This is a genomic window from Serratia sp. CY40230, from assembly GCF_052168835.1.
Classification (GTDB): domain Bacteria; phylum Pseudomonadota; class Gammaproteobacteria; order Enterobacterales; family Enterobacteriaceae; genus Serratia; species Serratia nematodiphila.
In genome coordinates, this window is sequence record NZ_JBJNLX010000001.1 from 1079303 (window position 1) to 1134052 (window position 54750).

Annotated in this window: 58 protein-coding genes (2 of these 58 only partly in view); 15 read left to right on the forward strand and 43 right to left on the reverse strand. The window is 61.8% G+C overall.

The window, feature by feature from the left end; all coding sequences use genetic code 11:
- The 3 genes from ACJ8IJ_RS05055 to ACJ8IJ_RS05065 all read right to left on the reverse strand — a co-directional run.
- Window positions 1-135: the start of a PTS ascorbate transporter subunit IIC gene (locus ACJ8IJ_RS05055; protein ID WP_004936074.1), read on the reverse strand. 1245 nt of this gene lie to the left of the window's left edge; the window shows 135 of its 1380 coding nt (coding positions 1-135); it begins with the start codon at window positions 133-135; its stop codon lies beyond the left edge, outside the window.
- A gap of 23 nt (window positions 136-158) precedes the next feature.
- Window positions 159-440: a PTS sugar transporter subunit IIB gene (locus ACJ8IJ_RS05060; protein WP_015378585.1), complete on the reverse strand. Its 282-nt coding sequence runs from the start codon at window positions 438-440 to the stop codon at window positions 159-161.
- A 92-nt stretch (window positions 441-532) separates the two neighbouring features.
- The gene (locus tag ACJ8IJ_RS05065) at window positions 533-976 is read right to left on the reverse strand and encodes a PTS sugar transporter subunit IIA (RefSeq protein WP_286093485.1); all 444 of its coding nucleotides are present in this window, start codon (window positions 974-976) and stop codon (window positions 533-535) included.
- A 310-nt stretch (window positions 977-1286) separates the two neighbouring features.
- Here ACJ8IJ_RS05065 and ACJ8IJ_RS05070 point away from each other — a divergent pair, with 310 nt between their 5' ends.
- Window positions 1287-2306, forward strand: a complete 1020-nt coding sequence (locus tag ACJ8IJ_RS05070; RefSeq protein WP_004936083.1) for a LacI family DNA-binding transcriptional regulator — start codon at window positions 1287-1289, stop codon at window positions 2304-2306.
- 54 nt (window positions 2307-2360) lie between these two features.
- Here the strand turns inward: ACJ8IJ_RS05070 and yfcD are convergent, their stop codons facing one another.
- Complete coding sequence (gene yfcD / locus ACJ8IJ_RS05075; RefSeq protein ID WP_004936086.1) at window positions 2361-2906, reverse strand: NUDIX hydrolase YfcD; 546 nt, start codon at window positions 2904-2906, stop codon at window positions 2361-2363.
- 99 nt (window positions 2907-3005) lie between these two features.
- Window positions 3006-3557, reverse strand: a complete 552-nt coding sequence (yfcE, locus tag ACJ8IJ_RS05080; protein WP_004936089.1) for a phosphodiesterase — start codon at window positions 3555-3557, stop codon at window positions 3006-3008.
- Window positions 3558-3790: 233 nt separating this feature from the next.
- Here yfcE and yfcG point away from each other — a divergent pair, with 233 nt between their 5' ends.
- The 3 genes from yfcG to ACJ8IJ_RS05095 all read left to right on the forward strand — a co-directional run bounded on the left by yfcG (window position 3791) and on the right by ACJ8IJ_RS05095 (window position 5834).
- Complete coding sequence (gene yfcG, locus ACJ8IJ_RS05085; RefSeq protein WP_004936091.1) at window positions 3791-4420, forward strand: GSH-dependent disulfide bond oxidoreductase; 630 nt, start codon at window positions 3791-3793, stop codon at window positions 4418-4420.
- 111 nt (window positions 4421-4531) lie between these two features.
- The gene (gene folX, locus ACJ8IJ_RS05090) at window positions 4532-4903 is read left to right on the forward strand and encodes a dihydroneopterin triphosphate 2'-epimerase (RefSeq protein ID WP_004936094.1); all 372 of its coding nucleotides are present in this window, start codon (window positions 4532-4534) and stop codon (window positions 4901-4903) included.
- Between the two features lie 16 nt (window positions 4904-4919).
- On the forward strand, window positions 4920-5834 hold the full coding sequence (locus ACJ8IJ_RS05095) for a TIGR01777 family oxidoreductase (RefSeq protein WP_286093486.1): 915 nt from the start codon (window positions 4920-4922) through the stop codon (window positions 5832-5834).
- Between the two features lie 7 nt (window positions 5835-5841).
- On the opposite strand, the gene hisP is transcribed toward ACJ8IJ_RS05095, so the two are convergent.
- The 15 genes from hisP to ACJ8IJ_RS05170 all read right to left on the reverse strand — a co-directional run bounded on the left by hisP (window position 5842) and on the right by ACJ8IJ_RS05170 (window position 20138).
- Window positions 5842-6615 (reverse strand): histidine ABC transporter ATP-binding protein HisP, encoded by a 774-nt coding sequence (gene hisP, locus ACJ8IJ_RS05100; RefSeq protein ID WP_004936098.1) that lies wholly within the window; start codon window positions 6613-6615, stop codon window positions 5842-5844.
- A 20-nt stretch (window positions 6616-6635) separates the two neighbouring features.
- The gene (locus tag ACJ8IJ_RS05105; protein ID WP_004936100.1) at window positions 6636-7340 is read right to left on the reverse strand and encodes an ABC transporter permease; all 705 of its coding nucleotides are present in this window, start codon (window positions 7338-7340) and stop codon (window positions 6636-6638) included.
- The gene (locus ACJ8IJ_RS05110; protein ID WP_015378590.1) at window positions 7337-8023 is read right to left on the reverse strand and encodes a histidine ABC transporter permease HisQ; all 687 of its coding nucleotides are present in this window, start codon (window positions 8021-8023) and stop codon (window positions 7337-7339) included. The genes ACJ8IJ_RS05105 and ACJ8IJ_RS05110 overlap by 4 nt, the downstream gene beginning before the upstream one ends.
- 82 nt (window positions 8024-8105) lie before the next feature.
- Entirely contained in the window at window positions 8106-8888 is a 783-nt protein-coding gene (gene hisJ / locus ACJ8IJ_RS05115) for a histidine ABC transporter substrate-binding protein HisJ (protein WP_004936109.1), read from the reverse strand.
- Window positions 8889-9192: 304 nt separating this feature from the next.
- Window positions 9193-9765 (reverse strand): UbiX family flavin prenyltransferase, encoded by a 573-nt coding sequence (locus ACJ8IJ_RS05120; RefSeq protein WP_004936112.1) that lies wholly within the window; start codon window positions 9763-9765, stop codon window positions 9193-9195.
- Window positions 9766-9897: 132 nt separating this feature from the next.
- Window positions 9898-11415 carry an amidophosphoribosyltransferase gene (gene purF, locus ACJ8IJ_RS05125; RefSeq protein ID WP_004936117.1) on the reverse strand — a complete coding sequence of 506 codons (1518 nt, stop codon included), beginning with the start codon at window positions 11413-11415 and terminating at the stop codon, window positions 9898-9900.
- A 21-nt stretch (window positions 11416-11436) separates the two neighbouring features.
- Window positions 11437-11937, reverse strand: coding sequence for a colicin V production protein (gene cvpA / locus ACJ8IJ_RS05130; protein WP_044030790.1), 501 nt, complete (start codon window positions 11935-11937; stop codon window positions 11437-11439).
- 234 nt (window positions 11938-12171) lie between these two features.
- Entirely contained in the window at window positions 12172-12909 is a 738-nt protein-coding gene (dedD, locus tag ACJ8IJ_RS05135) for a cell division protein DedD (protein WP_015378591.1), read from the reverse strand.
- Window positions 12910-14175, reverse strand: coding sequence for a bifunctional tetrahydrofolate synthase/dihydrofolate synthase (folC, locus tag ACJ8IJ_RS05140; RefSeq protein ID WP_033632498.1), 1266 nt, complete (start codon window positions 14173-14175; stop codon window positions 12910-12912). It lies immediately after the preceding gene.
- Between the two features lie 190 nt (window positions 14176-14365).
- A complete protein-coding gene (accD, locus tag ACJ8IJ_RS05145; protein WP_004936126.1) occupies window positions 14366-15274 on the reverse strand; it encodes an acetyl-CoA carboxylase, carboxyltransferase subunit beta in 909 nt (302 codons plus the stop codon).
- A 232-nt stretch (window positions 15275-15506) separates the two neighbouring features.
- Window positions 15507-16169, reverse strand: coding sequence for a DedA family protein (locus tag ACJ8IJ_RS05150; protein ID WP_286093488.1), 663 nt, complete (start codon window positions 16167-16169; stop codon window positions 15507-15509).
- Window positions 16170-16247: 78 nt separating this feature from the next.
- On the reverse strand, window positions 16248-17069 hold the full coding sequence (gene truA / locus ACJ8IJ_RS05155; RefSeq protein ID WP_049241855.1) for a tRNA pseudouridine(38-40) synthase TruA: 822 nt from the start codon (window positions 17067-17069) through the stop codon (window positions 16248-16250).
- On the reverse strand, window positions 17069-18079 hold the full coding sequence (locus ACJ8IJ_RS05160; RefSeq protein ID WP_261419512.1) for an aspartate-semialdehyde dehydrogenase: 1011 nt from the start codon (window positions 18077-18079) through the stop codon (window positions 17069-17071). The genes truA and ACJ8IJ_RS05160 overlap by 1 nt, the downstream gene beginning before the upstream one ends.
- Window positions 18080-18189: 110 nt before the next feature.
- Window positions 18190-19311, reverse strand: a complete 1122-nt coding sequence (pdxB, locus tag ACJ8IJ_RS05165) for a 4-phosphoerythronate dehydrogenase PdxB (RefSeq protein WP_442518325.1) — start codon at window positions 19309-19311, stop codon at window positions 18190-18192.
- Window positions 19312-19364: 53 nt separating this feature from the next.
- The gene (locus ACJ8IJ_RS05170) at window positions 19365-20138 is read right to left on the reverse strand and encodes an AraC family transcriptional regulator (protein WP_033632493.1); all 774 of its coding nucleotides are present in this window, start codon (window positions 20136-20138) and stop codon (window positions 19365-19367) included.
- Between the two features lie 117 nt (window positions 20139-20255).
- Between ACJ8IJ_RS05170 and ACJ8IJ_RS05175 the strand changes: the two genes are divergently transcribed.
- Window positions 20256-21176 (forward strand): DMT family transporter, encoded by a 921-nt coding sequence (locus ACJ8IJ_RS05175; RefSeq protein ID WP_004936141.1) that lies wholly within the window; start codon window positions 20256-20258, stop codon window positions 21174-21176.
- Here the strand turns inward: ACJ8IJ_RS05175 and ACJ8IJ_RS05180 are convergent.
- The 3 genes from ACJ8IJ_RS05180 to ACJ8IJ_RS05190 all read right to left on the reverse strand — a co-directional run bounded on the left by ACJ8IJ_RS05180 (window position 21173) and on the right by ACJ8IJ_RS05190 (window position 23665).
- Window positions 21173-22591, reverse strand: a complete 1419-nt coding sequence (locus ACJ8IJ_RS05180) for a sensor histidine kinase (RefSeq protein WP_004936144.1) — start codon at window positions 22589-22591, stop codon at window positions 21173-21175. The two genes, ACJ8IJ_RS05175 and ACJ8IJ_RS05180, sit on opposite strands and share 4 nt — an antisense overlap.
- Window positions 22578-23252, reverse strand: coding sequence for a transcriptional regulator TctD (gene tctD, locus ACJ8IJ_RS05185; protein WP_004936146.1), 675 nt, complete (start codon window positions 23250-23252; stop codon window positions 22578-22580). The genes ACJ8IJ_RS05180 and tctD overlap by 14 nt, the downstream gene beginning before the upstream one ends.
- Before the next feature lie 167 nt (window positions 23253-23419).
- Entirely contained in the window at window positions 23420-23665 is a 246-nt protein-coding gene (locus ACJ8IJ_RS05190) for a hypothetical protein (protein ID WP_229705507.1), read from the reverse strand.
- A gap of 360 nt (window positions 23666-24025) precedes the next feature.
- Here ACJ8IJ_RS05190 and ACJ8IJ_RS05195 point away from each other — a divergent pair, with 360 nt between their 5' ends.
- From ACJ8IJ_RS05195 to ACJ8IJ_RS05205, 3 genes are read left to right on the forward strand one after another with little or no spacing between them, the layout of a single operon-like run.
- Window positions 24026-25006, forward strand: a complete 981-nt coding sequence (locus ACJ8IJ_RS05195; RefSeq protein ID WP_015378599.1) for a Bug family tripartite tricarboxylate transporter substrate binding protein — start codon at window positions 24026-24028, stop codon at window positions 25004-25006.
- A 15-nt stretch (window positions 25007-25021) separates the two neighbouring features.
- Complete coding sequence (locus tag ACJ8IJ_RS05200) at window positions 25022-25453, forward strand: tripartite tricarboxylate transporter TctB family protein (RefSeq protein WP_004936154.1); 432 nt, start codon at window positions 25022-25024, stop codon at window positions 25451-25453.
- Between the two features lie 11 nt (window positions 25454-25464).
- Complete coding sequence (locus ACJ8IJ_RS05205) at window positions 25465-26982, forward strand: tripartite tricarboxylate transporter permease (protein ID WP_004936157.1); 1518 nt, start codon at window positions 25465-25467, stop codon at window positions 26980-26982.
- Between the two features lie 33 nt (window positions 26983-27015).
- Here the strand turns inward: ACJ8IJ_RS05205 and ACJ8IJ_RS05210 are convergent, their stop codons facing one another.
- Together ACJ8IJ_RS05210 and ACJ8IJ_RS05215 are read right to left on the reverse strand one after the other, a co-directional pair.
- Entirely contained in the window at window positions 27016-27645 is a 630-nt protein-coding gene (locus ACJ8IJ_RS05210) for a CatB-related O-acetyltransferase (protein WP_265260978.1), read from the reverse strand.
- Between the two features lie 156 nt (window positions 27646-27801).
- Window positions 27802-28797, reverse strand: a complete 996-nt coding sequence (locus ACJ8IJ_RS05215; protein ID WP_442518326.1) for a DMT family transporter — start codon at window positions 28795-28797, stop codon at window positions 27802-27804.
- Window positions 28798-28969: 172 nt separating this feature from the next.
- Here ACJ8IJ_RS05215 and pdxR (ACJ8IJ_RS05220) point away from each other — a divergent pair, with 172 nt between their 5' ends.
- Window positions 28970-30436: a MocR-like pyridoxine biosynthesis transcription factor PdxR gene (gene pdxR / locus ACJ8IJ_RS05220; RefSeq protein ID WP_049189235.1), complete on the forward strand. Its 1467-nt coding sequence runs from the start codon at window positions 28970-28972 to the stop codon at window positions 30434-30436.
- On the opposite strand, the gene ACJ8IJ_RS05225 is transcribed toward pdxR (ACJ8IJ_RS05220), so the two are convergent.
- The 4 genes from ACJ8IJ_RS05225 to ACJ8IJ_RS05240 are packed head-to-tail and all read right to left on the reverse strand — an operon-like array spanning window position 30433 to window position 34087.
- Window positions 30433-30933: a protein disulfide oxidoreductase gene (locus ACJ8IJ_RS05225; protein ID WP_442518327.1), complete on the reverse strand. Its 501-nt coding sequence runs from the start codon at window positions 30931-30933 to the stop codon at window positions 30433-30435. The two genes, pdxR (ACJ8IJ_RS05220) and ACJ8IJ_RS05225, sit on opposite strands and share 4 nt — an antisense overlap.
- Window positions 30926-31642, reverse strand: a complete 717-nt coding sequence (locus tag ACJ8IJ_RS05230) for a DsbA family protein (protein ID WP_154871005.1) — start codon at window positions 31640-31642, stop codon at window positions 30926-30928. The genes ACJ8IJ_RS05225 and ACJ8IJ_RS05230 overlap by 8 nt, the downstream gene beginning before the upstream one ends.
- The gene (locus ACJ8IJ_RS05235) at window positions 31639-33675 is read right to left on the reverse strand and encodes a protein-disulfide reductase DsbD family protein (RefSeq protein ID WP_442518328.1); all 2037 of its coding nucleotides are present in this window, start codon (window positions 33673-33675) and stop codon (window positions 31639-31641) included. Before ACJ8IJ_RS05235 ends, ACJ8IJ_RS05230 begins: the two co-directional genes overlap by 4 nt.
- A 49-nt stretch (window positions 33676-33724) precedes the next feature.
- Window positions 33725-34087: a copper resistance protein gene (locus ACJ8IJ_RS05240; protein WP_442518329.1), complete on the reverse strand. Its 363-nt coding sequence runs from the start codon at window positions 34085-34087 to the stop codon at window positions 33725-33727.
- Window positions 34088-34292: 205 nt separating this feature from the next.
- Here ACJ8IJ_RS05240 and flk point away from each other — a divergent pair, with 205 nt between their 5' ends.
- Window positions 34293-35321, forward strand: a complete 1029-nt coding sequence (flk, locus tag ACJ8IJ_RS05245; protein WP_261239178.1) for a flagella biosynthesis regulator Flk — start codon at window positions 34293-34295, stop codon at window positions 35319-35321.
- Window positions 35322-35325: 4 nt separating this feature from the next.
- Here the strand turns inward: flk and ACJ8IJ_RS05250 are convergent, their stop codons facing one another.
- On the reverse strand, window positions 35326-35781 hold the full coding sequence (locus tag ACJ8IJ_RS05250) for a rhodanese-like domain-containing protein (RefSeq protein WP_442518330.1): 456 nt from the start codon (window positions 35779-35781) through the stop codon (window positions 35326-35328).
- A 93-nt stretch (window positions 35782-35874) separates the two neighbouring features.
- Between ACJ8IJ_RS05250 and pdxR (ACJ8IJ_RS05255) the strand changes: the two genes are divergently transcribed.
- The gene (gene pdxR, locus ACJ8IJ_RS05255; RefSeq protein ID WP_206194136.1) at window positions 35875-37308 is read left to right on the forward strand and encodes a MocR-like pyridoxine biosynthesis transcription factor PdxR; all 1434 of its coding nucleotides are present in this window, start codon (window positions 35875-35877) and stop codon (window positions 37306-37308) included.
- A 27-nt stretch (window positions 37309-37335) separates the two neighbouring features.
- Here pdxR (ACJ8IJ_RS05255) and ACJ8IJ_RS05260 read toward each other — a convergent pair whose 3' ends face one another.
- Entirely contained in the window at window positions 37336-38232 is an 897-nt protein-coding gene (locus tag ACJ8IJ_RS05260) for an endonuclease/exonuclease/phosphatase family protein (protein WP_015378611.1), read from the reverse strand.
- Window positions 38233-38449: 217 nt separating this feature from the next.
- Here ACJ8IJ_RS05260 and pepT point away from each other — a divergent pair, with 217 nt between their 5' ends.
- Window positions 38450-39697, forward strand: a complete 1248-nt coding sequence (gene pepT / locus ACJ8IJ_RS05265) for a peptidase T (RefSeq protein ID WP_265260975.1) — start codon at window positions 38450-38452, stop codon at window positions 39695-39697.
- Here the strand turns inward: pepT and ACJ8IJ_RS05270 are convergent.
- Window positions 39694-40806, reverse strand: a complete 1113-nt coding sequence (locus ACJ8IJ_RS05270) for an SLC13 family permease (protein ID WP_131164996.1) — start codon at window positions 40804-40806, stop codon at window positions 39694-39696. The two genes, pepT and ACJ8IJ_RS05270, sit on opposite strands and share 4 nt — an antisense overlap.
- Window positions 40807-40958: 152 nt before the next feature.
- Between ACJ8IJ_RS05270 and apbE the strand changes: the two genes are divergently transcribed.
- Entirely contained in the window at window positions 40959-41990 is a 1032-nt protein-coding gene (gene apbE / locus ACJ8IJ_RS05275) for an FAD:protein FMN transferase ApbE (RefSeq protein ID WP_442518331.1), read from the forward strand.
- Window positions 41991-42042: 52 nt separating this feature from the next.
- On the opposite strand, the gene ACJ8IJ_RS05280 is transcribed toward apbE, so the two are convergent.
- Both ACJ8IJ_RS05280 and fabB read right to left on the reverse strand, forming a co-directional pair.
- A complete protein-coding gene (locus ACJ8IJ_RS05280; protein ID WP_004936201.1) occupies window positions 42043-42264 on the reverse strand; it encodes a hypothetical protein in 222 nt (73 codons plus the stop codon).
- Window positions 42265-42476: 212 nt separating this feature from the next.
- Complete coding sequence (fabB, locus tag ACJ8IJ_RS05285) at window positions 42477-43697, reverse strand: beta-ketoacyl-ACP synthase I (protein WP_004936203.1); 1221 nt, start codon at window positions 43695-43697, stop codon at window positions 42477-42479.
- Between the two features lie 170 nt (window positions 43698-43867).
- On the opposite strand from fabB, the gene mnmC reads away from it, so the two are divergent.
- A complete protein-coding gene (mnmC, locus tag ACJ8IJ_RS05290; RefSeq protein ID WP_033645762.1) occupies window positions 43868-45889 on the forward strand; it encodes a bifunctional tRNA (5-methylaminomethyl-2-thiouridine)(34)-methyltransferase MnmD/FAD-dependent 5-carboxymethylaminomethyl-2-thiouridine(34) oxidoreductase MnmC in 2022 nt (673 codons plus the stop codon).
- Between the two features lie 40 nt (window positions 45890-45929).
- On the opposite strand, the gene ACJ8IJ_RS05295 is transcribed toward mnmC, so the two are convergent.
- From ACJ8IJ_RS05295 to prmB, 6 genes are all read right to left on the reverse strand, one after another.
- The gene (locus tag ACJ8IJ_RS05295) at window positions 45930-46211 is read right to left on the reverse strand and encodes a YfcL family protein (protein WP_004936209.1); all 282 of its coding nucleotides are present in this window, start codon (window positions 46209-46211) and stop codon (window positions 45930-45932) included.
- A 32-nt stretch (window positions 46212-46243) separates the two neighbouring features.
- Complete coding sequence (locus tag ACJ8IJ_RS05300) at window positions 46244-46801, reverse strand: elongation factor P hydroxylase (RefSeq protein WP_004936211.1); 558 nt, start codon at window positions 46799-46801, stop codon at window positions 46244-46246.
- Window positions 46802-46881: 80 nt separating this feature from the next.
- Entirely contained in the window at window positions 46882-47688 is an 807-nt protein-coding gene (locus ACJ8IJ_RS05305) for a sulfite exporter TauE/SafE family protein (RefSeq protein WP_004936214.1), read from the reverse strand.
- 3 nt (window positions 47689-47691) lie between these two features.
- Window positions 47692-48519 (reverse strand): penicillin-insensitive murein endopeptidase, encoded by an 828-nt coding sequence (gene mepA, locus ACJ8IJ_RS05310; protein ID WP_004936216.1) that lies wholly within the window; start codon window positions 48517-48519, stop codon window positions 47692-47694.
- A 5-nt stretch (window positions 48520-48524) separates the two neighbouring features.
- Window positions 48525-49610, reverse strand: a complete 1086-nt coding sequence (gene aroC / locus ACJ8IJ_RS05315) for a chorismate synthase (RefSeq protein WP_004936219.1) — start codon at window positions 49608-49610, stop codon at window positions 48525-48527.
- A gap of 65 nt (window positions 49611-49675) precedes the next feature.
- On the reverse strand, window positions 49676-50608 hold the full coding sequence (gene prmB, locus ACJ8IJ_RS05320; RefSeq protein WP_004936224.1) for a 50S ribosomal protein L3 N(5)-glutamine methyltransferase: 933 nt from the start codon (window positions 50606-50608) through the stop codon (window positions 49676-49678).
- A 170-nt stretch (window positions 50609-50778) separates the two neighbouring features.
- Here prmB and smrB point away from each other — a divergent pair, with 170 nt between their 5' ends.
- Complete coding sequence (gene smrB, locus ACJ8IJ_RS05325) at window positions 50779-51309, forward strand: endonuclease SmrB (RefSeq protein ID WP_004936226.1); 531 nt, start codon at window positions 50779-50781, stop codon at window positions 51307-51309.
- Between the two features lie 69 nt (window positions 51310-51378).
- On the opposite strand, the gene sixA is transcribed toward smrB, so the two are convergent.
- The 3 genes from sixA to fadI form a co-directional block, all read right to left on the reverse strand.
- Window positions 51379-51861 (reverse strand): phosphohistidine phosphatase SixA, encoded by a 483-nt coding sequence (gene sixA, locus ACJ8IJ_RS05330; RefSeq protein ID WP_004936230.1) that lies wholly within the window; start codon window positions 51859-51861, stop codon window positions 51379-51381.
- A 388-nt stretch (window positions 51862-52249) separates the two neighbouring features.
- Window positions 52250-54415 carry a fatty acid oxidation complex subunit alpha FadJ gene (gene fadJ / locus ACJ8IJ_RS05335; RefSeq protein WP_442518332.1) on the reverse strand — a complete coding sequence of 722 codons (2166 nt, stop codon included), beginning with the start codon at window positions 54413-54415 and terminating at the stop codon, window positions 52250-52252.
- On the reverse strand, window positions 54415-54750 hold the 3' end of the coding sequence (fadI, locus tag ACJ8IJ_RS05340; RefSeq protein WP_442518333.1) for an acetyl-CoA C-acyltransferase FadI. The gene runs 975 nt beyond the window's last position; the window shows 336 of its 1311 coding nt (coding positions 976-1311); its start codon lies beyond the right edge, outside the window — the gene reads right to left on this strand; its stop codon occupies window positions 54415-54417. The genes fadJ and fadI overlap by 1 nt, the downstream gene beginning before the upstream one ends.

A 54750-nucleotide genomic window follows, 5' to 3' on the forward strand; every position in this document is an offset into this window, starting at 1 on the left:
TTTTACCGTGCCTTTCACCACGTCGGAAAAGGATTTCTTTTGCGCCAGCAAACCGATCAGCGCAATAAGCCCGACCAGCACCGAAGGCACCTTTAATATATCCACCACAAACTTGAGCGTTTCCTGGATAAACATATCCACCTCGCCAATCGTTTTATTCAGAGGATTGAGTGGGCTTCGAAGTAAGCGCGCAGCTTGGCTTCCAGCTCATTGATGTCGATGATGTTGCTGATCACCACCAGCTGCTCGGCCGGCACGCTGGCGCTGTCGGCAATGTCTTTTGCCATCACGAACACGTCGGCCGCGCCGGGAGTGGCGGACGACAGATCGGAGTGTTCAACCTCGGCCTCCACCCCCATCTTTTTCAGCACCTTTTTAATGTTCATTTCCACCATAAAGCTGCTGCCGAGACCTGAACCGCAAATCGCCATGATTTTCATGATATCCACCTGTTGAATTTAGCGTGTAGGGTAGCGCCGCCGGTCATATTCCCGGCGTTGTTAGCATTAATAATGTTCCTGGTGATTAAACGTTAATAGCGGGCGATAATATCCTCGATTTGCCGTTTATCTTTGGCGTGAAATAACGCCTCCATGGCCTGGTTATCGGAAAATAATTCCGCCAGTTGCGAAATCAATTCGATGTGGCTGTTGCCGTCGGGTGCGGAAAGCATCACCACCACCTGAACCGGATCGTTATCCGCGGAATGAAAGTTCACCCCCTGATGGATCTTCAACAGCGATAACCCCAGCGCGTTGGCGCCCTGCTCCGGCCGGGCATGTGGCATGGCGATGCCCGGCGCCAGGACGAAGTAAGGGCCGAGCTTCTCCTGCTGATGAAAGATGGCCGTCAGGTAATTCGTCGTAATCACACCGTCTTGCAGCAGCGGCTGCGCGCTCAGCGTTACCGCCTGGCGCCAGTCCTCCACCCGTTCGCACAGCTGTATATGATCGGCGGTCAGCCACTCTTTCAGCACGTTATCCTCCCGAAAGTCGATGATTGCGGCCGGTGATTAATTCACCGGCGACGGTAAAACTTTAATCAACCCCTCCTGGCCACACAGTGATGGATATCACAAAGATAGCGCTACCAAAGCGCTATCATGCAGATCTGTGATAGCGCTATCAAAACGCCGTGCTGCGGTATGACGTTAACCACAATTTTTTCTCGCTCTTTCGGGTAACGGGGTAGAATGTGCCGCATACGGGGATCGTCGAAGCCGCGCCGTCGGCTTCCCACCCTCACCATTTTTATGCGCCGCGCGCGCATTTCAGTCGGGATTTGGCATGTCGATCGGTAAAAAACGACGCAGCACGGGCAGGGTGACGTTGGCTGATGTAGCGCAGCTGGCGGGCGTCGGCACCATGACGGTGTCGCGCGCGCTGCGCACGCCGGAGCAGGTTTCAGACAAACTGCGCGAGAAGATTGAAGCCGCGGTGAGCGAGTTGGGGTATCTGCCCAACCTGGCCGCCAGTTCGCTGGCGTCGGCCTCCTCTTACACCATCGCCATGGTGGTGCCCAGCCTGTCCGAATCCGGCTGCGCCGAGATGTTCGCCGGCCTGCAGAAAGTGCTACAGCCCGCCGGCTATCACATCATGCTGGCGGAGTCGCAGCACCACCTGGAACGCGAGGAGAAACTGCTGGAGACCCTGCTCTCTTACAACCTGGCGGCGGCGGTGCTGCTCAGCGTCGAGCATTCGCAAAATGCCCGCAACGCGTTGATCGCCGCCAACATTCCGGTGGTGGAGATCGGCGCCGTGCGCGCCGATCCGATCGACATGAGCATCGGCATCGATTACGTGGCGGCCATGTATCAGCTGACGCAAACGGTGATCGCCAGCGGCTATCAGAACATCGGGCTGCTGTGCGCCAATCAGGAACAGTGGATTTTCCAGCAGCACCTGCAGGGCTGGCACAAGGCGCTGCTGCGCAACCATATGTCGCCGCATCGGGTGATCAACGCCGCGCAGCCCGCCAGCTTCAGCACCGGCGCGCAGCAGCTGCCGGAATTCTTGCTGGCCTGGCCGGAGCTGGACGCGCTGGTGTGCGCCTCGGACGAACTGGCGGGCGGCGCGCTGTATGAATGCCAGCGGCGGCGCATCAAGGTGCCGGACAATCTGGCGGTGGTGGGATTCGGCAACAGCGAGTTCAGCCGGGTGTGCCAGCCGCCGCTGACCACCATGACCATTCCGCATCGCGATATCGGTATTCAGGCCGGCCAGGCGCTGCTGGCGCGGCTGAACGAGCAACCCTGGCAGCCGGCAGGTTCCCTGCCCGCCACGCTGTGCCGCCGCGACAGCTGCTGAATCCGCGCCATAAAAAAAGCCGGTCGATGACCGGCTTTTCCATGCGCAGGCGGCTCAGTGGTTGTCGAGCGGCTTACCGTAATCCTGCTCGTTGTTGCGCGTCAGCCACAGCGACAGCGCCTTCAGCGAATCCGGGGTAAACTCGTCGCAGCGCGCGGTGATCTCTTCCGGCGTCAGCCAGCACACTTCAGCCACTTCTTCTTCCTGCAGCGCGAACGGGCCGTGCGACACGCAGCTGAACAGCGCGCCCCACACCCGGCACTGCTCTTCTTCGAAGTAGAACAGACCGTGTTCGGCGAAAGGCACGCCGGCGATGCCCAGCTCCTCTTCCGCCTCGCGGCGCGCCGAATCCAGCACGTTTTCACCGCTTTGCACTACGCCACCCGCCGTCGCATCCAACCAGCCCGGGTAGAAGTCCTTGATCTCGGTGCGACGCTGCACCAGAATTTTTCCCATCCCATCATGCACCACAATATAGGTAGCACGATGACGCAGCCGCTCCGCCCGCATCTGTTGACGACTGGATTGCGCAATCACCTCGTTTTGCTCGTCGACGATATCAACCCATTCGGTATCTGCAGCCTGACCCTGTTCCGCCATCCTCTAAAACCTTCTATTTTGGCGCGATGCATCCCGCGCGCTGGTTAATCAATGAGTGTTTTTCAAAGATTTTTATTGTGTGTGTATAAATTAGTGCGTTTAGCGTGTTAACGCCACCTCCGCGACGACCTTGCCGTCGTCGAGCGCCAGCACGCGCAAAGTGCCCCGATCCAACATGCCGTAGCTGGCCGGAAAGCCCCCTTTCGGGATGCTGACCGAGCCCGGATTGAAGCAATAGATCTCACCCTGCCGCTCCGCCTGCGGCAGATGCGTATGGCCGTAGGCCAAGACGTCACCGCGGGATAACGGCGGCAGTGCCGAGGGATGATAAAGGTGACCGTGGGTCAAAAACAATCGTCTTTTTTGCAGTACAACCTGTTGCCAGGGCGCCTCGATAGGGAACGTCAGCAGCATCTGATCGACCTCGCTGTCGCAATTGCCGCGAACGGCGATGATCTTGTCGCTATAGCGATTCAATCGTTCGGCAACCTGAGCGGGCTGATACCCGGCCGGCAGCGCGTTGCGCGGGCCGTGATTCAGCAAATCGCCCAGAAGAATCAGCCAGTCGGCGCCCTGTTGTGCGAACAATTCCAGCACGCGTTCGGTAGCCGGCAGCGATCCGTGGATATCCGAGGCGAACATCAGCTTCATAACCTTGTCCTATAGAGGGAAATAAGCGCCATTTTACCGCGCCGGCGCCGTGCGGCAAACCGCCGCCCGCTCCGGTGGAGAATTGTGATCCAACTGTGCAGATAGCATCGGACGAATCCCACATAGCCTGCTATCCTTAGCTGCTATTGTTGGATCTCTGATATACCTTTGTGCGCGGCGAAGACCGCAGCAACGTGTAATGAATTACAGATCACCTTACCGCAGGAGGCAACATGATTGACCTGTATTACGCGCCTACTCCCAATGGTCACAAGATCACCTTGTTTCTGGAAGAGGTCGGCTTGCCCTACCGTATCCATCGCGTAAACATCAGCGCCGGCGAGCAGTTCAAACCGGACTTTCTGAGCATTTCTCCCAACAACAAAATCCCGGCGATTGTCGATCAGCAACCGGTGGACGGCGGCGCGCCAATCAGCCTGTTCGAGTCCGGGGAAATCCTGCTGTATCTGGCGGAGAAGACCGGCAAGCTGCTGAGCAAGGGCCTGCGCGAACGCGCCGCCACCCTGCAGTGGCTGTTCTGGCAGGTGGCCGGGTTCGGGCCGATGCTCGGGCAGAATCACCACTTTAACCACTACGCGCCGCAGCCGGTGCCTTACGCCATCGAGCGTTACCATCTGGAAACCAAACGGCTGTACGGCGTGCTGGACGCTGAACTGCAAAAACACCCGTACCTGGGCGGCGATAACTACAGCATCGCCGATATCGCCACCTACCCGTGGGTGGTGTCGCATCCGCGCCAGCGCATCGATCTGGCAGATTACCCGGCGGTGCGCAACTGGTTCGAGCGCATCAGCAACCGCCCGGCGACCGAGCGCGCCTACAAACTGGCCGAACAAGCCTAATCGCCTCCTCCGACTCCCCGTCGGCCGGGGAGTCACATCGTCCTCACGTTATCATTTCCTTACTTTCCGTGTATTCTGAACGCTAATAATCAGACCTATGGAGAATCTCTGATGTCTTTCAGTCAACCCGACGCCGTTATTCGCATTAAAAATCTGCGGCTGCGCACGTTCATCGGTATCAAGGAAGAGGAAATCAACAACCGGCAGGACGTTCTGATCAACGTGGTGATCCACTACCCGGCGGACAAGGCGCGCAACAGCGAAGACATCGCCGACGCGCTCAACTACCGCACCATCACCAAAGCGATCATCCGCCATGTGGAAGATAACCGTTTCGCGTTGCTGGAAAAATTAACGCAGGATGTGCTCGACATCGTAAAAGAACACGCCTGGGTAACCTATGCTGAAGTGGAGATAGATAAACTTCTGGCTCTGCGCTACGCCGATTCGGTCTCCATGACCATGAGCTACCGCCGGGGCTAACTCAGGGAGGTAGACCATGCGGATCCTGATCACCGGCGCAACGGGATTGATAGGCAGCAGCCTGACGGCAAGACTGCTGGCGCTTTCTCACCACATTACGGTACTGACCCGCGACGAGCGGCGCGCCCGAGCCAAACTGGGCGACCGGCCGAGCTATTGGCAAACGCTGGACGACCGGCAGTCGCTGGATGACTTCGACGCGGTGATCAACCTGGCCGGCGAACCTATCGCCGACAAGCGCTGGAGCGCGCAGCAGAAAGAGCGCCTGTGCCGCAGCCGCTGGGATCTGACCGAACGCCTGGCACAGCTGATCAAAGCCGGCAGCACACCGCCCGGCGTGCTGATTTCCGGTTCCGCCGTCGGCTACTACGGCGATCAGGGGCAGGCGGTGGTCACCGAAGAGGAGCCGCCGCACGACGAATTCACCCACCAGCTGTGCCAGCGCTGGGAAACGCTGGCGCTGCAGGCGCAGAGCGACGCCACCCGCGTCTGCCTGCTGCGCACCGGCGTGGTGCTGGCGCCACAGGGCGGCGCGCTGGCCAAAATGCTGCCGCCGTTCCGCTTCGGGCTCGGCGGCCCGATCGGCGACGGCCGCCAATATCTGCCGTGGATCCATCTCGACGACATGGTCAACGGCATTATTTATCTGCTGGATCACGCCACGCTGACCGGCCCGTTCAACATGGTCGCCCCCTACCCGGTGCATAACGAACAGTTCGCCGCCCAATTGGCCAACGTGCTCGATCGCCCGGCGTTTCTGCGGGTGCCGGCATTCGTCATGCGTTTGTTGATGGGGGAAGCGGCGGTGCTGGTACTCGTCGGCCAGCGGGCGGTGCCGAAGCGCCTGGAAGAAGCCGGCTTCCACTTCCGCTATCTGGAGTTGGAACAGGCGTTGGATGACGTTGTCAATCAGCGGGCCGAAGCCCGCTGATCTGAGGTTACTTCAACGCGCCGGACAGGAACTGCTGCAGGCGCGGGCTTTTGGGGTTGCCGAACAGCTCGGCCGGCGGCCCCTGTTCTTCAATCAACCCTTTGTGCAGGAAGATCACGTGGTTGGAAACGTGGCGCGCAAACTCCATTTCGTGCGTCACCACCACCATGGTTTTTCCCTCCTCCGCCAACTTCTGCATGATGCGCAGCACCTCGCCCACCAGTTCGGGATCCAGCGCCGACGTCGGTTCGTCAAACAGCAGCACCTCCGGCTCCATCGCCAATGCGCGGGCGATAGAGACGCGCTGCTGCTGGCCGCCCGACAGGTGCACCGGGTATTTTCCGCGCGCCCGCTCGTCGATGCCCACTTTGTCCAGGTAGCGCACCGCGCGCTCGTGCGCGTCGGCCTTGCTCAGCCCCAACACCTGCACCGGCGCTTCCATCACGTTCTCCAGCACCGTCATGTGGCTCCACAGGTTAAAGTGCTGGAATACCATGGTCAGGCGGGTACGCAACAGCTGCAGCTGCTTCTTATCGAATACCTTCAGCTGGCCGTCCTTGTCGCGCACCATGCGAATATCTTCGTTGTTCAGACTGATCGAACCTTCGCTCGGCTTCTCAAGGAAGTTGATGCAGCGCAGAAAGGTGCTTTTGCCGGAGCCGGAGGAGCCGATGATGCTGATCACATCCCCGGCGTTGGCCGCCAGCGAGACGCCCTTTAGCACTTCGTGGTCGCCATAGCGTTTGTGCAGTTCCGTGACGGCTAATTTATTCTCAGACATGGTTTTCTTCCCGTCATTTATCAGTGACTAACGTGTGCCATCCAGCGTTTCTCAGCCTTGCGGAACAGGCTGATTAACACGTAGGAGATGATCAGATACAGCACCGCCGCGATGCCGAAGGCGTAGAACGGCTGATAGGTCGCGGCGTTGATGTCGCGCGCGATCTTCAGCAGATCCGGCACGGTGGCGGTAAACGCCAGCGCGGTGGAGTGCAGCATCAGGATCACTTCGTTGCTGTAAGCCGGCAGCGCGGTGCGCAGCGCCGAAGGCAAAATGATGCAGCGATACATCTTGAAGCGCGAGAAACCGTAGGCGTTGGCAGCCTCGATTTCACCGTGCGGCACCGAACGGATCGCCCCGGCGAAGATCTCGGTGGTATAGGCGCAGGTGTTGAGCGTCAGCGCCAGGATGGTGCAGTTGAGCCCGCTGCGGAAAAACGCATTGAGAAACTCGCTGCCGCGCACGATCTCGAGGCTGTACATGCCGGAGTAGAACACCAGCAGCTGCACGTACAGCGGCGTACCGCGAAACACATAGGTGTAGAGCCACACCGGGAAACGCACCCAGCGAAGGGAAGACACGCGCGCCACCGCCATCGGGATCGCCAGCAGCCCGCCCATCACCACCGAGGCGATCAGCAGCCACAGCGTGATCGCCACGCCGGTGAAGCGGTAGCCGTCGCTCCACAGCAGCGACTGCCAATACTGTTGCAGGATCTCAATCATAGCTCGGCCCTCTTGACGCCCAGTGAGTAACGCCGTTCAAGCCACAGCAGCACGCCGTTGGAAACGGTAGTGAAGACCAGATACACCACGCCGGCCACGATGGCGAAGAAGAACGGCTGATAGGTGCCTTTCCCCGCCAGCTGCGTGGCTTTGACCACGTCGTTTAGGCCAAGGATCGACACCAGCGCCGTCGCCTTCAGGATCACCTGCCAGTTGTTGCCGATGCCCGGCAGGGCGAAACGCATCATCGCCGGGAACAGAATGCGCCGGAAGATCTGCGCGCCGCTGAAGCCGTAGGCCGTCGCCGCTTCGATCTGCCCTTTCGGCACCGCCAGATAAGCGCCGCGGAAGGTCTCGGTAAAATAAGCGCCGTAGATAAAGCCGAGGGTTATGATGCCGGCGCCGAGCGGATCGATATCGATCTGCGCGAAGCCCAGCAGCGTAGTGATATTGTTCAGCGCGATTTGCAGACCGTAAAAGATCAGCAGCATCAGCACCAGATCGGGCACGCCGCGGATCAGCGTGGTATAGGCGCCGAACAGGCCGGAGATAAAGGGGTTATGAGACAGTTTGCCACCGGCGCCGATCAGGCCGATCACCACCGCCAGCAGCACGGAACTGAGGGCCAGCTCCAGCGTCACCAGAGCCCCCTCGAAAATCAGTTGGGAATAGCCTTGCAGCATCTACTTCACCCTGTGGTCTAGGATCCGAACCATCGGGGCCGGCACGCCGGCCCCGCAGTCACAGCATGGAACGGTAAGCGGATTACCCGCCGTAGACGTCAAAGTCGAAGTACTTTTTCGCGTATTTGTCGTAGGTGCCGTCTTTGCGCATCTCGGCGAAGGCTTTGTCCAGCGCCGCTTTCAGCTCGGTATCGGTCTTGCGCAGCCCCATGCCGGTGCCGACGCCGAAGAACTTGTCATCCTTCACCGATTCGCCGGCGAACGCATAGTCTTTGCCCGGCGGCTGTTTCAGGAAGCCGTCGCTGCCCGCCACTTCATCCTGGAAGGCGGCGTCGATACGGCCGGAAGCCAAATCGGCGTAAACCAGATCCTGGTTCTGGTAAGGCACGACGGTGATGCCCTTCGGCTGCCACATGGCGTTGGCGTAGGCTTCCTGGGTAGTGCCCTGCAACACGCCCACGCTCTTGCCTTTCAGGGCGTCCACGGTAGGCAACAGCTTGGATCCTTTCGGCGCGATCAGACGCGCGTTGGCGGCATACAGCTTGTCGGTAAAGGCGATTTCCTGCTGGCGTTTTTCGGTGATGGACAGCGAAGAGATGATGGCGTCGATTTTCTTCGCCTTTAGGGATGGGATCAGCGCGTCGAAGTCGCTCTCCACGAAGGTGCATTGGGTATTGATGCGTTTGCACAGCTCTTTGGCCAAATCGATGTCAAAGCCAACCAATTCGCCTTTGGCGTTTTTGGATTCAAACGGTGCGTAAGTCGGATCGGTGCCAATCTTCAGCGTGGAAGGAATGGCGGCAAAGGCGCTGCTGGCGGCGCTCAAAGCCAGAACTAACGGCAAAATCAAAACCCGCTTTTTCATAAATTACCCTCAAATTGATTTTTTTGATGCCACTACGGGCATTACTTTTCCCCACCAAATCAATTTGCAGTAATCGTGCCACATTAGGTGCTACGGGCGGAGGGAACGGCTCCGGCCTTCACAATACTGTTTCCTGGGACGATAACCGCAAAATTAAATCGGCCGCTCGGGGCCGCGCCACTGGCAGCCGCGATAAGGCGGCGCCATGAAACAGTGAACGTGATGAAGTGGGATCATTATGGTGCATGCGCCGCCCTAATTCAGTGCGGTGTTGCACAAATGTACCAATTTGGGGATGAAAATGTTAATCAGCACCCTGCCAGCGGGTGAACAGATCGGCCGGCAGTTCGATATCAAACTGATCGATCACCCGATTGACGGTCTGATCGATGATGTCTTCCACGCTTTTCGGCTGGTGGTAAAACGCCGGCACCGGCGGCATGATCACCGCCCCCATCTCCGCCGCCTGCGTCATCAGCCGCAGGTGCCCAAGGTGCAGCGGCGTTTCCCGCACGCACAGCACCAAACGGCGGCGCTCTTTGAGCACCACGTCGGCGGCGCGGGTCAGCAGCCCGTCGCTGTAGCTGTTGACGATGCCGGACAGGGTTTTGATCGAACATGGCAGGATCGCCATACCCAGGGTTTTGAAAGAGCCGGAGGAGATGGCGGCGGCGATATCGCGCGCATCGTGCACCACGTCGGCCAGCGCCTGCACTTCACGCAGGCTGTACGGCGTTTCCAGCGCCAGCGTCTGCCGTGCAGCGTTGCTCATCACCAGATGGGTTTCCACCTCTGCGACGTCGCGCAAAACCTGTAACAGGCGCACGCCGTAGATAGCGCCGCTGGCGCCGGAAATGCCGATGATGAGTCGTTTCATGGAAAATGGCCTCTGCCGTAAAAAGTAAGATCAGGCAGACTTTGCCGCAATGGCGAGGGATAAGCAAGTTCACAGGAGCAAGGCGCACCGCCGCAGACGCGGCGATGCCCCCTGATGGATCAACGCAGGCGGTTAGCCTTCGTTATGCAGTTCCAGATTTTCCGCTTCGGTTTGTCCCCGCAGCGCCTTGGCGTCGTCGCTGCGCAGCGACTCCAGGTATTCCAGATAGCTTTGATCGACGTCTTTGGTCACGTAGATGCCGTTGAACACCGAGCATTCGAACTGGGTGATGTCCGGGTTCTCTTCGCGCACCGCTTCGATCAGATCGTCCAGGTCCTGGAAGATCAGCCCGTCGGCGCCGATGATCTGGCGGATTTCATCCACTTCACGCCCGTGGGCGATCAGTTCGTTGGCGCTCGGCATGTCGATGCCGTAGACGTTAGGGAAACGCACTTCCGGCGCGGCGGAAGCCAGATAGACGCGCTTGGCGCCCGCTTCGCGCGCCATTTCGACGATCTGCTCCGAGGTGGTGCCGCGCACGATGGAGTCATCCACCAGCAGCACGTTCTTGTCGCGGAATTCGGCGCGGTTGGCGTTCAGCTTGCGGCGCACCGACTGACGACGCGCCTGCTGGCCCGGCATGATAAAGGTGCGGCCGACGTAGCGGTTCTTCACAAAGCCCTGGCGGTAGGGCTTCTCGAGAATACGCGCGATCTCCAGCGCGATGTCGCAGGAGGTTTCAGGGATCGGGATCACCACGTCGATGTCCAGATCTTCCCATTCGCGGGCGATCTTCTCACCCAGCTTCTGGCCCATGCGCACGCGGGCGCTGTAGACCGAGATCTTGTCCATAAAGGAGTCCGGGCGAGCGAAATAGACGTATTCGAACAGGCACGGGTTGGTTTTCGGGTTCTCTGCGCACTGGCGGGTGAACAGCTGGCCCTTGGTGGTGATGTACACCGCTTCGCCCGGCGCCACGTCGCGCAGGAACTCAAAGCCCAGGGTATCCAGCGCCACGCTCTCGGAAGCCACCATGTACTCGCTGCGGCCATCCTCCAGCGTGCGCTTGCCGATCACCAGCGGGCGAATGCCGTTCGGATCGCGGAACGCCAGCAGGCCATGGCCGATGATCATCGCCACGCAGGCGTAAGCGCCGCGCAGTTGCTGATGCATGGCGGCGACCGCGGTAAAGATGTTGTCGGCCTCCAGCGGGTAGTGCGGGAAGCGATCCAGCTCGCTGGCCAGCACGTTCAGCAGGATTTCCGAGTCGGAGGTGGTGTTGACATGGCGGCGGCCGCTTTCGAACAGCTTTTGGCGCAGCTCATGGGCGTTGGTCAGGTTGCCGTTGTGGGCCAGCGTAATGCCGAACGGCGAGTTGACGTAGAAAGGCTGGGCCTCAGAGGCGCTCGAGCTGCCGGCCGTCGGGTAACGCACATGGCCAATGCCCATGTTGCCCTGCAAGCGTTGCATATGGCGCGCCTCAAACACATCTTTCACCAGGCCGTTGGCTTTACGCAAACGGAACCCGTTGTGGGCGTCAATGGTGACGATGCCTGCGGCATCCTGGCCACGGTGCTGAAGCACCGTCAGCGCATCATAAATCGACTGGTTTACCGGCATGAAACCGGCGATACCGACAATACCGCACATGTTGTCTTTTCCTCATCAGCGCTACCGCCCCGGCAATTGGGTCGGCAAGAAACTCGACGTGCTCTGCAGGTAGTCAAAGAACCACCTGATGACGTAACTGAACTGGGGAATGAGCTGCGACTGTTTCCAGTCGGCACTCTGTGAAAAGCCGGTAAAGGTATCCAGGAAGAACAGGATCGCTGAGACGATCAATACTCCGCGCAGCGCGCCGAAGCAGATGCCCAACACCCGGTCGGTGCCCGACAACCCGGTTTTCTCTACCAGTGAGCTAATCACATAGTTAACAATAGCCCCTACGATCAAGGTCGCGATGAACAAAATCGCGATCGCGATGCCGTTTCGCACCAGTTCATCTTCAAAACGAGTGAAATAGACCGCAAGGTAAGAGTAGAAATGGCTGGCAACAAAAAACGCACATCCCCATGTCACAAGTGACAATGCTTCGCGAACAAACCCTCGGATCAGGCTCACCAGAGCCGAAAATCCAATCACCGCTATAATGACGTAATCAATCCAGACCATGAACTATTCCAATGATGAATCGCCCCTGCATCCAATTCGCGGCGAATTCTAACAGAAAAAGAAAACGTTTGCGTAGGGGATTTCCTACCACGTTACAAATAAAAAGCGGCGATCAAAAAATTCCCAATCGCCGCGCCTACATAGGTGATTTCGCCTGTAAAAGGCGCGGTTTTTCTCGCTTTCTCTCCACCACTCCTTAATTCAGGGGCGCATCGTGCTGCGCCCCTGCGGGGTTTAACGGCCGTACGGCTTCACCTGCCCGCTCAGCCCGCTGATCGAGTTCAGCGACGGCAGCGCCGCCTGCAGCTTCTGCTTGGAGGCATCCGGGCCGACGTAGATGCGGGTGATCTGCCCCTGCACCGGCGTTGACGGCACGGTAAAGGCGCGATAGCCCGAGAGGCGCAGCGAGGCGACAATCTCGTTCGCCTTGGCGGCATTTTTCAACGCCCCGAGCTGCACGACGTAGGCTTGCCCGGCCGGCGCTTTTTCTTCCGCCGGTTTCGGCTGCGGCGTCGGTTCAGGTTTCGGCGTCGGCTCCGGCTTCGGTACCGGCTTCACTTCCACCGGTTTCGGTTGCGGCGCCGGTTTCGGTTTCACTTCCACCGGTTTGGTTTCTACCGGTTTCGGCTTGGGCTGCGGCACCGGCTGAGGACGCGTCTCGACCGGTGGCGGCGCCACCTGCGCCGGCTGCTGAGCACCTTGCCGCACCGCCTGCTGCGCCGCCGCTTCGTTGGCCGCCTGCTGTTCGACCAGCGCGCCCGCCCCTTCCGGCGGCTGCGCCGGTAGCGGTTGTGTCACCGGCGGCAGCACGTCGTTCTCTTCGACGTCGCCCGCCTTCGGCACCAACGGAATGGCCGCGAATTCATCCTCGTAATGCTTCTTTTTGCCGTCCAGCAACCCTGGCAGGATGATCACCCCCAGCGCCACCAGAATCACGGTTCCGACCAGTCGGTTCTGAAATTTACTCGCCACTCACACTCCCCGCATCTCGTCTGACGCCGCCATCACCTGCGCCACGGTGTGGAACGATCCACAGACGATCACAATATCCTGTTTATCAGCATCCTGCATAGCCTGCCGCCAGGCAGTTTCGACATCATTAAAGCGGCGCGGTTCCGTCAGATGTTGCGCCAGCTGTTCGACGCTGGCGCCGCGCGGCCCGTCGAGCGGCGCGCAGTACCATTCATCCACCTGCTCGCTGAGGCAGGCCAGCGTGCCGGCGATATCCTTGTCCGACAGCATGCCCACCACCGCGCGCACCTTGCCGCCGTTGCGCGGCAGTTTGGCCAGGCGCCCGGCCAGATAGCCGGCGGCGTGCGGATTGTGCGCCACATCGAGGATCAGCGTCGGCTCACGCCGCACGATCTGGAAGCGCCCCGGCAGCGTCGCCTGCTGCAGCCCGGTGAAAATCGCGCGTTCGTCGATCTCCAGCGGAGAACAGTTGAGCGCCGCCAGCGCGGTAGCGGCGTTGGCCAGCGGTACGTTCGGCGTCGGCAGATCGGTCAGCAGCGTATCGCCGCCCTGCCACTGCCAGCGATCGCCCTGCTCGCTGAAGCGCCAGGCTTCGCCGCGGCGAGACAGCGGCGCGCCCAGCGTTTCGGCAACCTGACGAATGCTGTCCGGCATGTCGGGTTCACCGACCACCGCCGGTTTGCCGCTGCGAAAAATACCGGCCTTTTCACGGCCGATGCTTTCGCGATCGTTACCCAGCCAGTCGGTGTGATCGAGCGCAATGCTGGTGATCACCGCCACGCTCGGATCGACGATGTTGGTGGCGTCGAGGCGCCCGCCCAGGCCCACTTCCAGGATCACCACGTCGAGCCGCGCCTGTTTGAACAGCTGCAGCGCCGACAGGGTGCCGAATTCGAAATAGGTCAGCGACGTTTCGCCGCGGCCGGCTTCAATGGCGGCGAACGAGCGGCTGTGCTCCGCTTCGCTCAGCTCTTCCCCCTGAATGCGCACGCGTTCGGTATAGCGCACCAGATGCGGCGAACTGTAGACGCCGACGCGCAGGCCGGCGGCCAGCAGAATAGCTTCAAGGGTGCGACAGGTGGTGCCTTTGCCGTTGGTGCCGGCAACGGTGAACACCGTGGGTGCGGGGGTCAGTAAATCCAGATGCGCCGCGACGCGCTGTACGCGCTCAAGGCCGAGTTCGATCGCCTGGCTGTGCAGACGTTCCAGATAATAAAGCCACGAGCTCAATGGCGACGTGGCTTGGGGAATTTGGTGGTTTTGCATGAGTCCCATCACTGAACTTGGGTTCATTAATCCATCAGGGCACCACCCTCACCGCGGTAAAGGCGATGCGCTTCGTGACTGCCGCCAGCCTGCCAACCGCAGCGGATAGGCTACGGCCGGCGGAGAGCGGGCATCAGCCGTCACTTAGCCACAAAGTGGCGGCTGAACCCGGGCGGGATCTGTCTTTGCCTCAGGCGTCGGCCTGCTGCTCCGGCTCAATGACCGGCGCGGCCTCATCGAAATGCGGCTGCGGCTGGTTGGTCAGCTTGGACAGAATGCTCGCCAACGTTTGGCGCATTTCCGGACGGCGAACGATCATGTCGATCGCGCCTTTTTCGATCAGGAACTCGCTGCGCTGGAAGCCTGGTGGCAGTTTCTCGCGCACGGTTTGCTCGATAACGCGCGGGCCGGCAAAACCGATCAGCGCTTTCGGCTCGGCGATGTTGATGTCGCCCAGCATCGCCAGGCTGGCGGAGACACCGCCCATGGTCGGGTCGGTCAGCACGGAGATATACGGCAAGCCGCGCTCCTGCATTTTGGCCAACGCCGCGCTGGTTTTCGCCATCTGCATCAGCGACATCAGCGCTTCCTGCATACGCGCGCCGCCGCTGGCGGAGAAGCACACCAGCGGACAGTTGTCCTCCAGCGCCTGCTCAACCGCACGCACGAAACGCGCGCCGACCACGGAAGACATCGAGCCGCCGATGAAGGCGAATTCGAAGGACGCGGCGACGATCGGCATACCGTACAGCGTGCCCTTCATCACCACCAGCGCGTCTTTCTCGCCGGTCGCTTTCTGTGCGGCGACCAGACGATCTTTATAGCGCTTGGAATCCTTGAATTTCAGAACGTCCTTCGGCTCCAGATCGCTGCCCAGCTCCACTTCGCTGCCTTCGTCCAGCAGGGTATGCAGACGCGCGCGCGCGCCCATACGCATGTGATGGTCGCACTTCGGGCACACTTCCAGATTCCGCTCCAGCTCGGCGCGGTAGAGAACCTGGCCGCAGCTGTCGCATTTAGTCCAGACCCCTTCAGGAATGCTCGCCTTACGGGTTTGTGTGATATTGCTCTTGTTAAGAATTCGTTCAATCCAGCTCATCGATGACCTTTCTGTTTGAACCTGGCACACGCCAGTCCGCTGTTCATGCTTTAACAATCCCCCCGAAAACACCCCAATGAAAAAATGCCCGTTCGCGGCGCGGCAAGCGCGGCGACTGAGGCATCGGCTTCAGGGTTGTTCGCAGGAACAGACCATAATGTCGCTCATTAAACCATATCGGCCCGACGCTGTGGACAAAAAACTGGTCGAACCGACAGGTTAAGCGATGTTTTTACTGTTTTTGCTGGCGGGCGGCCGCGCGCTTGTGGCGCCAAATTTCAATCACGCCCGGCAGAATCGAAACGATGATGATCCCGACGATCAACAGTTTCAGGTTCTCCTGCACCACCGGCAGATCGCCGAACATGTAGCCAGCATAAGTGAAGAGCAGCACCCAAACCAGTGCGCCAATCACGTTGTAGGCGGCGAAGTGGCGATAGGACATATGCCCCATACCGGCGACGAACGGCGCAAAAGTACGCACGATCGGCACGAATCGCGCCAGAATAATCGTTTTCCCGCCGTGCTTCTCATAAAACTGATGCGTTTTATCCAGGTAGCTGCGGCGGAAGATTTTCGAATTCGGGTTGCTGAACAGCTTCTCGCCGAACAACCGCCCGATAGTGTAGTTCACCGCATCGCCGATGATCGCCGCTACGGCCATCAACGCCACCATGGTGTGCACGTTCAGATCGTTGGTCGGCAACGCCGCCAGCGCGCCGGCGACGAACAGCAAAGAATCCCCCGGCAGGAACGGCGTCACCACCAGACCGGTTTCACAAAACAGGATCAGGAACAGAATAGCGTAGACCCACATGCCGTATTGTGCGACCAGTTCGGCCAAGTGCACATCAATATGCAGAATGAAATCAATAATAAACTTGATGATGTCCATAAATTCTCTCATTGATGCCGGGCGTTTCAATCACCCGGCAGAAGCACAAGGGAGCGACGCTTTCAGGCGTGCCGGCGTTTAATCGTCGGGCAAAAACAGCGGCCCCATCGGCGGCCGCGGCAGACCAAAGTGGTCAGGGTAATCCACGGCAACCAGATACAGCCCCTCGGCTCGCGCCGTCGCCGCCGCCAGATTGCGATCCTTCAGCGCCAGCAACTCGGCCATCCAGTTCTCACTCTGATTGCCACAGCCGATCTCCATCAGGCTGCCGACGATGTTGCGAACCATATGATGCACAAAGGCATTCGCCTTGATATCTACCACAATATATTCGCCGTAGCGCGTAACCTTAACGTGTTTTACGCAGCGCCACGGGGTGCGCGACTGGCATTGTACCGCGCGGAACGACGTGAAATCGTTCTCGCCCAGCAGCGCCTGCGCCGCCCGATGCATGCGATCGGCGTCCAGCGGGTGATAAAAATGCGTTACCCCCTGCTGCAGCACCGCCGGCCGGTAGCGATGGTTGAAAATGATATAGCGGTAGCGGCGCGCGGTGGCGCTGAAACGCGCGTGAAAATCGTCGGCGACGGGGCTCACCCAACGCACCGCGATATCCGGCGGCAAATGGGTATTCACCCCCATCGTCCAGGCGGCGTCCTTGCGGCGCGCAGTGGTTTCGAAATGCACCACCTGCCCGGTGGCGTGCACCCCGGCGTCGGTACGCCCGGCGCACAGCACGGTAATCGGCGCATCCGCCACCTTGCTCAACGCCTGCTCCAGGCGTTCCTGCACGCTGGCCACTTCTTGCTGCCGCTGCCAGCCGTAGTACCGGCTGCCGTCATATTCGATGCCCAGCGCTACCTTCAGCGTCGGCTGAGCGGGCGAGACCACCTCAGACATCAGTACATCTGCTCCTGCACCAGACGCTCGGCGGTTTCGATAGCCATCAACGCGCCGCCGAAGCGCACGTTGTCCGCTACCGTCCAGAACTGCAGCAGCTCGGGGATGCCGTAATCGTTACGCAGGCAGCCGATGCTGAGCGCATCGCTGCCGGAAGCGTCGGTGACCTGGGTCGGGTAATCGTCCTCTTCGCTCAGCTGAATGTCTTCGACCTCTTCGAACTCGCTGCGCGCCTCTTCGGCGGACAGCGGGCGCAGCGCTTCCAGGTGCACCACCTGCGCGTGGCCATAAAACACCGGCGACTGAACGCAGCTCACCGAAATCGGCAGCCCTTCATCCTGCAGCACCTTGCGCACCTGATCGACGATCAGGCGCTCTTCGCGCACGCTGCCCTGCTCGTCGGCGACAAGCGGCAGCAGGTTGAACGCCAGCTGTTTACCGAAGACGCCTTCCTCGGCCGGAATGCCGTTAAGCAGGCGCGCGCTCTGGCCGGCCAGGTCGTCCACCGCCACCTTGCCGCGCGACGATACCGACATCAGCGTGGTGACGTGCAGACGCGACAGCCCCGCCTGTTCGGTCAGCGGTTTGATCGCCGTCAGCAGTTGGCTGACCATGCTGTCGGCCACCGCCACGATATTGCGGTTACGGTAATCCGCCAGCACCTGCGGGTTCACGCCCGGCACCACCAGCGGCACATCCGGCTCCATGGCGAACAGGCCGCTGGTGTCGATCACCAGGCAGCCCATGTTGCCGGCTTCTTCGGCATAGCGCGCGGAAGCGTCGCTGCCGGCGACGAAGAAGGCCAGCTGCGCCTGCGACCAGTCGAACTCTTCGGCGTTTTGCACCAGAAGAGACTTGCCGTTGAAGCGCACATTGGCGCCCGCGCTGCGTTCGCTTGCCAGAGGATAGAGCTCACCCACCGGGAACTGGCGTTCCTGCAACAATTCCAGCAACGCTTCACCTACCGCGCCAGTGGCGCCGAGCAGCGCGATATTCCAGCCGTCAGACATCGGGTTTTCTCCAGAGTATTTCATTCATAAAAGCACACGGGCAGTGCAGTCACCGCCCGATAATCTTTACCGCTCACTGTAACGGCGTTGGCTTAAGACAACCTTACGCCCTACGCCACGCTGAAGCCCAGCTTGCCGAGCAGCTCGGCGCTGGCGCTGTCATCGCATTGCACGACCAGCGAAGACCACTCGCGGCGCTCCTGGTAGTGCTTGCGCAGGCGATCGAATTCGCCCGGTTGCCCGGCGACTTTGCGCAATGGCGCATCATCGCGGCGCACATCATACACCAAGTGCATCAATCGTTTTAACCGCGCTTCATCCAGCGGCCCGTTGAGGCGGATCTGGCTGAACTCCGGCACCGGCAGCAGCGAGGCCAGCGCCACCTGCTGCGGCTGCCCCAGATGGCGGCTGAACGCTTCGAACACCTGGGTGGTGCCGCGCGCCTTGCCTTCCAGCGTATACCCGGCGATGTGCGCGGTGCCGATATCCACCCGCGCCAGCAGCGGCAAGGCGAGATCCGGCTCCGGTTCCCACACGTCCAGCACCGTGCTCAGCTTTTTGCCCTTTTCCAGCGCCTGCAGCAGCGCGGCGTTATCCACCACCGGCCCGCGGCAGGCGTTGATCAGAATGCGGTTGTCCGGCAGCGCCGCCAACAGATCCGCATCCGCCAGATGCAGCGAATGGTAAGGGCCGGATTTATTCAGCGGCGTATGGAAGGTCAGCACATCGGCCTCGGCCACCAGCTTCTCCAACGGCCAGAACTCCCCGGCGTCGCCGCGATCGGCGCGCGGCGGATCGCACAGCAGTGTGCGCACGCCCAACGCTTTGAGGCGCGCGTCCAGGCGGGAACCGACGTTGCCCACGCCGACGATGCCGACGGTTTTATCCCGCAGGTGGAAGCCGTCGCGTTCGGCCAGCAGCATCAAGGCGGAGAACACATACTCGACCACCGCGATGGCGTTGCAGCCCGGCGCGGCGGAAAACCCGATGCCCTGCCGTTGCAGCCAGGCGTCATCGATGTGATCGGTGCCGGCGGTGGCGGTGCCGACAAAGCCGATGCGGCTGCCGGCCAACAGGGCTTCATTGACCTTGGTGACCGAACGCACCATCAGCGCATCGGCATCCGCCAGCGCCTCACGCGGGATCGGGCGGCCCGGCACCGCTTGCACGTCGCCCAGGCGGCTGAACAGCTCGGCCGCGTACGGCATATTTTCATCAACCAGAATTTTCACTGCGTTCTCCGACGGTTTACGGCTATTGGTCTGCGAAATAGTGTGCCACTGAATCAGGCACGGCGAAAGCGCTCAGGGGTGGTGCCGGCGATCTGCTGGAACATGACGATAAAGGCCGACGCGGAGCTGTAGCCGACATCCAACGCCACGTCCTGCACGGTTTTGCCCTGCTCGAGCAACGACACGGCATGCAGAAAACGCAGGCGCTGGCGCCACTCGCTGAACGACATGCCCAGATCCTGCTGGCAGCGGCGCGACAGCGTGCGCTCGGTGGTGTAGACCCGCGCCGCCCACGTCGCCAGCGAGGTGTTGTCCGCCGGGCAATGCTCCAGCGCTTCCAGCACCGGCGCCAAAAATTTGTCGTCCGACGACGGCAGATAGGTTTGCTGACGCGGCGACAGGCGCAGCTGGTCGATCAGCACCTGACAGAGGCGCAGATCCTCCTCCGTCTGTGGAATGTACTGCTTGCGCGCATAAAAATCCTCGGCGATGGCGCGGAAGATGGGCGTTACGCTCACCAGACAGGGGTCGGCCGGCATGCCGGCGCACAGCGCCGGCGTGATGTCCACCATGCGGCACTGCGCCAGTCGCTGGTTGTAGCAGGAGTGTTCGATGCCCGCCGGCGCCCACAACACGAACTCCGGCGGCGCCAGAAAGCGCTGCCCGCCGATGCGCAGCACCATCACCCCGGCTTTGACCCACATCAACTGGCCCCAGGTGTGGCTGTGCGGCTGGAATTCGGTGCGCGCGTTAAACTCTTCACAGCGGAACTGCACCGGGTTGGGCGCCGGGATCAGCGACTCAGGGAAATGGCGGATTTCTGGCATGGTTTCGTCCCGTGATTTGTCTTGTTTACGCCGATTTTTGTCTGGATATCGCTATATATGATAAACCGGACACGCGTAGACTAGCCAGCATGTTGGACGTTATTGAGAATAATTATCATGAATATGCTCTTCCCGCTGTTGGCCGTGCTGATATGGTCGATTAACGCCGTCGTCAGCAAACTCTCCGCCACCGCCATCGATCCGGCGGCCATTTCACTTTACCGCTGGCTGCTGGCGCTGATCGCCCTGACGCCGTTCGTGCTGCCGGGCGTGCTGCGCAATTGGGCGCAGGTGCGCGCCAACTGGTGGAAACTAATGATCCTCGGCTTGCTGGGCATGGTGCTGTATCAAAGCCTGGCCTATTACGCGGCGCACAGCGTCAGCGCGCTGTTTATGGGCATCATCGTGTCGCTGATCCCGCTGCTGACCATCCTGATCAGCATCGTCCTGCTGCGCATTGCGCCGACCGTCGGCGTGCTGCTCGGCAGTATTCTCTCCTTCGGCGGTTTGATCTGGCTGGTCAGCGGCGGCCAGCCCGGCGTGCTGCTGCAGCACGGTATCGGCAAGGGGGAATTGATGATGCTGCTCGCCACCGCCTCTTACGCGCTGTATGGCGTGTTGACCAAACGCTGGGCCATCGCGCTGCCGAACTGGCAATCGCTGTACGTGCAGATCCTGTTCGGCGTGCTGCTGCTGCTGCCTAATTTCCTGATGGCGCAGGATGTCGGCTTGAACGGCCATAACCTGCCGCTGGTGCTGTTCGCCGGCATTCCGGCTTCGATCATCGCCCCGTTCCTGTGGATCCAGGGCGTGATGCGCCTGGGCGCCAACACCGCCTCGATCTTCATGAACCTGGCGCCGGTGTTTACCGCCGCTATCGCCGTGCTGTTCCTGCATGAGCAGTTGCACGGTTATCACCTGATTGGCGGCGGCATTACCCTGCTGGGCGTTATCCTGTCGCAGCGGCTGCGCACGCCGCTGACGCGTAAAGCCAAAGCCCCGGCGGCCGACGTCGAGTCCTGCAAAGAACAGGCTTAAGGCAACAGCCTGAAACGCACCCGCACCAACAGGCCGCCCAGCGCGGCGGAGCTCAACAGCTCCGGGCGGGTGCCGTGATAGGCGGTGATGTCCTTCACCAGCGCCAGCCCCAGGCCGGCGCCCGGCTGATCGCCCACGTTGTCCAGCCGGTGAAACGGCTGCAGCGCCAGCGCCTTGTCCTGCAAGGCGATGCCGGGGCCGCTGTCTTCAATCTCCAGCACGCCTTCCCCCGTCGCCTTCTCCTGCGTGAGGCGAGCGGTGACCACGCCCTGACGCGGTGTGTATTTCAACGCGTTGTCCAACAGGTTGGCGCACAGCTCGGCCAACAGCAGCGGTTCCCCCGCCACCTGACACGCCGCTTCACCTTCGAAGCCGAGATCGATCTGTTTGCTGCGCGCCTGCGGCAAGCGGGAAAAACAGGCGTCGCGCAGCACCTGCGCCAGGTTGACCGGCTGCAGCTTGCGCTCGGCCTGGTGCTCGCTGGCCTTCAGGCGTGAGAGATACAGCAGGCGGTCGGTCAGTGCCACGGTATTGTCCAGCGTCGCGCTCATCGCCTGCAGGCTTTCGCGCCACTGCTGCGGCCGATCGCTGGCCAGCGCCACCCCGACCTGAGTCTTCAACACCGCCAGCGGCGTGCGCAGCTGGTGGGAAGCGTCGGCGCTGAAACGTTCCTGACGCGCCACCATCAGCCGCAGCCGTTCGATATAGCGATTGAACGCCACCAGCAGCGGCTGCATCTCCGACCACGGCAATACCCGCGGCAAGGGCGTCAGCTCGCCCGGATCGCGCCGCAGCATGATGCCGGAGAGTTTACGCATCGGCTTCAACACCCGCTTGAGCAGCGCGAACGCCAGGATCAGGGTCAACACCACCACCGTGCCCTGGCTCAGCAGCGCCGCGATCATCATCTGCCGCGCCAGGTAACGGCGCGACTCCAGGGTTTCCGCCACCAAAATGGTCGCCATGCCGCTCACCCCCGACTCGTTGACCGGCTGAAACAGCGCCGCCACGCGGATCGGCCGGCCGAGGTATTCCGCATCGTAAAAATGCACCAGCGCCGGGTAGAGCGTGGAGCGCGGGATATGGGGCGGCAGCGACGGCAAATCGTCATAACCCGAGATGCTTTTTCCCTGCGGCGAAATCACCTCGTAATACAGCTGATCGTTCATGTTGCGCTCGAAGCTGTCGAGCACCACATAGGGCACATCGACCGCCAGCTTGCCTTCGCGCACCACCAGTCGCTCCGCCACGGTGCGCGCCGACGCCAGCAGCGTGCGATCGTAAGCCAGAGTGGCGGCGCTCATGGCGCTGAAGTAGTGGGTGTAGATAGAGATGCCGCCCAACGCCAGCAGCGGCAGGCCAAAAAACAGCAGCAGTTGATAGAACAGCGAACGCGGGGCGTTAAACCACCGCATTGCAGAGCTCCAGGCTGTAGCCCAGACCGCGCAGCGTGACGATCGCCACGTCGCTGCCCTGCAGCTTTTTCCGCAGGCGGTGTACGTAAAGCTCGATGCTCTCCGGATTGGCCTCGTCGGACAGCGTAAACACCTGCTCGAACAGCTGTTGTTTGGCCACCGGGCGGCCGCGCCGATGCATCAGCGCGGTCAACACCGCCAGTTCGCGCGGCGTCAGCGCCAGCGGCTTGCTCTCCAGCAGAAAATAGCCTTCGTCATGGTAGGTCAACGCGCCGTACTGCAACGCCGGCTGCGGGGCACCGACGCTGCGGCGCAGCAGCGCCCGAATGCGCGCCTCCAGCTCGTCCAATTCGAACGGCTTGGTGAGGTAATCGTCCGCTCCCAGATTCAGGCCCCTTACCCGATCGGCCACGTCGGTGCGCGCCGTCAGCAACAGCACCGGCAGATCCTGCCCACGCTTGCGCAGGCGCGCCAGCAAATCCAGGCCGTTCAAACGCGGCAGCGCCACATCCAACACCGCCAGCGCATAACGCTCGTTGAGCAACAGATGATCGGCCGCCACGCCGTCCGGGGCGACGTCGACGGCAAACCCGGCGCCGGTCAGCGCCTTTTGCAACCAGTGAGACAGCTCGGGGTGATCTTCAACCAATAACAGTCGCATGTTCCCATTCCATTGATTTACCTGAACAACCTGGCGCCGACACGGCGTCCGTTAACAGGCTGATAACAAAGGATGGCATGGAAAATAAGGGGATAAAAGAGCGCCGCGCCGCCAGTTTTGGGAGCTGGCACACAATTATGCGTATGGAGCGCGATCGCAGGGCGGCGTCAGATCAGCGGAATGGGGCTATCGGCAACGGCAATGTCCAGCACCGGGCGCAGCTTGTCGGCGGTAAACGGCGAAGAAACCAGCACGGAGCGGTTGTTGGCAGCAAACACCAGATCGATGCCGGTCACGCAGGCGGTCATCTGACAGGCATACTTTTCACCGTCGGCGTTAACGAAATGCAGCTCAAACACGCCAACCTCGGCGCGCAGGCGCTTCAAACGACACTGCCCGCTTTCTCCCGCCATCTCGGCGTAGACCTCAGGCAACCGTTTAATTGCGCATACTTTGGCGCTGTCCCTGCCACCAAACAATTTCCCTAACGAAAACATATTACTGCGTCTCTATTCATTTCACTGATCATGATTTTATCGCAAAAGCAGAACGGCAAACCTGATATTACGCAGGATTTTGGCCAGTTTAGCGCCCTGTTCTTGCCCTCGTTTCTATGGTAGCGCACCCGCCATTCGCTGGCGACAAGAGACCCTAATCACAGACTGGAAACTTTTCCGGCCTCTGAAAGGTAAATGAAAGGTTGTTGTTTTAACAATCCTGCAACCGCACCCGGCGGGATTTCACAACCAGAACAATACCGAGGGCAAGTCACAATGAAAAAAATAATGACCCGAACCTTTACCGCCGCCGCCCTGTTGCTGGCGGCCTCTCAGTCCTTTGCCGCAGAGGCGCCCAAACGCACCGAATGCATTGCGCCGGCCAAACCCGGCGGCGGCTTCGATCTGACCTGCAAACTGATTCAGGTGTCGCTGCAGGATACCAAGGCCATCGATAAACCGATGCGCGTCACCTATATGCCCGGCGGCGTCGGCGCGGTGGCCTACAACGCCATCGTCGCGCAGCGCCCGGCGGAGTTCGGCACCGTGGTGGCCTTCTCCGGCGGCTCGCTGCTCAATCTGGCCCAGGGCAAGTTCGGCCGCTACAACGTGGACGACGTAAGATGGCTGGCGGCGGTCGGCACCGACTACGGCATGATCGCAGTGCGCGCCGACTCGCCTTACAAAACCCTGAAAGACCTGATGGACGCTTTCCAAAAAGATCCCAACAGCGTGGTGTTCGGCGCCGGCGCATCGATCGGCAGCCAGGACTGGATGAAAACCGCGCTGCTGGCGCGCGAAGTCGGCGTGGATCCGCGCAAGATGCGCTACGTGGCGTTCGAAGGCGGCGGCGAGCCGGTTACCGCGCTGCTGGGCAACCATATTCAGGCGGTTTCCGGTGACCTGAGCGAGATGGTGCCTTACCTGCAGGGCGACAAGATCCGCGTGCTGGCGGTGTATGCCGAGCAACGTCTGCCGGGCCAGCTGGCCGACATTCCGACCGCCAAAGAGCAGGGATACAGCCTGGTGTGGCCGATCATTCGCGGCTTCTACGTCGGGCCGAAAGTCAGCGATGAAGAGTATCAGTGGTGGATCGACACCTTCCAGAAAATGATGGCGACCGACGAATTCAAACAGCAGCGCGATCTGCGCGGCCTGTTCGAATTCAACCTGACCGGCAAAGAGCTGGACGCCTACGTGAAGAACCAGGTTGCCCAATACCGTGAGCAGGCGAAAGTGTTCGGCCTGGCCAAATAACCGCAGGGGAAAACCATGAGCGATCGTATTTTTGCCGGCTTTTGGCTGCTGCTGTGTATCGGCGGGCTGTTCATCGGCTGGGGTATCCAGAGCGAATACAGCTATGAACCGCTGGGGCCGCGCCCGTTCCCGCTGGCGATCCTCAGCCTGATGGCGCTGTGCGCGGCCCTGCTGTTGCTGCGCCACCCGCAGGCGGTGGAGTGGCCGCACAGCAAGGTGCTGCAGCGGCTGCTGGTGCTGGTGATCACCCTGGTGCTGTATGCCTGGGGCTTTGAATGGCTCGGCTTCCCGCTGGCGACCGCGCTGCTGACGTTCAGCATCGGCCTGTTGTTTCAGGCCAGCCTGCCGGCGGCGGCCATCTCCGGCGTCATCATGGGCGCAGCGTTGTACTACGCCTTTGACCAACTTCTCGATGTCACACTGCCGCTCGGCGCCTGGCTGAGCTAACGGGAGCGATGATGGATACCTGGATGTATTTGACCCAAGGGTTTGAAGTGGCGCTGGTGCCGCAGAACCTGATTATCGCCCTGATCGGCTGCTTCGTCGGCACCATCGTCGGCCTGTTGCCGGGGCTGGGGCCGATCAACGGCGTGGCGATCCTGCTGCCGCTGGCGTTCGCCCTCAAACTGCCGGCCGAATCGGCGCTGATCCTGCTGGCGACGGTGTATATCGGCTGCGAATACGGCGGGCGCATCTCGTCGATTCTGCTCAACGTGCCGGGCGACGCGGCGGCGATCATGACCGCGCTGGACGGCTACCCGATGGCGCAGCAGGGGCGCGCCGGCGTGGCGCTGTCCATCTCGGCGGTCAGCTCGTTCGTCGGCTCGATGATCGCCATCGGCGGCATCATTCTGTTCGCGCCGCTGCTGGCCCGCTGGTCGCTGGCCTTTGGCCCGGCGGAGTATTTCGCCCTGATGGTGTTCGCCATCGCCTGCCTCGGCAGCATGATGAGCCAGAACCCGCTGAAATCGCTGCTGGCGGCGCTGATCGGCCTGGGGCTGGCGACGGTAGGCGTCGACGCCAACACCGGCGTTTACCGCTTTACCTTCGACAGCGTGCACCTCTCCGACGGCGTGCAGTTTATCGTGGTGGTGATCGGCCTGTTCTCGGTCAGCGAAATCCTGTTGATGCTGGAAAGCACCAGTGCCGGACAGAAGCTGGTGCGTAAAACCGGCCGGTTGCTGTTCAACCGCAAAGAGGCGGCGCAGTGCGCGGGCCCGACCCTGCGTTCGTCGGTGATCGGTTTCTTCGTCGGCATTCTGCCGGGCGCCGGCGCCACTATCGCCAGCGCGCTGACCTACATGACCGAGAAGAAAATCAGCGGCAACAGCGATACCTTCGGCAAGGGCGATATCCGCGGCGTAGCGGCGCCGGAAGCGGCCAACAACGCCTCGGCCTGCGGTTCGTTCATTCCGATGCTGACGCTGGGGGTGCCGGGCTCCGGCACCACGGCGGTGATGATGGGCGCGCTGACGCTGTACAACATCACCCCCGGCCCGGCGATGTTCACCGAACAGCCGGATATCGTCTGGGGGCTGATCGCCGCGCTGCTGATCGCCAACGTCATTTTGTTGATCATGAACCTGCCGCTGGTCGGTCTGTTCACCCGCATGCTGACCATCCCGCTGTGGTTCCTGGTACCGGCGATCGCCGCGGTTTCGGCGGTGGGGGTTTATGCGGTGCACAGCACCACCTTCGACCTGCTGCTGATGGTCGGATTGGGGGTGTTCGGCTACATCCTGCGCAAAATGCATTTCCCGATGTCGCCGCTGATTCTGGGCTTTGTGCTGGGTGAGATGTTGGAGCAAAACCTGCGCCGCGCGCTGTCGATCAGCAACGGCGAATTCGGCATTCTGTGGAGCAGCAGCATCGCGCAAACGCTGCTGGTGCTGGCGGTGGCCGTGCTGGCGCTGCCGCCGCTGCTGCGCCTGATGCGCAAACGCCGCCATCTGGCGACCGAGGCCAAGGCCGAGTAATGCGAAACGGGCGGGGATCCCCGCCCGTTATGTTTAACGGCCTAAGGCCGCCATTCCCCTTTCCAGCGCCCCGATATCGTTATCGGCAAGCAACGGCTGAATCACCGCAAAGTCCGCCTCGGACAAGTCATAGAGGCGCAAGGCAAGCAACCGTGCGATGACTTCCGGCGCGAACCGCCAACGGATAAACCTCGCCGGGTTACCGCCGACGATGGCATAAGGCGCAACATCGCCGGCCACCACGCTACCGGCGGCGACGATCGCCCCCTCGCCTATCGAAATCCCCGGCATCAGCATCGCCCGCATGCCGATCCAGCAGCCGTCGCCCAGCCGGGTATCACCTTTGGGACGGTATGCCTGCTTGATGGTTGCCATAAACGGGTACAGGCTCAGCCAGTCGATGCGATGGGTGTGATTACCGCCCATCAGGATCACCGCTTCGGCCGCGATGCACACATAATCGCCGATCAGCAGGCGATCTATTTCGCCCAGCGGCTGCCATTGGCGGCTGACCGCGTCGCCGTGCAGATAGCGCACCACCGAGCGTTCGAAGCCGTTATCCCAGCAGTCGCTGTAGTAGCTGTGGGTGCCTTTGACGATGATATTCGGGTTGGTCACCGTCTGATGCAACAGTTCGGTTTGGGACCAGTGTTTTTCGGACATGGCGTATTCTCTTGTTACCGGAATAAAAGCCACGGAACGGAATGTCTGTGGCCGTGTTGTCGTTCACTCAACACGGCCATTCAAGCGATAAGCGCTCGTTTCAATCTCGGGTTATTCATCATTAGTGCCTCCCTTGCGAGGCACAAGGGTAACCGATCACGCCTCAGCGGTCTTGCTTTTCAACAGCAGCACCCCGCCCATCACCAACGCGCTGCCCAGCAACTGCAGCTGATTCATGTTCTCCCCCAGCAGGAAATAGGCGATCACCGCGGTGAACACCAGTTCCAGCGACAGGATCAGGTTGGCCACCGCCAGCGGCAGCGTTTTCAGGCTGATGTTATACAACCCGAAGCCCAACAGCGTCGGCCCGGCGGCCAATGCTAGCAGCAACAGCCAGCCGCTCCACTGGATGCCCTGTGCGCCGTGCGACAGGAACCACAAATCGCCGGCCATGCCGTGGAACGCCGCCAACGGGAACGCCGTCAGCGCCGCGTTGAACGCCAGCTGATACAACGCCGAAAAACCGAACACGTACAGGATGGTGTTCCACACCGGATAGCCGCGTTCGCTGGCCACCCGCCCGCCGAGGGTATACAGGGTATAGCCGATGCCCGACAGCATCCCTACCAGCAGCCCCAGCAGATCGAAGTGGCTGTTCCCCATGCTGTCGCCGTTGCTGACCAGGAAGCAACCGCCCAGGCTGATGGCGATCACCAGCAGTTGGCGCAGCGTCAGGCGCTCGCTGTACATCACCCAGCCGAGGAACACGGTAAAGCCCACCGAACAGTAGGTCAGTATGGTCGCCACCGACGCGCCATTCAGCGCTACCGACAGCGTCCACAGGCTGTTGAACAGCGCCAGCAGCAGCCCGTAAAGCGCGTAGAACACCACCTGCTCACGGCGCAGACGCGCCCACTGCGGTTTCATCAGCAACAGCAGCGGCAACAGCACCAGCGCCACCAGCGCCGCGCGCCAGAACGCCAGCACGAAGGTCGGCAGCTGATAGTACTCGGTCAGCGCGCGGATGATGATAGCGGTAAAGGCCAGCAGCATGGCGCTGATAATGGCGATGACGTAACCCTGGCGGCTGCCCTGCAAGAGGCGCGCGCCGGGCAACGCCGGCCGGGCGGAAACGCCTGACGGTAATGACATGAGATCCTCGGGAAAATGGCGACATAAATGCTCAGGCGCACAGTGTAACGCGGCCATTTTTTCCCACTATAGCCACTTTTCGGCGTTGTCATGCAGGCCACTTTTCTGCGCTTGAAGCCCTGTTGACATGGGGTATAGTAAAAAACCATCTCCCTAACCGGGCCAATTTCGCATGCACATCCCGTTAGATCGCGAACAGGACGTTCCGCTGTATTTGCAGATCGAAGAAGCGCTGCGGCGCGCCATCCTCACCGGCGTGTTCGTGGATGGCGACAAGCTGCCCTCGACACGCACGCTGGCTGCCGAATTGGCGGTCAGCCGTTTGACGGTGGATAACGCCTATGCCGAACTGGCGGCCAAGGGCTTTTTGCACCAGCGGCGCGGCAGCGGCGCCTATGTCGCGCACCCGCAGGCGCAAACGCGCCCGGCCCGGCCGACCAGCAACGCCCCTTTCCCGCTGGAGAGCTTCACCACCCTCACCTCGCGGCTGGACGGCTACGCCGACGCCCCGCTGCCGGAGGGGCTGATCAACTTCGCCGCCGGCGTCGGCAGCCCCAAGATATTTCCGCTGGAGGCGTTTCGCAAAGTGCTGCTGTCGGTGCTCAGCCGCCACGCGGAAGAAGCCTTCAGTTACGGCGAATACTGCGGCTACTACCCGCTGCGCGATACGCTGAGCCGCATTCTCAGCGCCCAGGGCATCCCCACGCAGGCCGAACAGGTGCTGATCACCAACGGTTCACAGCATGCCATCAGTCTGGTGGTGCAAAGCCTGCTGGCGCCGGGTGATACGGTGATCGTCGAAGAGCCGACCTACGCCGAAGCGCTGGGCCTGCTGCGCCAGCACCGCATCAATATCGTCTCCGTGCCCGGCGATCGCCACGGCATGCTGGTCGATCGACTGCCCGAACTGCTGGAACGCCACCGCCCTAAACTGATCTACACCATCCCCAACTTCCACAACCCGACCGGCCGCTGCCTGAGCGAGGCCCGCCGGCGGCGCCTGCTGGCGATCGCCCAACAGGCCGGCGTGGTGATCCTGGAGGACGACTTCGTCGGCGATCTGCGTTATCAGGGCAAACAGCTGCCGTCGCTGCGAGCGCTGGCGCAGCCGGGCGCGGTGATCTACGTCAGCACCTTCTCCAAAATGCTGCTGCCCAGCATGCGCATCGGCTATCTGGTGGCAGACAGCGAACACTATCAGCGTTTCGCCAGGCTGAAACACGTCGACAGCTTCACCAGCTCCAGCCTGATCCAGCGGGCGCTGGACGCGTTCGTCACCGTCGGCCGTTACGACAAGCAGCTGCGGCGCGCCGGACGCGTCTACCGCCTGCATCTGGAAGTAATGATCGACGCGTTGCAACATCGGCTGCCGCCGGGGTGCCGCTTCGAAACGCCGCAAGGCGGCTTGTTTATCTGGCTGACGCTGCCGGAGGCGGTGACCACCGCCGAGCTGATGCCGGTGGCCTGGCGACACGGGGTGACCTTCGCGCGCGGCGAATGCTTCTATGCGCAGGAACAGCTGGGCGCACACGGCCTGAGGCTGAATTTTGCCGCCAACTCGCCGCCGCAGATTGAAGAAGGTATCGCCCGGCTGTGCCGGGCGATTGAGGAGGTAATAACGGAGAAAAACGCCGGTTAGACGGCGGCCCACCACATCCGCAGCTTCATCCCCCAGTAGCTGGTCCAGCCGGTGGTGCTTTGCACCACCTTGCCCTGCGAGATCACCACGAAGGTCGGCGTGACGCCAATCCGCCACTGCGCCGACAGCGCCCCGGCCGGATCGTTGACCACCGGCAGCGCCAGCCGTTTACGCGCCAGCCACTGCTTCACCTGGGCATCATCGCCCGATCGCAGCGCGACGGTCAGCACGTTGCCGCCCGCCGCCTGCAAGCGGGCGACGTCCGGCGTGGTGAAACGGCAAACGCCGCACCAGCTGGCCCAAAAGTAAACCAGCAGCGGCCGCTCATCGCTGAGCTGCGCCAACGACACGCGCTCGCCGTCCAGCGTGGTCAGCGTCTGAGCATCGAAGGCTGGCGGCGCCTGCGGCGCGTTCAGCCAATCCATCACCGTGACCACCGCCAATGCGATCAGCGCCAGCAGCAACAACTCGCGCCCCCAGCGCTTGAACTTAGCCATTGTTAGCCTTCGCCAGCTGCTGTTTCACCATCGCTTCCAGCTCTTCATACGACACCGCCCCCGGCAGCATTCGATCGCCGATCAGCGTCGCCGGCGTCCCCTGCACGCCCAATTGCTCCGCCAATTCCATATTGGTGCGCAGCGTGGTCATGCTCTGTTCGCTCGGCGCCACCGCCTTGACGCCGGTTTTCTCTTGCGCAGCGGCGATGCTGGCGTTGTCATGGAAGCCTTTTTTCGCCATCAGCCGCTGGTGCAAGGCCCAGAATTGATCCGGGTGCTGTTGCCAGGTGGTGAGCGCCACGCGCGCCGAACTGACCGAGCTTTCGCCCTTGAACGGCAGCAGCTTCACCACCAGCGCCACGTCCGGGTATTGCTTGACGATCTTCTCCAACATCGGATCAAAACGCTTGCAGTACGGGCAGTTATAGTCGGTAAAGGTCACCAGCGTCAGTTTGGCGTTGGCGGCGCCCAGGCGCGGGCTGGCCGGATCCTGATACAGCGTTTTGGCGTTCTGCTTGATAGCCTGGCTGATTTGCTCGCCGGCGGTTTGCTGCTGCCAGGCGTCCACTGCCTGCGCCAGAATGTCCGGGTTGGACACCAGCGTTTCGCGGATCATCTCTTTGATACGCGCCTCTTGCGCCGGGGTGAAAGGCTCGGCGGCCCACGCTGGGGCGGCGATGATCATCAGTAAAATCAGTAGTTTTTTCATTGTTCGGTTCCTTTGGCATGGGAAAGCGTTTGCAGCACGGCGTCACGGGTCAACAGCGGGGATAACACCTCGCCGTCCGGGCTGCCGGGGCCATAGACTTGGTTGAAAGGCACGGCGACGCTGCCGCGCTTTTGCAGGAAGGCGCTGATGTCGGCCGACGGGCGGCTCCAGTCGCCGCGCAGCGCGACCACATCGCCGGCGCTCAGCGCGCGCTGTACGTCATCACGCAGCAGCACATTGAATTTGTTAGCTTTACAGGTCACGCACCAGTCGGCTGTCACGTCGACGAACACCCGCTTATGCTGCGCCAGCGCCTCGGCGATCGCTTGCTCGCTCAGCGGTTGCCACTGCACCCGATCCTGCAACGGTTGGCGCCACAGGCCGGCGGTCAGCGATCCGGCCAGCAAGGCCACACCCGCCAGCACCACAGTGCCTGCCGCCAGCTTGGCCGCCAAGCGTGCCCCCTGTTGGCGCCACACCGCCAGCAGCAACGCCAACAGCGCCAACGCCCCCAGCCACAGCGTGGCCTGGACGCCGATATGGTTGCTCAGCAGGCTCAGCAGCCACAGCGACGACGCCAGCATCAGCAGTCCCATCGCCAGCTTGACGGTATTCATCCAGCGGCCGGGGCGCGGCAAACGCAGCGCCAGCGATGGCCAGGCGGCGATCAGCAGCCACGGCAGGCTCATGCCGATGCCGAGCGCGATGAACATGCCCCACAGCACCGGCAGCGACGCCGCCAGCGCGAAGGCCACCGCCGTGCCGAGAAACGGCGCCGAGCACGGCGTCGCCAGCAGCGTAGCGAACGCGCCCTGCCAGAAATGGCCGCTCAGACCGCGCCCGTTATGGGTCGCCAGCGAGGTATTCAGATCGGACGAGAGACGCAAATGGAACAGGCCGAACAGGTTGGCGCTGAACAGCAGCGTCACCAGCACCATAAAGCCGATAAACCACGGATTCTGGAACTGAATGCCCCAGCCGAGCGCGTGGTTGCCGAGCCGCAGCAGCGTCATCAGCAGGGCCAACGCCATAAACGAGGCGACGATGCCCAGCGACGACGCCAGAAACTGCAAACGCACGCTGTGCCGATCGCGCCGCTCCACCTGCAGGATCGAACCGAGCTTGATGCCCAGCACCGGCAGCACGCACGGCATCAGGTTGAGGATCACCCCACCCGCCAGCGCCATCAATACCGCCTGCCACAACGGGAACGCCGCACCGGTGGGCGCGGCCAACGCATCGCCAATCGGCAGCGTAATCTGCTGTGCCATGCCGCCGTCGTCAATCACCAGCGTCAGCGTTTTGCCGCGCAGGTCCGGCGCCGCATCGCCCCAGCCATCGCTGACCGGCACTCGCGCCAACAGCTGATCGCCGTCGGTTTCAACCTGCGGCTTGCCGAGATCGGCATCCGCCAGCGTATCGAAGAACAGCGCAGGTTGTTGCCAACCGTCGGCGCGTTCGGCGGCAATCTGCAGCTCGCCGCTGCGATACCCGGCCTTGACGTTATCCGCCAACCCGGCGGCGATCGGCACCTGCCCCATCGCCTGCGCGAAATCGTGATTAAACTGCGGATCGTTCGGCGCAGTCAGATCCAGACTGAACGGGTAGTCGGTCAGAATGCAGACGTTGCTGCAGGTGGACAGCGTCAGCGTACCCGCCAGCGTGCCGGATACCTGGCCTGACATCACGATCGGCAACGTGACCCGATCGTGATAGCCCTGGGTGGAAATGCCGGCCACCTCGAAACGCTGCGGCGTCGGCCAGTGCCAGGTCGCCGGCGGTGGGTTGCCTTGCCAGACGATAGCCGGCGCGATGCCGCCTTCGCCCGGAGAGCGCCAATAGGTTTTCCAGCCTTTTTGCAGCTCGACCGACAGCAGCAGGCGGGTCTCCCCCGGCTGTGACGTGTCGGCGCGCAGCCGCACCTTGGCATGATCGTTGGCCGGATTTTGCAGCCAGCCGCTGTCCGCCGCCTGCAAAGCAGGCAGCCACAGCATAAACAGGCAAGCGCAGGCCAGCCTGATGATTTTCAACATGTTAATTCTCCATAAATGATTAATTCACCACGAAAAACGGGCGATTAACTCATTCACGGAAGACGCATAATCGAAGGTGCACCCTGAGGGTGGGTGGTGAAATGGCGCGAGGAGGAGGAATGCGCAGACGCGCGGCAATGGTCGGCGCCAACAGCGCCAGCAGCAGACCCAGCCCGAACAGCATGGTTTCGAACATCACCGGCGGCGCGGCCAGCAATGACTTGGCGCTCAGCTCACAGGGCGTCGGCTGCGCTTCGGCGGCCTCATCGCCGGATTGAACGGCGGTGGCGGCCGGGATCCACAGCGTTTGCTGCAGCGCATGCAGGCCCGCCATGCGCTGGGTCATGCACGTCAGCACCACCAGGCAAGCCAGGCATAAAAACCATTTTGCAATCCGCTGCCGTTTAACCATGCCATCCTCATGTTCAGATCTGGGGTTATCTTAGCGGCGCGGGCGCGATTAGCAACGTTTTGTCGGTAAAGAAATGTCTGAGCGGCGGTATTGATGGCGGCGATTTACAGGTATCATAATGGGTAAGCCTGCGCTTTTCGCCGGGTACGATGACGATTCTCTCCCCCAGGCATTCTGCGGGGATACACAGCGAAGGACTGGTGATATGCAACCTTTGAGTGGGCCGGGCACCCCAATCGCCGGCGAACGCCCCCCCTCCCCGGGCAAAACGGCGGCCACTGACGATCAACCCCTCTCTCCGGCGCAGCGCACGACGCTGGAAAAACTGATCGTGAAAATCATGACGCTCAGCCCGGTCAAATCGGCGGAGATCTGGGCGTCTCTGCGTCACGATCTCGGCGCCGACAAAGGCGGCGAACTGCTGGCGCGCCATTTTCAACCGGCGGAACAGCTGCTGCAAACGCGCCTGACGCAGGCGCAGCAAAACCATGCCGGGCGCCAACTGCTGCAACAGCTGGCCGAATTGCTGCCGCAGGGCAATAACCGCCAGGCGGTCAGCGACTTTATTCGCCAGCAGTTCGGCCATACGGTGTTGAGCCAACTGAGCCCACCGCAATTGCAACAGGTACTTAATCTGTTGCAGACCGGCGGCCTGACCATTCCCCAGCCGCAGCAAACCGCCACCAGCGATCGCCCGCTGCTGCCCGCAGAGCATCAAAGCCTGCAGCAGCAGATCACCAAACTCAGCGCCGCCACCGGCGAAGCGCCGGCTAAAATCTGGCAAACGCTGTTCGATCTGGCGGGCGTGAAAACCAACGATCCGCTGCCGGCGCGCCACTTCCAGCTGCTGAACCAGTTTTTACAGGTGAAGGTGGCGCTCAGCCCGCAGAACGCGCCGACGCTGAACAACCTGCTGGCGGCGCTCAAACAGCCGGCGGACGAGCGAGAACTGCAGCAGATGAACGACTATTGCCAGGCGCGCTTCAACTGCGGCGCCAATGCGCCGCTGACGCATCCGCAAATGAGCGACGCCATTCATCAGCTGTTTGCCCGCCGTCTGGATAAAGCCGGCCAGGCGCAGCCGATCGCCAGCCACCCTGTCGAACCGCAGCCGCTGCTCAACCCGCTGATCGCCGCCTTGCCTCTGCCGCTGCAAAAAGCGCTGAGCAAGCCGGCCGTGGCGCTGATCCTGCTGCTGTTGGCGTTGGCGGTCGTGCTGGCGCTGGTGTTTTAACGCCTCAGGCGCAGCCGCAGTCCTCAGCAGCCGCCCGATCGCGCAGCGATCCCGGCTGTTCTCCGATGGCCAATGGATGGCCATCGCGCAGCCAGAAGTCCAGCCCGCCGATCAGCTCCTTCACCCTGAATCCCAGTTTCGCCAGCTTGTAAGCACCTTTGGTGGATCCGTTGCAGCCAATGCCGTCGCAGTAGGTCACATACACTTTCTGGCGATCCAGCTGCGCCGTGCCGGCTTCATCCATCAGGCGATGCGGCAAACTGAGCGCACCGGGGATATGTCCGGCGGCGTACAGCGCCTCCGCGCGGGTGTCGATCACCACCATCCCGTCCACGCCATTGCGCAGATCTTCCGCCACGTCCCAGGCATCCGCATAGCGGCTCAGTTTAGCCGCCAGATAGGTCAGGCTTTCTTCCGGCGCCGCCGGCGGAAAAGCCAGCACCAATGATTCTTTCGACATATCACTTACTCCCGTGCATCAAGACAGATGACAATAGTGCCCCATTTTGGTCTTATGATTGATACCCATTATCCACAGATGATAAGACCCATTATGCGGCACACGCTGATCACGCTGTTTCAGCAATCGCCCCAGGCCGTCGGCACGCTGCGCGAACGTCTTTGTGCAGCATTGCGGCAGGCCATCCACCACGGCGCATTGAACATTGGGCAACGCCTGCCCTCCAGCCGAGTGCTGGCTGGGGATCTGAAACTCTCAAGGGTGACCGTCGAAGCAGCGTACGGCCAGTTGGAGGCGGAGGGGTATTTGCAGCGCCGCGTCGGCCAGGGCACATTTGTGGCTATCCGCATCGCCAAATCGCCGCCGCCGCCGCCTCGCACCGCCATGCCGCGCCTTTCGCAACGCGGCCAACAGATCGTGCAAACCGGCGGCTGCCGCGATCCGCAGCAGCCACAGGCGTTTGCCGCCGGCTCGCCGGATCTGCGCGCGTTTCCGCTAGCCTTGTGGAAGCAACTGACCGCACAGCGCCTGCGGCTACAGGGAGAAAGCCTGCTGCGCTACGGCGACCCGCAGGGCTATTTGCCGCTGCGTGAAGCGATTGCCGCCCACGTCAACCAAACGCGCGGCGTAATCTGCGATGCAAATCAGGTTATCGTGCTGACCAGTTCACAGCAGGCGCTGCAGCTGATCGCCACGTTGCTGCTGGACAGCGGCGACAGCGTCTGGATGGAAGAACCGGGTTACGCCGGGGCGAGAAACGCCTTTATCAGCGCCGGCGCCGCCCTGACGCCGGTGGCGGTAGACGGCGACGGCCTGCGCGCTGAGCCCTCCTTGCCCGAGCCGCGTTTGATTTATTTGACGCCCTCGCACCAATACCCAACCGGCGCAGCGCTCAGCCTGGCGCGCCGCTTGGCACTGCTGACGCTGGCGGAAAAGCAGCAGGCCTGGATCATTGAGGACGATTACGACAGCGAGTTTCATTACGACGGCCTGCCGATACCGGCGATGCAGGGTCTGGATCGCCGTGGCCGGGTGCTGTACCTCGGCACCTTCTCCAAATCGCTGTTCCCTTCGCTGCGGTTGGCATACCTGATCGTACCGCCCACGCTGGTTGAAGCGTTCGTCACCGCACGCACGGTGTATGACGGCCACTGCGCGCAGCTGATGCAGGCGGTCACCGCCGAATTCATCCGCCAGGGGCACTTCGCCGCGCATATCCGCTACATGCGCCAACTCTACCATAGCCGGCGCGATGTGTTGCTGGCGGCAGTACGCGAAAAACTCGACCACTTCGCCACCCCCGCTCCCGCCGCCGGCGGCCTGCAGCTCAGCGTCTGGCTGCCGCCCGGCCAGGAGGCGGCGCTCAGCCGGCAGGCGCGGCGGCTCGGCATCCTTACGCCCGGGTTAACAGCGCAATACCAAACGGTTCAGGCGCAGCGCGACGGGTGGCTGCTGGGCTTTTCGGCCCTGACGCCGGGCGAGATCCGCTGCGCCGTCGAGCGGCTGGCGCGGATCACCGTGGCTTAGCCTGGCCCCAATGGGACGCCGATCGGCTTATTGTTCGGTCAGGCGCATCTCCGCCACCAGCGGCAGGTGGTCGCTTACCGCCGGCCAATGCACGCCGTTCCAGTCGCCGCTGGCGTTCGGCACCGTCAGGCTGTCCAGATGCCAGCGCTGCGCGTTGCCGGTGAAGATGTAATCCACCTTGATCTCGGCGTTTTCCGCCGGCCAGCTGCGGCCGTCCTGCCCGTTGGGCATGATATCGTTCCAATAGCGGCTCAGCTCCAGCCAGGTGACGCTGCCCGGCACATCGTTCATATCGCCGAACAGCAGCTTGATGCCGCGCACTTCGATGGTGCGATCGTTCAGCTCCCGTACCTGATCCAGACGCATCGTCGGATCTTCCTTGGTATCGAGGTGGGTGTTGAACAGGGTGATCGGCGTCGGGAACTCCGGCACATCGACCTTGGCGCTGAAGGCGATGCGCTGTTCGCGCTGGCCGGACGGCAGCGGATAGATCACGGCATCGTGCAGCGGATACTTCGACAGAAACGCCAAACCATATTCGCCGCCGTCGAAATCGATCGCCCGGCCGAACACCGCCTGCATGCCGGTCAGTTTCGCCAGTTCCGCCGCCTGATCGACCCGCCCGCTGCGGGCGGTGAGTTTATCCACCTCCTGCAGCGCCACCACGTCGACATTCATCGCGCGAATCGCCTTGGCGATGGCGGTCATGTCGCTGACCTTGCCGGCGGCGATATTGAAGCTGGCGACGCGGATTTTCGGCGCCTGCTCCAGTTCGTAGGTTTTGTTCTTCAGGCCGCCCAACGCGCTGGCCACTTCGCGGCTGTTGGCGTTGCTGTTGGCGTGCCCGGTATCGGCAGACGACCAGGCGCTGTGAGAGATGCCCAGGGACAGTAAGGTGATAAGCAGAGCGTGACCGGTGTGCATGAATTCTCCTTGAGGGACAGATAAGTGTTATGTAGGCGCTTCCTGGCCCACAGCTAACACCGATTTTGCCGCAGAAACCTGCGACTATTTCCTAGTTGCACCGCTATTTTTCGTTTCTGCGCGATGCTTCGCATTCTGGCGGTTTACGCATTGCACCATTGGACAAACGGCTGATTTCGTTTTAAAACCGGTAGATTGCCAACCGCGAGGAGTTCCGATGACCAGCCCGATTGCCGAACAGCTTACCGAACGTTTCTTCCGCTATCTGGCGGTGACCAGCCAGAGCAACGCCGCCGCAGCCACCCTGCCCAGCACGCCGGGGCAGCATGAGATGGCGCAACTGTTGGCGGACGAGCTGCGCCGGCTCGGCCTGGCCGACGTGCAGATCGACGAGCACGCCACCGTGACCGCCCGCAAGCCCGGCACCCAACCCGGCGCGCCGCGCATCGGCTTCATCACGCATATCGACACCGTGGACGTCGGCCTGTCGCCCGAGATTCGCCCGCAGCGCCTGCGCTTCACCGGCGAAGATTTATGCCTGAACGCCGAGCAAGGTATCTGGCTGCGTACCGCCGAGCATCCGGAGATCCTGCCCTACCGAAACGAAGAGATCCTGTTCAGCGACGGCACCAGCGTGCTGGGCGCCGACAATAAGGCGGCGGTTACCGTGGTGATGACGCTGCTGGCCAACCTGACCGCGGCCGATCGCCACGGCGATATCGTGGTGGCGTTCGTGCCGGACGAAGAGATCGGCCTGCGCGGCGCCAAAGCGCTGGATCTGCAGCGTTTCCCCGTCGATTTCGCCTACACCATCGACTGCTGCGAACTGGGTGAAGTGGTGTACGAGAATTTCAACGCGGCGGCGGCGGAGATCCACATCGAGGGGGTGACCGCCCACCCGATGTCGGCGAAAAACGTGTTAATCAACCCGATACGCATCGCCAACGACATCATCAACCGATTCGACGTGCAGGATACCCCGGAGCACACCGAGGGGCGCGAAGGCTATTTCTGGTTCACCGATCTGGCCGCCAACGCCAATCAGGCGACGCTGAAGGTGTCGATTCGCGACTTCGATCGCGCGGCGTTCGAGGCGCGCAAGGCCCGCCTTGAGGAGACGGTGCGCCAGGTGGCGGCCAACTACCCGCGCGCAAACGTCAGCTGCAGCGTCAGCGACATCTACAGCAACATCAGCAACGCCATCGGCGAGGACCGGCGCGCTATCGATCTGATCTTCGGCGCCCTCGCCGCCCACGGCATCCCGCCGAAGGTGATCCCGATGCGCGGCGGCACCGACGGTGCGGCGCTCTCCAGCCGCGGCATCCTGACGCCCAATTACTTCACTGGCGCGCATAACTTCCACTCGCGCTTCGAGTTTTTACCCGTCAGCGCCTTCGTGAAATCCTATCAGGTGACCCGCAGCATTTGCCTGCTGGCCGCGCGGCAAAGCGGCCAACCGGCTTAGCTCATCACCCAGCCGAGCAACGCGGCCCATGCCAACAGCGGCAGCGAATAATAGTGGAAGCGCAACCAGATCTTGCGCTCCCCCGCCATGCGCAACGCAATCAGGTTGGCGAGCGATCCGATCGCCAACCCGAAGCCGCCGGCGTTGACCGCATAGGCCAGCTGAGCGCTGGAGGGCACATAGTTGAGCAACAGTATGGTGGCCGGCACGTTGCTGACGATCTGCGACAGCCCGACGCCCAACGCATACACGCTCCCCTCGCTCAGCCCGGCGATGGCGGCGAACGCCGGCTGAAGCGGCGGCAAACGGGTAAACAGGCCGACATCGATGAACATGGCGGCGAACACGAAAATCAGGCTCCAGTCGATCTGCAACAGCACCCGGCGCGCCAGCAGCAAGAAACCGGCGAACACCGCCAGCAGCCCATACAACGGCAGATCGAAATCGAGACACAGCAGGAAAACCGCATACAGCCCTACACAGCTCAGCAACAGCGGCCGCTGATAGGGATAGCCCTCGGTATTCGGTGCTTTCACGATGTCGCGCGCCGGGAAGCTGAACCAGGTCAGCGCCAGCAGGCTCAACATCATTGCGGCACCAAACGGCGCCATCTGGCCGATGAAACCGAGGAAAGAGAGGCCGGAGCGGCTCCACAGCAGGATATTTTGCGGGTTGCCGATCGGCGTCAGCAGCGAACCGGCGTTCACCGCCAGCGCCTGGAAGATGATCAAGCGGCCGACCGGCAGCGCCGACAGCTTTTTCAGCGTGATGGTGAGCGGTATGACGATAAACAGCGCCACGTCGTTGGTCAGAAACGACGACAGCAGCGCGGCGGAAAACACCAAGAACAGCGCCAGCCGCCGTTCGCTGTGCAAGCGGTTGATAATCTTGCGGCCGACAAAATCGAAGTAGCCGCTGACCTCCACCCCTTTGGTCAGCAGCATCAGCCCCAACAGGGTGATAAGGGTACGGCCGTCGATGAAACCACCCAGCGCTGCCAGCGGCTGCGGATGAAAAGCGAACATCGCCACGCCGGCCAGCAGCAATGCATGCAAGAAACGGTCTTTGACAAAGGGGTGGATAAGCCGGGAAATGGCGGTTGAACTCATAGCGGCAGTGTGAACCTCACCGAAAAGAATGGGCAGACGTTAGCTCAGACGCGGCTTCAGCGCCAGCAAAATGCTATTTTACCTTTATCCGCTTTCCATTTGCCGCGCTTTACTTTATTTGTAGCGGCTTTCACGGTTTCAAAGGACATGTTATGGCTTCCCTGTTCGCCAAAGGAGCGCTGTTGAGCGCCTTATGCGCCCTGCTCGCTGCCTGCGACGACGCCTCCTCCCGCCCGCAAATCGATATTGACGGCAAAACCATGGGCACTTTCTACAGCGTAAATGTCAGCGGTGACGTCGCGATCGGCAAACAAGAATTGCAGCGGCAGATAGACAAAGTGCTCGAGCAGGCCAACGACGATATCTCCACCTACCGCGCCGACTCGGTGCTGTCGCGGTTTAACCACAGCGCCAGCCTCGAGCCGCAGCCGATCCCGCGCGGCATGGCGGACATCGTGCTGATGGCTCAACGCATCGGCCGCGATACCGGCGGCGCCATGGACATCACCGTCGGCCCCTTGGTGAACCTGTGGGGGTTCGGTCCCGACAAACATCCGGTCAAGGTGCCGGAACAGGCGCAGATCGACGCGGCAAAGCTGCGCACCGGCCTGCAGCACCTGAAGCTGATCAGCGACAACCGCGGGGAGTGGCTGCAAAAAGATCTGCCGGGCATGTATGTCGATCTCTCGACGCTGGGCGAAGGCTATGGTGCCGATGAGTTGGTGCGCCTGATGAACCGTCACGGCATTACCAACTACCTGGTATCGGTCGGTGGTGCGGTCTCTTCACGTGGCGTCAACGGCCAGGGCAAGCCCTGGCGGGTGGCGATCCAAAAGCCGACCGACCGTGAAAATGCGGTACAGGCGCTGGTGGATCTGCACGGTTACGGCATCAGCACCGCCGGCAGCTACCGCAACTACTTTGAACAAAACGGCCAGCGCTACTCCCATGTCATCGATCCGACCACCGGCAGGCCGATCAACCACCGGCTGGTTTCCGCCACGGTGATCGCCCCGACCGCGCTCGAGGCCGACGGCTGGGATACCGGTTTGATGGTGCTGGGCCCGGAGAAAGCGTTGCAGCTCGCGGAAGAGAAAGGGCTGGCGGTCTACCTGATCAGTAAAACCGACGACGGTTTCAGCGCCGTGATGACACCGCAGTTCAAAGCGTTTTTGGTGCAGTGAGATAAAAAAAGCCCGGCACGCAATGGCCGGGCTTGGTCCTGTTCCGCGCCGATCACTTGGTCAGCGCGATGATGCCGAGGGTCAGACCGGCAACCGCCGCCGCGCCGCCGGCGATCGCGCCCGCGGTTTCCCAGTTATCCTGAGTGGTACCCTTCATGCAGGTGTTGGTGTGCACCAGACGCCCCTGGTCATCATAGACCGGCACGCAGGGAGAATCGGTGGCGCATCCGGCCAACACGGCCGACAGTAACCCAACCGCAATTAACTTTTTCATACTTCTTGCCTCAATGTTCGATCACTTTAGAAAGCTACGCCGAGCGATAATCATGCTACCAGGCTATTGTATGCCCAACGCATGTAATGGCGAGGTAATGATGTGTCAGGGGATGTGATTTGGGAAAACTCCGAGCGCCCGTCAAGTGGGCTTAGCGCAGTAAAAAGCCCGCGAAAACGCGGGCTTGATGGCGAGGTGAAGCTCAGGCGGAATTATTTCGCCAGTTTGCGCATCACCAGGGTGGCGTTGGTGCCGCCGAAGCCGAAGCTGTTGGACATCACGGTGGTCAGCTCGCGCTGGGTCGGCTGAGTCACGATGTTCATGCCGACCGCCTGTTCATCCAGGGTTTCGATGTTGATGCTCGGCGCGATAAAGCCGTGCTCCAGCATCAGCAGGCTGTAGATCGCCTCCTGCACGCCCGCGGCGCCCAGCGAGTGGCCGGTCATCGCCTTGGTGGAGGAGATGGCCGGGGTATTGTCGCCGAACACTTCACGAATGGCGCCCAGCTCTTTCACGTCGCCTACCGGCGTAGAGGTGCCGTGCACGTTGATGTAATCGATCGGCGCATCCAGATCCTGCATCGCCATCTTCATGCAGCGCACTGCGCCTTCGCCCGAAGGGGCAACCATGTCGGCGCCGTCGGAAGTCGCGCCGTAGCCGACGATTTCCGCATAGATGTGCGCGCCGCGCGCCAGCGCGTGCTCCAGCTCTTCAACCACCACCATGCCGCCGCCGCCGGCGATGACGAAACCGTCACGATCGGCGTCGTAGGTGCGAGAGGCTTTTTCCGGCGTGTCGTTGTATTTGGTGGACAGCGCGCCCATCGCATCGAACTCGCAGGCCATTTCCCAGCACAGCTCTTCGCCGCCGCCGGCGAACACGATGTCCTGTTTGCCCAGCTGGATTTGCTCAACCGCGTTGCCGATGCAGTGCGCAGAGGTCGCGCAAGCGGAGCTGATGGAGTAGTTCACGCCGTGGATTTTGAACGGCGTTGCCAGGCAGGCGGAAACGCCGGAAGCCATGGCTTTGGTGACCACGTATGGGCCAACCGCTTTCAAGCCGCGCGGGCTGCGCATCGCATCGGCGCCGAACACCTGGAAGCGCGGAGAACCGCCGCCGGAACCGGCGATCAGGCCCACGCGCGGGTTGTTTTGATACTCTTCTTCCTTCAAACCGGAAGAAGCGATCGCTTCTTGCATCGCCAGGAAGGCATAAATGGAAGCATCGCTCATGAAACGCACCGCCTTGCGGTCGATCAGGCCGGTAGTGTCGAGCTTAACTTGCCCCCATACGTGACTACGCATGCCGGAATCTTTCAGCTCCTGGGAGAAAGTGATCCCAGAACGTCCTTCCTGCAGGCTTGCCAGGACCTCCTGCTGGTTATTACCAATGCTGGAGACAACTCCCAGGCCAGTAATCACTGCACGTTTCATTCAATACCTCTTCCACTATTTACCTACGGGATTTTGCATCGCACTTTAGCGTACAGATGTAAGCCGAACAAGTCCGATCAGCGTTTTTCAGCTTTATTGTCGTCCAGTTTGCGCCGGGGCGCCAGCGCCGTTAGAATTCGCGGCATCCCTTGAATTTCGAGCCATTGACCGTGAACCACGCCCCCATCCAAACCGCAACGCTAACCTGGAACGAACAGGGTACACCTGTTTCGAAACAGTTTGATGACGTCTATTTTTCCAATCAGGATGGGCTGGAAGAAACCCGCTACGTCTTCCTGCACGGCAATCGGCTGCCGCAGCGTTTCGCCGCCCACCCGCGCTCGCTGTTTGTCGTGGCGGAAACCGGGTTCGGCACCGGGCTCAATTTCCTCACGCTGTGGCAGGCCTTCGCCGGCTTCCGCCAGGCCGAGCCGGACGCGACGCTGCAGCGCCTGCACTTTATCAGCTTCGAAAAATTTCCCCTGCAGCAGGCTGACCTGGCGGCGGCGCATGCGCGCTGGCCGGAGCTGGCGCCTTACGCCGACGAACTGCGCGCCCAATGGCCGCTGCCGCTGCCGGGGTGCCATCGCCTGCTGTTGGCCGAAGGCCGCATTACGCTCGATCTGTGGTTCGGCGACGTCAACGATCTGCTGCCGCAGTTTGACGCCAGCATGAATAACCAGGTGGACGCCTGGTTCCTTGACGGCTTCGCGCCGGCAAAAAATCCCGACATGTGGACCGATCAACTGTTCGCCGCCATGGCGCGTTTCGCCCGGCCGGAAGGCAGCTTCGCCACCTTTACCGCCGCCGGCTTCGTGCGCCGCGGTTTGCAACAGGCCGGTTTTCAGGTCAAGCGCTGCAAAGGCTTCGGCCAAAAGCGTGAAATGCTCGCCGGTGAGCTCCCGGCCGATGCGCAGCCCGCCTCACATCCAGCGCCCTGGTATCGACGCCCGGCGGCGGACAACACCACCGACATCGCCCTGATCGGCGGCGGCGTCGCCAGCGCGCTCACTGCGCTGGCCTTGCTGCGGCGCGGCGCCACCGTCACGCTGTACTGCGCCGACGAGCAGGCGGCCGAAGGCGCATCCGGTAACCGCCAGGGCGCGATTTATCCTTTGCTGAACGGCAGCGGCAACGCGCTGGAGAGTTTCTTCAGCGCCGCGTTTCCCTTCGCTCGCCGACAATACGACGCCCTGTTGCAACAAGGCGTCGCCTTTGATCACCAGTGGTGCGGCGTCAGCCAGTTGGCCTATGACGAAAAGAGCGGCGCCAAGATCGCCAATATGCTGAAAACCGACTGGCCGCAAGCCTTGGCGACGGCGGCCGACCGCGAGACGCTCAGCGATCGGTGCGGCGTCGATACCGGCTTTGGCGGCATCACCTACCCGCTAGGCGGCTGGCTGTGCCCGGCCGAGCTGACGCGCGGCGCTATCGCGCTGGCGCAGCGTCAGGGCTTGGTCTGCCACTATCGGCACGATGCACAGAGGCTGACGCAGGAAGAAAACGGCTGGCGCATCGATTTCACCAACGGCGACAGCCGGCGCCATGCGACGGTGATCCTGGCCAACGGCCACCGGTTGGCCGAGCTGGCACCGACGGAAGCCCTGCCGCTGTATTCGGTACGCGGGCAGGTATCGCATATCCCAAGCTCGCCGGCCCTCGGTCAATTGAAACAGGTCTTGTGCTACGACGGCTACCTGACGCCGGCCAACGCCAACAACGGCCAGCACTGCATCGGCGCCAGCTATCAGCGCGGCGACACCGCCACCGACTACCGCGAGCAGGAACAGCAGGATAACCGCGAGCGTCTGCTGCGCTGCCTGCCGGAGCAGGCCTGGCCGCAGCAGGTGGACGTCAGCGCTCATCAGGCGCGCTGCGGCGTGCGCAGCGCCACCCGCGATCATCTGCCGATGGTCGGCGCACTGCCGGACTATCAGGCCACGCTGGCGCAGTATCAGGATTTGCAGCGGCAGAACCAGCGCGGCGAAACCGTCGCCGATGCGCCGGTCTATCCCGGTCTGTTCGCTATCGGCGGGTTAGGCTCGCGCGGCTTGTGCTCGGCGCCCCTGGCGGCGGAAATTTTGGCGGCGCAGCTGTTCGGCGAGCCGTTGCCGGGCGATGCGCGTCTGCTGGCGGCGTTGAATCCGAATCGGATGTGGGTGCGGAAATTGCTGAAAGGACGTGCAGTTTAATCAACCTTGAGGGGCGCGGCGACGCGCCCCGGCATGACGATCAGGCGGCAGGGGTTGCAGCCTGATAGAGGTTTTCCCACATGCCGCGCACCAGGATCTGATCCGGTGGCGAGAGTTCCCCGGCGGCGATCGCTTTGTGCAGGCTCTCCTCCACCCGCGCTTTCAGCGCTGCGGCGGTGTGTTCGCCCTGCTCTTCCGCTTCGGCCACCGCCAGCGTCAGATGACCGCGCAGGTAGCCACCGGCAAACAGTTCATCATCGCTGGCGTGCTCTACCATGTCATCAATCAGCGCCAAAATGCGCGCTTCAAATTCTGCGATCATCAAATTTCCTCATTAAATAACGGGCTGTGGCGTCAGTTGAGATCTTCCGGATACGGAAAATGCTCGGCCGCCAACGGTGGCGTATTGTAGAACGATTGCAGCGCCTGAATAAAGCGCGCAGGCCTTGTGGGTATTCCCTGCTCCAGCAGCGCCAATATCCGGGCGCGCACCTTGCGTTGGAACGCGATGCGATCCGGCTCGCAGTCGCCGTTCAGGTTGTCGCAGCTGACGTTGAACGGGAAACCGGCCGCCACGCAGAACATCCATTCCAGTGCCTGCGGTTTGATCTCCACGGCTTCGAATTCGCTCTGGGTCTGCGCGTCGCGCCCGTCCGGGCAATACCAATAACCGAAGTCCACCAATTGACGGCGCGCTTCACCGGCGATGCACCAGTGCGAGATTTCGTGCAGGCCGCTGGCGTAGAAACCGTGGGCGAACACGATGCGGTGATACGGCAGTTCATCATCGGCCGGCAGGTAAATGGGTTCGTCGTCGCCCTTCACCAGGCGGGTGTTATAGTCATCGCTGAAGCACCGATTGAAGATCGCGATCAACTGCTCATAGTGATGACGGGTCTGCGTGTCTGACATAAAAATTCTATAACCACAAAAATAAAGAGGCCATTATACCCGATAAGACAGGGCGCGTAAGCAGCGCACCCTCTTCATCTTTAACCGTGCACGAAGGCGGACAGCCACTGCTGAATCTCTGCGCCGTGATTGTCGTACAGCAGCTTGAGGCTCATCACCAGTGAGACGATCACGATCATCGGCCGAATCAGTTTCTGCCCGCGGGTCAGCACCATGTGCGCGCCCAAACGCGCCCCCAGCACCTGCCCCACCAGCATCACCAGACCGATGCTCCACACCACCTTGCCGCCGATGATGAACAGCGCCAACCCGCCGACGTTGGAGGTAAAGTTCAGCACTTTGGCGTGCGCCGTAGACTTGGCGAGGTTGAAACCGCACAGCGTCACGTAGGCCAGCGCGTAGAATGAGCCGGCGCCGGGGCCGAAGAAACCGTCGTAAAACCCGACGCAGCCGCCGGCCACCAGCCCGAACGGCAAGGCGCCGAGGCGGCGTTGACGATCTTCCTCACCCAGGCGCGGCATCAGCAGGAAGTAGAGACCGATGCCGATCACCAGCAGCGGCAACATCTGCCGCAGCACATCGGCGCGCATATGCTGCACCAGAATGGCGCCGGCGATCGAGCCGATCAGCGTCAGAAAAATCGTCAGCTTCTGGTCGTTGAGGTTCACCGCGCGCCGACGAATGAAGTACAGACTGGCGGAGAAGGAGCCGCCGACCGACTGCAGCTTATTGGTCGCCAGCGCCTGCGCCGGAGGAACCCCCACTGCCAGCAAGGCCGGCACCGTCAGTAATCCGCCGCCGCCGGCGATGGAGTCGATAAACCCCGCCAGCAGCGCTACCGCAAACAACACCCCGAGCATCTCGGGGCCAATGACGAACCAGTCCATGAGTTATTCCGCTGAGAAATGGTGATCCAGCAATGCCTGACAGGTCGGCGGTAACGGCGGCGGCACGGATTTGCCCGGCTTCGCGTTAGGCTGATGCGGCACGAACCAGCTCGCCAGTTCGGCGCCGCAGCCGTCGCCCGGCGGCGGCGTATCCTGCTCCTGGCACTCCAGGCTGCCGGCCGGGCAACGCAGGCGCACGTGCATGTGCGCACGGTGGCCGAACCACGGCCGCACCTTGTGCAACCAGGCGCGATCGGCGCCGGCGTCCAGACACAGACGCTGCTTGATCGCCGGGTTGACGAAGATACGCGTCACCTCCGCATCCTGCGCCGCCAGCTTGATCAACGACTCAATCTGCGGCTGCCATTGGCTCGCCACCACCTGCTTGCCGTCGCCCGACACCAGGTCGATCGGCTGCGGCTTGAGCAATTGCTGCGCGCTCCAGCGCTGGCGCGGCAGCTGCAGCCAGATGTCGACGTCGAGCCCAGACTGGTGGCTGGCGTGGCCGCTGCTGAAGCGCCCGCCGGCCGGCATCGCCATGTCGCCGATCAGCACCGTGCCCAGCGCTTTCTGGTTCGCTTTGCTGCTGAGGCGCTGTATGAACGCCAGCAGATCCGGATGGCCAAAATAGCGGCGCTGGTCGGTACGCATCACCTGATAATCCGGTGAATTCAGCGGCAACGGCTGCGCGCCGATGACGCAGCCGTTGGCGAAACCACCCACCGCCTGCGGCGCGCCGGCCACCGGATGATCGATTTTCTGCCACGGCGTCAGTGCCATGGCGGAGGCGGAGGCCGTCAGGGCCACCAGGCCCAACATCCAGTTTTTCATGGCGATTACCAGCGCGGTACGTCGGAAACCACATCACCGTTTTGCGCGCGCTGGCGCAGCAGGTGATCCATCAACACGATCGCCATCATCGCTTCGGCGATCGGCACGGCGCGGATGCCCACGCACGGATCGTGGCGACCGCGGGTGACCATTTCCACCGCTTCGCCCTGGCGATTGATAGTGCGCCCCGGCACCATAATGCTGGAGGTCGGCTTCAGCGCCAGATGCGCAATCACCGGTTGGCCGCTGCTGATGCCGCCGAGAATGCCGCCGGCATGGTTGCTTTGGAAGCCTTCCGGGGTGATTTCATCGCGGTTTTCGCTGCCGCGTTTGGTCACCACGGCGAACCCGTCGCCGATCTCCACGCCTTTCACCGCGTTGATGCTCATCAGCGCGTGCGCCAGATCGGCATCGAGGCGGTCAAACACCGGCTCACCCAGGCCAACCGGCACGTTTTCAGCAATCACGCTGACCTTGGCGCCGATGGAGTCACCCTCTTTTTTCAGCGCGCGCATCAGTTCGTCCAGCGCTTCCAGCTTGTCCGGATCCGGGCAGAAGAACGGGTTCTGTTCGACCTGATCCCAGTCTTTCAGCTCACAGGTCACGTCGCCGATCTGCGCCAGATAGCCGCGCACCTGCACGCCGAACTTCTGCTGCAGGTATTTCTTGGCGATAGCGCCCGCCGCGACGCGCATGGCGGTTTCACGCGCCGAAGAGCGGCCGCCGCCGCGATAGTCGCGCAGACCGTATTTCTGTTCGTAGGTGTAGTCGGCATGCCCTGGACGGAACACGTCTTTGATGGCGCTGTAGTCTTGCGAGCGCTGATCGGTGTTTTCAATGATCAGACCGATGCTGGTGCCGGTGGTCACGCCTTCGAATACGCCGGAGAGAATGCGCACCTGATCCGGTTCACGGCGCTGGGTGGTGTAACGCGAGGTGCCCGGACGACGGCGGTCCAGATCGTGTTGCAAATCGGCTTCGGTGAGCGGGATGCCGGGCGGCACGCCGTCGACGATACAACCCAGCGCCACCCCGTGAGATTCACCGAAGGTGGTGACGCGGAAAATCTGCCCAATACTGTTTCCTGCCATCACGGCTCCTTACCGTTAGTCTTTTATCGTTATGCGGCCCGCCATGCGGGCCTTGGAAATGCGGCTTAGCTGCGATAGAGGCTGAAGTGATCCTTGCAATCCACCAGCTGCTGCTTGGTCAGCATGAACACGCCGTCGCCGCCGTTTTCGAATTCCAGCCAGGTGAACGGGATGTCCGGATATTGTTCCATCAGATGTACCATGCTGTTGCCCACTTCACAAATCAGCACGCCGTCGTCGGTCAGGTAGTCCGGCGCGCACGCCAGGATGCGGCGCACCAGCTTCAGGCCGTCGCTGCCCGCCGCCAGCCCCAGTTCCGGCTCAAAGCGGAACTCCTGCGGCAGATCCGACATGTCTTCCGCATCGACGTACGGCGGGTTGGTGACGATCAGATCGTACTGGATCGCGGGAACGTCGCGGAACAGATCGGAACGGATCGGGATCACCTGATGTTCGACGCCGTGCGCCTGAATATTGCGCTCGGTTACCGCCAGCACGTCGCTGGAGATGTCCACCGCGTCCACTTCCGCTTCCGGGAAAGCGTAGCCGCAGGCGATGGCGATGCAGCCGCTGCCGGTGCACATGTCGAGGATATGGCGCGGCGGGTGCGGGATCAGCGCGCTGAAACGATCGTTGATCAGCTCGCCGATCGGTGAACGCGGCACCAGCACGCGCTCGTCGACGTAAAATTCCATGCCGCAGAACCAGGCCTTGTTGGTCAGATAGGCGACCGGGATGCGTTCGTTGACGCGGCGGATCACGCGCTCAACGATGCGATGGCGCTCACTGGAAGTCAGACGGGCGGTGTGCATGTCCTCCGGAATGTCCAACGGCAGGAACAGGCTTGGCAGCACCAATTGCACCGCTTCGTCCCACGGATTATCGGTTCCGTGACCATAATAGATATTGGCGGCGTTGAAGCGGCTTACCGTCCAGCGCAGCATATCTTGAATGGTGTGCAGTTCGTTCACTGCTTCGTCGACGAAAATTTTGTCCAATTTGCCCTCCGGCAGGCGCTGTGTTTCATGATTTAGCCGCATAGTTTGCCATGAAGCCCGCGACAAATCACGCTTGCCCCTCGCGCTTTTCACTCTGGCCCGAGTTTTGCGTCGACAGCGCTCATTCACAAGGTAAACTAGCGAAATAAACGATTTCCGGTGAATGAAGCATGAAGAACAAGCCCCCTCTGAGCAAAGACGAACAACAGCTCTTCAGAGAGTCGGTGGCGGGCGCGAAAAAGCTGCGCCAGGACACCATCGTCCACCGCCCGCCGAAGCCCAAGGTCAAACAGATTGCGCCGCAGCGATTGCTGCAGGAGCAGGTCGATGCCAGCTATTATTTTTCAGATGAATACCAGCCGCAGCTGGAAGAGGAAGGCCCGACGCGCTACGTGCGCCCCGGCAGCAGCCCGTATGAGCTGAAGAAGCTGCGGCGCGGCGATTACTCGCCGGAGCTGTTTCTCGATTTGCACGGCCTGACCCAACTGCAGGCCAAGCAGGAGCTGGGGGCGCTGATCGCCGCCTGCAAACGCGAGCACGTGCACTGCGCCTGTGTGATGCACGGGCACGGCAAGCATATCCTCAAGCAGCAAACGCCGCTGTGGCTGGCGCAGCACCCCGATGTGCTGGCGTTCCACCAGGCGCCGAAGGAATGGGGTGGCAACGCCGCCATCCTGCTGTTGGTGGAGCTGGCCGAGTAGCCCCCCTCAGAAACGACTCAGGGCGATGTCAGACATCGCCCTGAGTTTATTCCGCACCGCATCCGCGGTTCACACTTTGGCCATCACCTGCGATGGGCTGACCTGCCATTCAAACTTGCCGTAGCTGCCGTCCGCCGGCAGATCGACGTTGGCGATCGCCGAGGTCGCGAACATCGGCGGGCACTCGCCCGGACACAGTTCCGCCACCAGATACCCCACCAGCGGCAGGTGCGACACGATCAGCACCGAGCTCACCCCTTGCATCGCCAGCGCCTGCAGATAGCTGCCGACCTGTTCGGCGTTGCCGCCCGGCGTCAGCTCGGGCAGCACTTCTTCGCCCTCCGGCAGCGTCAAGGCTTCACGCACCGTCGCCAGCGTCTGTTCGGCCCGCAGATAGGGGCTGACCAGCACGCGTTCAATATCCACAGACTTGGTGTTCAACCAGGCCGCCATCTGACGGGACTCGTCGCGGCCGCACAGGGTAAGGGGCCTTACCGCATCGCTGGCTGCCTCGAGCGCCGCCTCTCCGTGACGCATAATCAAAACTTGCATATTGCACCGCTGTTGTTGACAAAGTAACGCTATACAGAAACGCCGTGCGTGCTGTACCGCCGAGTTTTCCAACCCAAAGCCAAAGCTTTAAAACGATAACGCGCCGTCTCTTTATGGCGGCCGGGCATTTTGCCTGAAAGTTTGCCTAAAGAAAACGCTGTTTTTTACAGCAACCCTCCCCGGGCAAACCTCGATTGCTCACAGAACAATCAATTCAACGGGTTAAATTTTAACCTTGCCGCCATGAAATTTATTGATGGCGGTCAAGCTAACTTACCGCTGCCTCAGCCTTGCTGTACAGCCTCACCGGCTGACGCTGTCGCAAGGAGTGATGGCGATCACAACGCGGCCCTGTTGCAACTATAGTGCAAATCGGGCCGCCCTGCGTTCAGCTCCCCAACGGGTAAAAGCGCTCGCCCTGCTGCGCCATGCGCTGCAAGCGCTCGCACGGCGCGAAGTGCTCGCCGTGCTGCTGGCGCAGGTAGTCCAGCGTCTTCACCACTTTCTCGGCGCCGAGCTCGTCCATATAGCGGAACGGGCCGCCGAGGAACGGCGGGAAACCGATGCCGAACACCGCACCGATATCGCCGTCGCGCGCGCTGCGGATCACGCCTTCATCCAGGCAGCGCGCCGCTTCGTTCAGCATCATCATCACGCAGCGCTGGGCGACGGTCGCCGGCAGCATGTGCGCCTTCGGCGTGACGCCGAGCAGCGTATACAATGAGGTATCCGCGCGCTTACGCCGCTGACGCTGCTGCCCCTCGCTCGGGTAAAGATAGAAGCCGCGGCCGTTCTTGCGCCCTTTGCGCCCGTCCTTCAGCACCGCATCGAACGCGGCAGGCGCGGCGAAGCGCGGCCCCAGCGCCTCGACCAGCACGGGAATGATTTTGGTGCCGACGTCGATGCCCACTTCATCCAGCAGGGTAATCGGGCCGACCGGGAAACCGAAGTCCACCAGCGCCTTGTCCAGCGATTCAATCGGCTCGCCTTCCAGCAGGCAGCGCGCCGCTTCGTTGATGTACGGCGCCAGGATGCGGTTGACATAAAAACCGGCGCTGTCGCCCACCACGATGGCGGTCTTGCCCTGCTTGTGCGCCAGCGCTACGGTGGTGGCGATGGTCTCTTCGCTGGTGCCGGCGTGCGGGATCACTTCCACCAGCGGCATTTTGTCCACCGGGCTGAAGTAGTGCAGACCGATCACCTGCTGCGGCCGCTGGGCCTGTTCGGCGATGTGGCCGATAGGCAGCGAAGAGGTGTTGGAAGCGAACACGGTATGCGGCGCGCAGTTCGCTTCGACCTCGGCCACCATTTTCTGCTTCAGCGCCAGATCCTCAAACACCGCCTCGACCACGATATCCACCTGCTCGAAGCCGGTGTAATCGGTGGAGCCGGAGATCAGCATCATCTGCTTTTGCCGATCCGCCGGGCGCATGCGCTTGCTGCGTACCCGTTTGCCGAGCACGTCCCAGCTGTATTTTAGCGCGTGATTGATGCCGGTTTCATTGATGTCTTTGATGCGCACCGGCAAACCGCCGCGCGTGGCGGTGACACAGGCGATGCCGCCGCCCATCAGGCCGCCGCCGAGAATGCCGACGCGATGCAGGGCATGCGGCTGAGCATTGCCGCCCCGCTCTTTTTTCAGCGCGGTGGAGGCGAAGAACAGGCTGCGCAACGCCGCCGACTGCGGCGTCATCGCCAGCTCGCCAAAGGCGCGCGCTTCGGCCTCATAGCCGCTGGCGCTGCCGTGATCCAGCCCGGTTCGCACCACCTGAATAATGCGCTCCGCCGCCGGGTAGTTGCCGTGGGTTTTCGCCAACGTTTTCTTGCGCACGATGCTGAACAGCAGATTTCTACCCAGCGGGCCATTGAGCAGGCGATCCTGCCACGGCAGCTCGCGCTGATGTTTCCAGCCCTGTTTCACCCGCTCGATGGCGGTCTGCAACAGGATCGATTGCGGCACGGCGTCGTCCACCAGCCCCATGCGCAGCGCCTGGCGGGCGCGAATGTGCTTGCCGGTCAGGATCATGTCCAGCGCCTTGGCAGCGCCTATCAGGCGCGGCAGGCGCTGAGTGCCGCCAGAGCCCGGCAGCAGGCCCAGCTGCACTTCCGGCAGACCGAGCGCGGTTTTGTCATCCAGCGAACAGACGCGGCCGTGACAGGCCAGCGCCAATTCCAGGCCGCCGCCCAGGCAGGCGCCGTGGATGGCCGCGACCACCGGCACCGGGAAAGCGGCGATCTGCGCCAGCGTGCTCTGCCCTTTCTTGGCCAGCGTTTCCGCCTCTTTGGCGCTGGTGCAGGCGGCAATCATGGTGATGTCGGCACCGGCGATAAACGAGTCCGGCTTGCCGGAAACGATCACCAGCCCTTCCAGTGCAGTGTGCTGCTGCGCCCGGATCAGCACGTCGTTCACCTGTTCGACGAACTCGGCCTTGAGCGTATTGACCTTGTCACCCGGCACGTCGATGGTGATCACCCCGATGTTGTCGGGGCGGATCGTCAGTTGAAAGGCCGACGGTTTGGCGCGCTGTTCATGCAATGCGTTTTCGAAACTCATTATTCCACCTCCACGATCATCGCGGCCCCTAACCCGCCGGCGGCGCAGGCGGTGGTCAGGCCCAGCCCGCCGCCGCGGCGTTTCAGCTCACGCAGCGTCTGGGTGATCATGCGCGCGCCGGTGGCGGCGAACGGGTGGCCATAGGCGATGGAACCGCCCAGGACGTTGAATTTGTCCATGTCCACCTCGCCGATCGCCTGGCTGCGGCCAAGCTTCTCGCGGGCGAACGCTTCGCTGGCGAACATCTTCAGGTTAGCCAGCGTTTGCGCGGCGAAAGCTTCATGCATATCGATGAGCGTCAGATCGGCCAGACCGATGCCGGCGCGCTCCAGCGC

Excerpts from the sequence above, each read along its gene's own strand:
- purF (WP_004936117.1), bottom strand. The coding sequence starts at position 11,415 with ATGTGCGGTATTGTCGGTATCGCCGGTTTCATGCCGGTAAACCAGTCG.
- ACJ8IJ_RS05235 (WP_442518328.1), bottom strand. The coding sequence starts at position 33,675 with ATGTTGAAAATCATCAGGCTGGCCTGCGCTTGCCTGTTTATGCTGTGG.
- ACJ8IJ_RS05215 (WP_442518326.1), bottom strand. The coding sequence starts at position 28,797 with ATGTCATTACCGTCAGGCGTTTCCGCCCGGCCGGCGTTGCCCGGCGCG.
- ACJ8IJ_RS05205 (WP_004936157.1), top strand. The coding sequence starts at position 25,465 with ATGGATACCTGGATGTATTTGACCCAAGGGTTTGAAGTGGCGCTGGTG.
- ACJ8IJ_RS05210 (WP_265260978.1), bottom strand. The coding sequence starts at position 27,645 with ATGTCCGAAAAACACTGGTCCCAAACCGAACTGTTGCATCAGACGGTG.
- ACJ8IJ_RS05200 (WP_004936154.1), top strand. The coding sequence starts at position 25,022 with ATGAGCGATCGTATTTTTGCCGGCTTTTGGCTGCTGCTGTGTATCGGC.
- ACJ8IJ_RS05240 (WP_442518329.1), bottom strand. The coding sequence starts at position 34,087 with ATGGTTAAACGGCAGCGGATTGCAAAATGGTTTTTATGCCTGGCTTGC.
- tctD (WP_004936146.1), bottom strand. The coding sequence starts at position 23,252 with ATGCGACTGTTATTGGTTGAAGATCACCCCGAGCTGTCTCACTGGTTG.
- ACJ8IJ_RS05190 (WP_229705507.1), bottom strand. The coding sequence starts at position 23,665 with ATGGCGGGAGAAAGCGGGCAGTGTCGTTTGAAGCGCCTGCGCGCCGAG.
- ACJ8IJ_RS05160 (WP_261419512.1), bottom strand. The coding sequence starts at position 18,079 with ATGTCTGACGGCTGGAATATCGCGCTGCTCGGCGCCACTGGCGCGGTA.
- flk (WP_261239178.1), top strand. The coding sequence starts at position 34,293 with ATGCAACCTTTGAGTGGGCCGGGCACCCCAATCGCCGGCGAACGCCCC.
- ACJ8IJ_RS05095 (WP_286093486.1), top strand. The coding sequence starts at position 4,920 with ATGCGGATCCTGATCACCGGCGCAACGGGATTGATAGGCAGCAGCCTG.
- ACJ8IJ_RS05170 (WP_033632493.1), bottom strand. The coding sequence starts at position 20,138 with ATGCCAGAAATCCGCCATTTCCCTGAGTCGCTGATCCCGGCGCCCAAC.
- ACJ8IJ_RS05070 (WP_004936083.1), top strand. The coding sequence starts at position 1,287 with ATGTCGATCGGTAAAAAACGACGCAGCACGGGCAGGGTGACGTTGGCT.
- ACJ8IJ_RS05120 (WP_004936112.1), bottom strand. The coding sequence starts at position 9,765 with ATGAAACGACTCATCATCGGCATTTCCGGCGCCAGCGGCGCTATCTAC.
- ACJ8IJ_RS05300 (WP_004936211.1), bottom strand. The coding sequence starts at position 46,801 with ATGTCAGACACGCAGACCCGTCATCACTATGAGCAGTTGATCGCGATC.
- folX (WP_004936094.1), top strand. The coding sequence starts at position 4,532 with ATGTCTTTCAGTCAACCCGACGCCGTTATTCGCATTAAAAATCTGCGG.
- truA (WP_049241855.1), bottom strand. The coding sequence starts at position 17,069 with ATGTCTGAGGTGGTCTCGCCCGCTCAGCCGACGCTGAAGGTAGCGCTG.
- pdxR (WP_206194136.1), top strand. The coding sequence starts at position 35,875 with ATGCGGCACACGCTGATCACGCTGTTTCAGCAATCGCCCCAGGCCGTC.
- ACJ8IJ_RS05195 (WP_015378599.1), top strand. The coding sequence starts at position 24,026 with ATGAAAAAAATAATGACCCGAACCTTTACCGCCGCCGCCCTGTTGCTG.
- ACJ8IJ_RS05295 (WP_004936209.1), bottom strand. The coding sequence starts at position 46,211 with ATGATCGCAGAATTTGAAGCGCGCATTTTGGCGCTGATTGATGACATG.
- ACJ8IJ_RS05150 (WP_286093488.1), bottom strand. The coding sequence starts at position 16,169 with ATGGACATCATCAAGTTTATTATTGATTTCATTCTGCATATTGATGTG.
- ACJ8IJ_RS05250 (WP_442518330.1), bottom strand. The coding sequence starts at position 35,781 with ATGTCGAAAGAATCATTGGTGCTGGCTTTTCCGCCGGCGGCGCCGGAA.
- ACJ8IJ_RS05270 (WP_131164996.1), bottom strand. The coding sequence starts at position 40,806 with ATGAGTTCAACCGCCATTTCCCGGCTTATCCACCCCTTTGTCAAAGAC.
- aroC (WP_004936219.1), bottom strand. The coding sequence starts at position 49,610 with ATGGCAGGAAACAGTATTGGGCAGATTTTCCGCGTCACCACCTTCGGT.
- fabB (WP_004936203.1), bottom strand. The coding sequence starts at position 43,697 with ATGAAACGTGCAGTGATTACTGGCCTGGGAGTTGTCTCCAGCATTGGT.
- yfcG (WP_004936091.1), top strand. The coding sequence starts at position 3,791 with ATGATTGACCTGTATTACGCGCCTACTCCCAATGGTCACAAGATCACC.
- ACJ8IJ_RS05180 (WP_004936144.1), bottom strand. The coding sequence starts at position 22,591 with ATGCGGTGGTTTAACGCCCCGCGTTCGCTGTTCTATCAACTGCTGCTG.
- smrB (WP_004936226.1), top strand. The coding sequence starts at position 50,779 with ATGAAGAACAAGCCCCCTCTGAGCAAAGACGAACAACAGCTCTTCAGA.
- sixA (WP_004936230.1), bottom strand. The coding sequence starts at position 51,861 with ATGCAAGTTTTGATTATGCGTCACGGAGAGGCGGCGCTCGAGGCAGCC.
- folC (WP_033632498.1), bottom strand. The coding sequence starts at position 14,175 with ATGCAAAACCACCAAATTCCCCAAGCCACGTCGCCATTGAGCTCGTGG.
- ACJ8IJ_RS05175 (WP_004936141.1), top strand. The coding sequence starts at position 20,256 with ATGAATATGCTCTTCCCGCTGTTGGCCGTGCTGATATGGTCGATTAAC.
- cvpA (WP_044030790.1), bottom strand. The coding sequence starts at position 11,937 with ATGGTCTGGATTGATTACGTCATTATAGCGGTGATTGGATTTTCGGCT.
- ACJ8IJ_RS05280 (WP_004936201.1), bottom strand. The coding sequence starts at position 42,264 with ATGAAAAAGTTAATTGCGGTTGGGTTACTGTCGGCCGTGTTGGCCGGA.
- fadJ (WP_442518332.1), bottom strand. The coding sequence starts at position 54,415 with ATGAGTTTCGAAAACGCATTGCATGAACAGCGCGCCAAACCGTCGGCC.
- mepA (WP_004936216.1), bottom strand. The coding sequence starts at position 48,519 with ATGAAAAACTGGATGTTGGGCCTGGTGGCCCTGACGGCCTCCGCCTCC.
- ACJ8IJ_RS05230 (WP_154871005.1), bottom strand. The coding sequence starts at position 31,642 with ATGAAAAAACTACTGATTTTACTGATGATCATCGCCGCCCCAGCGTGG.
- ACJ8IJ_RS05260 (WP_015378611.1), bottom strand. The coding sequence starts at position 38,232 with ATGCACACCGGTCACGCTCTGCTTATCACCTTACTGTCCCTGGGCATC.
- ACJ8IJ_RS05060 (WP_015378585.1), bottom strand. The coding sequence starts at position 440 with ATGAAAATCATGGCGATTTGCGGTTCAGGTCTCGGCAGCAGCTTTATG.
- apbE (WP_442518331.1), top strand. The coding sequence starts at position 40,959 with ATGGCTTCCCTGTTCGCCAAAGGAGCGCTGTTGAGCGCCTTATGCGCC.
- yfcD (WP_004936086.1), bottom strand. The coding sequence starts at position 2,906 with ATGGCGGAACAGGGTCAGGCTGCAGATACCGAATGGGTTGATATCGTC.
- ACJ8IJ_RS05225 (WP_442518327.1), bottom strand. The coding sequence starts at position 30,933 with ATGGCTAAGTTCAAGCGCTGGGGGCGCGAGTTGTTGCTGCTGGCGCTG.
- ACJ8IJ_RS05110 (WP_015378590.1), bottom strand. The coding sequence starts at position 8,023 with ATGCTGCAAGGCTATTCCCAACTGATTTTCGAGGGGGCTCTGGTGACG.
- accD (WP_004936126.1), bottom strand. The coding sequence starts at position 15,274 with ATGAGCTGGATTGAACGAATTCTTAACAAGAGCAATATCACACAAACC.
- yfcE (WP_004936089.1), bottom strand. The coding sequence starts at position 3,557 with ATGAAGCTGATGTTCGCCTCGGATATCCACGGATCGCTGCCGGCTACC.
- ACJ8IJ_RS05305 (WP_004936214.1), bottom strand. The coding sequence starts at position 47,688 with ATGGACTGGTTCGTCATTGGCCCCGAGATGCTCGGGGTGTTGTTTGCG.
- pdxR (WP_049189235.1), top strand. The coding sequence starts at position 28,970 with ATGCACATCCCGTTAGATCGCGAACAGGACGTTCCGCTGTATTTGCAG.
- hisJ (WP_004936109.1), bottom strand. The coding sequence starts at position 8,888 with ATGAAAAAGCGGGTTTTGATTTTGCCGTTAGTTCTGGCTTTGAGCGCC.
- pepT (WP_265260975.1), top strand. The coding sequence starts at position 38,450 with ATGACCAGCCCGATTGCCGAACAGCTTACCGAACGTTTCTTCCGCTAT.
- hisP (WP_004936098.1), bottom strand. The coding sequence starts at position 6,615 with ATGTCTGAGAATAAATTAGCCGTCACGGAACTGCACAAACGCTATGGC.
- ACJ8IJ_RS05105 (WP_004936100.1), bottom strand. The coding sequence starts at position 7,340 with ATGATTGAGATCCTGCAACAGTATTGGCAGTCGCTGCTGTGGAGCGAC.